Annotated in this window: 48 protein-coding genes; 25 read left to right on the forward strand and 23 right to left on the reverse strand. The window is 64.3% G+C overall.

Going from position 1 to position 57,671, the window contains the following annotated elements:
* Window positions 1-535: 535 nt before the first annotated feature.
* Entirely contained in the window at window positions 536-1,609 is a 1,074-nt protein-coding gene (locus BAC01S_RS34560; protein WP_156954379.1) for a hypothetical protein, read from the forward strand.
* A 296-nt stretch (window positions 1,610-1,905) separates the two neighbouring features.
* Here the strand turns inward: BAC01S_RS34560 and BAC01S_RS10430 are convergent, their stop codons facing one another.
* Together BAC01S_RS10430 and BAC01S_RS10435 are read right to left on the reverse strand one after the other, a co-directional pair.
* The gene (locus BAC01S_RS10430) at window positions 1,906-3,243 is read right to left on the reverse strand and encodes a type II toxin-antitoxin system HipA family toxin (RefSeq protein WP_027794712.1); all 1,338 of its coding nucleotides are present in this window, start codon (window positions 3,241-3,243) and stop codon (window positions 1,906-1,908) included.
* A gap of 3 nt (window positions 3,244-3,246) precedes the next feature.
* Complete coding sequence (locus BAC01S_RS10435) at window positions 3,247-3,504, reverse strand: helix-turn-helix domain-containing protein (protein WP_027794713.1); 258 nt, start codon at window positions 3,502-3,504, stop codon at window positions 3,247-3,249.
* A 517-nt stretch (window positions 3,505-4,021) separates the two neighbouring features.
* Here BAC01S_RS10435 and BAC01S_RS10440 point away from each other — a divergent pair.
* The 4 genes from BAC01S_RS10440 to ampC all read left to right on the forward strand — a co-directional run bounded on the left by BAC01S_RS10440 (window position 4,022) and on the right by ampC (window position 7,846).
* On the forward strand, window positions 4,022-5,179 hold the full coding sequence (locus tag BAC01S_RS10440; RefSeq protein WP_027794714.1) for a porin: 1,158 nt from the start codon (window positions 4,022-4,024) through the stop codon (window positions 5,177-5,179).
* Between the two features lie 151 nt (window positions 5,180-5,330).
* Window positions 5,331-6,017 (forward strand): signal peptidase I, encoded by a 687-nt coding sequence (gene lepB / locus BAC01S_RS10445; RefSeq protein ID WP_027794715.1) that lies wholly within the window; start codon window positions 5,331-5,333, stop codon window positions 6,015-6,017.
* Window positions 6,018-6,045: 28 nt separating this feature from the next.
* Window positions 6,046-6,654, forward strand: a complete 609-nt coding sequence (locus BAC01S_RS10450) for a histidine phosphatase family protein (RefSeq protein WP_043201869.1) — start codon at window positions 6,046-6,048, stop codon at window positions 6,652-6,654.
* Window positions 6,655-6,673: 19 nt separating this feature from the next.
* The gene (ampC, locus tag BAC01S_RS10455) at window positions 6,674-7,846 is read left to right on the forward strand and encodes a class C beta-lactamase (protein ID WP_027794717.1); all 1,173 of its coding nucleotides are present in this window, start codon (window positions 6,674-6,676) and stop codon (window positions 7,844-7,846) included.
* A 39-nt stretch (window positions 7,847-7,885) separates the two neighbouring features.
* Here ampC and BAC01S_RS10460 read toward each other — a convergent pair whose 3' ends face one another.
* Window positions 7,886-9,556, reverse strand: a complete 1,671-nt coding sequence (locus BAC01S_RS10460; RefSeq protein WP_027794718.1) for an extracellular solute-binding protein — start codon at window positions 9,554-9,556, stop codon at window positions 7,886-7,888.
* Between the two features lie 191 nt (window positions 9,557-9,747).
* On the opposite strand from BAC01S_RS10460, the gene BAC01S_RS10465 reads away from it, so the two are divergent.
* The 6 genes from BAC01S_RS10465 (at window position 9,748) to BAC01S_RS30925 (ending at window position 16,498) form a co-directional block, all read left to right on the forward strand.
* Window positions 9,748-10,767 carry a sugar ABC transporter substrate-binding protein gene (locus tag BAC01S_RS10465; RefSeq protein ID WP_027794719.1) on the forward strand — a complete coding sequence of 340 codons (1,020 nt, stop codon included), beginning with the start codon at window positions 9,748-9,750 and terminating at the stop codon, window positions 10,765-10,767.
* Window positions 10,768-10,827: 60 nt separating this feature from the next.
* Entirely contained in the window at window positions 10,828-11,601 is a 774-nt protein-coding gene (locus BAC01S_RS10470) for a TIM barrel protein (RefSeq protein WP_043201873.1), read from the forward strand.
* A gap of 84 nt (window positions 11,602-11,685) precedes the next feature.
* Entirely contained in the window at window positions 11,686-12,693 is a 1,008-nt protein-coding gene (gene iolG / locus BAC01S_RS10475; protein WP_027794721.1) for an inositol 2-dehydrogenase, read from the forward strand.
* Window positions 12,694-12,809: 116 nt separating this feature from the next.
* Window positions 12,810-13,259: a MarR family winged helix-turn-helix transcriptional regulator gene (locus tag BAC01S_RS10480; protein WP_027794722.1), complete on the forward strand. Its 450-nt coding sequence runs from the start codon at window positions 12,810-12,812 to the stop codon at window positions 13,257-13,259.
* Entirely contained in the window at window positions 13,256-14,779 is a 1,524-nt protein-coding gene (locus BAC01S_RS10485; RefSeq protein ID WP_027794723.1) for an MDR family MFS transporter, read from the forward strand. Before BAC01S_RS10480 ends, BAC01S_RS10485 begins: the two co-directional genes overlap by 4 nt.
* 174 nt (window positions 14,780-14,953) lie before the next feature.
* Window positions 14,954-16,498 (forward strand): sensor domain-containing diguanylate cyclase, encoded by a 1,545-nt coding sequence (locus tag BAC01S_RS30925; RefSeq protein ID WP_084168479.1) that lies wholly within the window; start codon window positions 14,954-14,956, stop codon window positions 16,496-16,498.
* An 82-nt stretch (window positions 16,499-16,580) separates the two neighbouring features.
* Here the strand turns inward: BAC01S_RS30925 and BAC01S_RS10495 are convergent, their stop codons facing one another.
* From BAC01S_RS10495 to BAC01S_RS10510, 4 genes are all read right to left on the reverse strand, one after another.
* The gene (locus BAC01S_RS10495; RefSeq protein ID WP_027794724.1) at window positions 16,581-16,856 is read right to left on the reverse strand and encodes an HU family DNA-binding protein; all 276 of its coding nucleotides are present in this window, start codon (window positions 16,854-16,856) and stop codon (window positions 16,581-16,583) included.
* Between the two features lie 238 nt (window positions 16,857-17,094).
* Complete coding sequence (locus BAC01S_RS10500) at window positions 17,095-18,441, reverse strand: glutamine synthetase family protein (protein WP_027794725.1); 1,347 nt, start codon at window positions 18,439-18,441, stop codon at window positions 17,095-17,097.
* Window positions 18,442-18,555: 114 nt separating this feature from the next.
* Window positions 18,556-19,113, reverse strand: a complete 558-nt coding sequence (locus BAC01S_RS10505) for a helix-turn-helix domain-containing protein (RefSeq protein WP_027794726.1) — start codon at window positions 19,111-19,113, stop codon at window positions 18,556-18,558.
* A 13-nt stretch (window positions 19,114-19,126) separates the two neighbouring features.
* Entirely contained in the window at window positions 19,127-20,416 is a 1,290-nt protein-coding gene (locus BAC01S_RS10510; protein ID WP_027794727.1) for an NAD(P)/FAD-dependent oxidoreductase, read from the reverse strand.
* Window positions 20,417-20,635: 219 nt separating this feature from the next.
* Here BAC01S_RS10510 and BAC01S_RS10515 point away from each other — a divergent pair, with 219 nt between their 5' ends.
* The gene (locus BAC01S_RS10515; RefSeq protein ID WP_027794728.1) at window positions 20,636-23,104 is read left to right on the forward strand and encodes a DUF3772 domain-containing protein; all 2,469 of its coding nucleotides are present in this window, start codon (window positions 20,636-20,638) and stop codon (window positions 23,102-23,104) included.
* Between the two features lie 23 nt (window positions 23,105-23,127).
* Here the strand turns inward: BAC01S_RS10515 and BAC01S_RS10520 are convergent, their stop codons facing one another.
* Window positions 23,128-23,820, reverse strand: a complete 693-nt coding sequence (locus BAC01S_RS10520) for a pyridoxamine 5'-phosphate oxidase family protein (protein WP_027794729.1) — start codon at window positions 23,818-23,820, stop codon at window positions 23,128-23,130.
* Window positions 23,821-23,961: 141 nt separating this feature from the next.
* Window positions 23,962-24,864: a DNA-binding protein gene (locus tag BAC01S_RS10525; RefSeq protein ID WP_027794730.1), complete on the reverse strand. Its 903-nt coding sequence runs from the start codon at window positions 24,862-24,864 to the stop codon at window positions 23,962-23,964.
* A gap of 287 nt (window positions 24,865-25,151) precedes the next feature.
* On the opposite strand from BAC01S_RS10525, the gene BAC01S_RS10530 reads away from it, so the two are divergent.
* The 3 genes from BAC01S_RS10530 (at window position 25,152) to BAC01S_RS10540 (ending at window position 28,616) form a co-directional block, all read left to right on the forward strand.
* Window positions 25,152-26,297 carry an HPP family protein gene (locus tag BAC01S_RS10530; protein ID WP_043201931.1) on the forward strand — a complete coding sequence of 382 codons (1,146 nt, stop codon included), beginning with the start codon at window positions 25,152-25,154 and terminating at the stop codon, window positions 26,295-26,297.
* 85 nt (window positions 26,298-26,382) lie between these two features.
* Window positions 26,383-26,796 carry a MarR family winged helix-turn-helix transcriptional regulator gene (locus BAC01S_RS10535; protein WP_027794732.1) on the forward strand — a complete coding sequence of 138 codons (414 nt, stop codon included), beginning with the start codon at window positions 26,383-26,385 and terminating at the stop codon, window positions 26,794-26,796.
* A gap of 5 nt (window positions 26,797-26,801) precedes the next feature.
* Complete coding sequence (locus BAC01S_RS10540) at window positions 26,802-28,616, forward strand: chloride channel protein (RefSeq protein WP_027794733.1); 1,815 nt, start codon at window positions 26,802-26,804, stop codon at window positions 28,614-28,616.
* A 59-nt stretch (window positions 28,617-28,675) separates the two neighbouring features.
* Here BAC01S_RS10540 and BAC01S_RS10545 read toward each other — a convergent pair whose 3' ends face one another.
* Window positions 28,676-28,984 (reverse strand): DUF1840 domain-containing protein, encoded by a 309-nt coding sequence (locus tag BAC01S_RS10545; RefSeq protein ID WP_027794734.1) that lies wholly within the window; start codon window positions 28,982-28,984, stop codon window positions 28,676-28,678.
* A 172-nt stretch (window positions 28,985-29,156) separates the two neighbouring features.
* Here BAC01S_RS10545 and BAC01S_RS10550 point away from each other — a divergent pair, with 172 nt between their 5' ends.
* Entirely contained in the window at window positions 29,157-30,131 is a 975-nt protein-coding gene (locus BAC01S_RS10550; protein WP_027794735.1) for a cysteine synthase A, read from the forward strand.
* 51 nt (window positions 30,132-30,182) lie between these two features.
* Here the strand turns inward: BAC01S_RS10550 and acs are convergent, their stop codons facing one another.
* Both acs and BAC01S_RS10560 read right to left on the reverse strand, forming a co-directional pair.
* A complete protein-coding gene (acs, locus tag BAC01S_RS10555; protein ID WP_027794736.1) occupies window positions 30,183-32,123 on the reverse strand; it encodes an acetate--CoA ligase in 1,941 nt (646 codons plus the stop codon).
* Window positions 32,124-32,196: 73 nt separating this feature from the next.
* The gene (locus BAC01S_RS10560) at window positions 32,197-32,778 is read right to left on the reverse strand and encodes an acetate uptake transporter (RefSeq protein ID WP_027794737.1); all 582 of its coding nucleotides are present in this window, start codon (window positions 32,776-32,778) and stop codon (window positions 32,197-32,199) included.
* A gap of 576 nt (window positions 32,779-33,354) precedes the next feature.
* Here BAC01S_RS10560 and BAC01S_RS10565 point away from each other — a divergent pair.
* Window positions 33,355-34,410 carry an NAD(P)/FAD-dependent oxidoreductase gene (locus tag BAC01S_RS10565; RefSeq protein WP_027794738.1) on the forward strand — a complete coding sequence of 352 codons (1,056 nt, stop codon included), beginning with the start codon at window positions 33,355-33,357 and terminating at the stop codon, window positions 34,408-34,410.
* Between the two features lie 23 nt (window positions 34,411-34,433).
* Here the strand turns inward: BAC01S_RS10565 and BAC01S_RS30930 are convergent, their stop codons facing one another.
* The 3 genes from BAC01S_RS30930 to BAC01S_RS10580 form a co-directional block, all read right to left on the reverse strand.
* The gene (locus BAC01S_RS30930) at window positions 34,434-35,309 is read right to left on the reverse strand and encodes an SAM-dependent methyltransferase (RefSeq protein WP_084168512.1); all 876 of its coding nucleotides are present in this window, start codon (window positions 35,307-35,309) and stop codon (window positions 34,434-34,436) included.
* A gap of 77 nt (window positions 35,310-35,386) precedes the next feature.
* Complete coding sequence (locus tag BAC01S_RS10575) at window positions 35,387-37,213, reverse strand: chloride channel protein (RefSeq protein WP_027794739.1); 1,827 nt, start codon at window positions 37,211-37,213, stop codon at window positions 35,387-35,389.
* 77 nt (window positions 37,214-37,290) lie between these two features.
* A complete protein-coding gene (locus BAC01S_RS10580) occupies window positions 37,291-38,766 on the reverse strand; it encodes a nitronate monooxygenase (protein WP_027794740.1) in 1,476 nt (491 codons plus the stop codon).
* A gap of 172 nt (window positions 38,767-38,938) precedes the next feature.
* Between BAC01S_RS10580 and BAC01S_RS30935 the strand changes: the two genes are divergently transcribed.
* Window positions 38,939-39,835, forward strand: a complete 897-nt coding sequence (locus tag BAC01S_RS30935) for a LysR family transcriptional regulator (RefSeq protein ID WP_043201876.1) — start codon at window positions 38,939-38,941, stop codon at window positions 39,833-39,835.
* Between the two features lie 38 nt (window positions 39,836-39,873).
* Here BAC01S_RS30935 and BAC01S_RS10590 read toward each other — a convergent pair whose 3' ends face one another.
* The 3 genes from BAC01S_RS10590 to BAC01S_RS10600 form a co-directional block, all read right to left on the reverse strand.
* Complete coding sequence (locus BAC01S_RS10590; protein ID WP_027794741.1) at window positions 39,874-40,749, reverse strand: alpha/beta fold hydrolase; 876 nt, start codon at window positions 40,747-40,749, stop codon at window positions 39,874-39,876.
* Window positions 40,746-41,984 carry an MFS transporter gene (locus BAC01S_RS10595; RefSeq protein ID WP_027794742.1) on the reverse strand — a complete coding sequence of 413 codons (1,239 nt, stop codon included), beginning with the start codon at window positions 41,982-41,984 and terminating at the stop codon, window positions 40,746-40,748. The genes BAC01S_RS10590 and BAC01S_RS10595 overlap by 4 nt, the downstream gene beginning before the upstream one ends.
* Before the next feature lie 173 nt (window positions 41,985-42,157).
* On the reverse strand, window positions 42,158-42,676 hold the full coding sequence (locus tag BAC01S_RS10600) for a hypothetical protein (protein ID WP_027794743.1): 519 nt from the start codon (window positions 42,674-42,676) through the stop codon (window positions 42,158-42,160).
* A gap of 200 nt (window positions 42,677-42,876) precedes the next feature.
* Here BAC01S_RS10600 and BAC01S_RS10605 point away from each other — a divergent pair, with 200 nt between their 5' ends.
* The gene (locus tag BAC01S_RS10605) at window positions 42,877-43,152 is read left to right on the forward strand and encodes a type II toxin-antitoxin system HigB family toxin (protein ID WP_245616561.1); all 276 of its coding nucleotides are present in this window, start codon (window positions 42,877-42,879) and stop codon (window positions 43,150-43,152) included.
* The gene (locus BAC01S_RS10610; RefSeq protein WP_027794745.1) at window positions 43,140-43,589 is read left to right on the forward strand and encodes a helix-turn-helix domain-containing protein; all 450 of its coding nucleotides are present in this window, start codon (window positions 43,140-43,142) and stop codon (window positions 43,587-43,589) included. The genes BAC01S_RS10605 and BAC01S_RS10610 overlap by 13 nt, the downstream gene beginning before the upstream one ends.
* Before the next feature lie 73 nt (window positions 43,590-43,662).
* Here the strand turns inward: BAC01S_RS10610 and BAC01S_RS10615 are convergent, their stop codons facing one another.
* Entirely contained in the window at window positions 43,663-45,129 is a 1,467-nt protein-coding gene (locus BAC01S_RS10615; protein ID WP_027794746.1) for an aminotransferase-like domain-containing protein, read from the reverse strand.
* 214 nt (window positions 45,130-45,343) lie between these two features.
* On the opposite strand from BAC01S_RS10615, the gene BAC01S_RS10620 reads away from it, so the two are divergent.
* From BAC01S_RS10620 to BAC01S_RS10640, 5 genes are all read left to right on the forward strand, one after another.
* On the forward strand, window positions 45,344-46,492 hold the full coding sequence (locus BAC01S_RS10620) for a mandelate racemase/muconate lactonizing enzyme family protein (protein ID WP_043201878.1): 1,149 nt from the start codon (window positions 45,344-45,346) through the stop codon (window positions 46,490-46,492).
* Window positions 46,493-46,589: 97 nt separating this feature from the next.
* Complete coding sequence (locus BAC01S_RS10625) at window positions 46,590-47,630, forward strand: ABC transporter substrate-binding protein (protein WP_043201880.1); 1,041 nt, start codon at window positions 46,590-46,592, stop codon at window positions 47,628-47,630.
* A 113-nt stretch (window positions 47,631-47,743) separates the two neighbouring features.
* Window positions 47,744-48,856: a porin gene (locus tag BAC01S_RS10630; protein WP_043201940.1), complete on the forward strand. Its 1,113-nt coding sequence runs from the start codon at window positions 47,744-47,746 to the stop codon at window positions 48,854-48,856.
* Between the two features lie 73 nt (window positions 48,857-48,929).
* Window positions 48,930-49,838, forward strand: a complete 909-nt coding sequence (locus BAC01S_RS10635) for a LysR substrate-binding domain-containing protein (protein ID WP_027794750.1) — start codon at window positions 48,930-48,932, stop codon at window positions 49,836-49,838.
* Between the two features lie 152 nt (window positions 49,839-49,990).
* Window positions 49,991-52,513, forward strand: a complete 2,523-nt coding sequence (locus BAC01S_RS10640; protein ID WP_027794751.1) for an EAL domain-containing protein — start codon at window positions 49,991-49,993, stop codon at window positions 52,511-52,513.
* Between the two features lie 19 nt (window positions 52,514-52,532).
* Here the strand turns inward: BAC01S_RS10640 and BAC01S_RS10645 are convergent, their stop codons facing one another.
* The 4 genes from BAC01S_RS10645 to fae form a co-directional block, all read right to left on the reverse strand.
* The gene (locus tag BAC01S_RS10645; protein WP_027794752.1) at window positions 52,533-54,101 is read right to left on the reverse strand and encodes a methyl-accepting chemotaxis protein; all 1,569 of its coding nucleotides are present in this window, start codon (window positions 54,099-54,101) and stop codon (window positions 52,533-52,535) included.
* A 279-nt stretch (window positions 54,102-54,380) separates the two neighbouring features.
* Complete coding sequence (locus BAC01S_RS10650; RefSeq protein WP_027794753.1) at window positions 54,381-55,835, reverse strand: NAD-dependent succinate-semialdehyde dehydrogenase; 1,455 nt, start codon at window positions 55,833-55,835, stop codon at window positions 54,381-54,383.
* Entirely contained in the window at window positions 55,832-56,851 is a 1,020-nt protein-coding gene (locus BAC01S_RS10655; protein ID WP_027794754.1) for an aldo/keto reductase, read from the reverse strand. Before BAC01S_RS10655 ends, BAC01S_RS10650 begins: the two co-directional genes overlap by 4 nt.
* Window positions 56,852-56,886: 35 nt before the next feature.
* On the reverse strand, window positions 56,887-57,408 hold the full coding sequence (gene fae, locus BAC01S_RS10660) for a formaldehyde-activating enzyme (protein ID WP_043201882.1): 522 nt from the start codon (window positions 57,406-57,408) through the stop codon (window positions 56,887-56,889).
* Between the last annotated feature and the right edge of the window lie 263 nt (window positions 57,409-57,671).

Raw genomic sequence — 57,671 nt, forward strand, 5'->3', positions numbered from 1 at the left:
TTCAACAAGCAGTCGTTCGATCGCCGGAAGCCAGCGTTGAGTCAAGCGACTGCCGTCCAGTGCGAACGTTCGTTTGCAAGATTTCGAATGCGGTCGCCCCGGACACGGCGTCGTTACGTTCCGTCGATCGTACGCGAGATACCTGCCGGGCTGTATTTTGCGATCTTTTCGTCCGCTCTGGTGCGCGGACCATTCGCAAATCTGACGAGTAGTACCTAACATCCCCTGCTCTCACACAACTTCGGGGTCATTTCGGGATCTGGAAAACTCAGATACCATACACGTCGGAACTGCGCCTGTTGTTATTAAAAATGCATCAACCGAGCAAGCTAGAATGTCATTTCATGCAAGCTCCTTCAGACTGTCCGCTCCACATGACCACTCACGCTTAACCGCACAACCAAATAAAGAATCCATGATTTTCCGTCAACCATTTAAGTGCAATACGTGCGACACACACTATATCGCCCGCATTCAAATTGGCTACGCTGACAGGCAAGAGCATATAATAAACTGCGATAAATGCAATGAGCCAATGACGTTGCGACTGAACCTCGATCAAAAGAATGCAGGAGTAGAATTTGGTGCGTGCGAAAACATTTCTTTTATCGATGAGCAAGACGGAAAGCCGATTTACATGTCCTCCGATTTCGCTGCGGACGGGAGCAAAATAAATAATCCATTTTATTTTGGCTCCCTGGAATTCATGAGGGATGCGGCCGCTGCACATGTGCGTAGAGCTGGCGAGTCGATATCCCCACAATTTCCGTCAGTCGTGCCGATGGCAATCGCCCCAGTCTGGGATCGCCTAAAGAAAATTTGGCGCCTTGACAGTGTAAAAAGATATGATATTTCCGCCCCTCTGAAGAGCGAGTTTGCGCGACTCTACGATATTCCGGATTCGAATCTCGACGACCTTCTTTACTGGTTCATAAGAACGATTTTTGATAACAAAAGCACACTTATACCTGAAGCAAAATTAGCAATAGAGAAAAAAGAAGAGGAATTCAAACGGTTTCTGCATTATTATTCCTGCGATCTAAAAGAGCATCATTGGCGGAGCTATTTTGACATATTCTCTCAATTTTTTGACGCATTTGATCAATTCTCACAGGTCATCATCTACACCCGAAATGGGATCAGACTCCCCAAGGATGCCAAAGTAACATCAACAAATTTCGATAAAACCAAGAAATTCTATGCGAGCGCATACGAATTTTATGCTGGCGCAATTGAAATGTTGACCGAGATAAACAATATACTATCGGGTCGAGCCTTCGACAAACTGAGTGCAATCGATCTCAAGTCTTTTGTAAAAACCGACAAGGCCCAGCGCCGAAATAGCCTAGCGACAAATACAGCCTTCACCGATGCCTCAAAAGAATTTGATCATCAAATAAGAAATGCATCGTTTCACAATTGGTTCTATCTTCTCGGCGATAACACAACGATAGAATATCGATCTGGCGGTACCGGCGAAGCTCATCAATTGCCATATATTGAATATGTTCTGAAATGCACGAGACTATTTCATCAGATCTGCGAATTACTGATTCTAGAACTGTTCTTGGGTCATTTGAGGAGAGAGTGGGCCTTGGTCACTCGATGAACTGCCTACGTTTCCTAGCAGGCTGTTGAAAGTTCATTTTTTGGAAACGCCGCCGATGGCGGCGAACGCTATCAGCTTCTCCTCGCATTAAGGCGCTTGAAGCCGCCGTGCTCCCCTCAGCTTGGATGACCGAAACGGTCGACAAGTTGCGATGTCTCTTGGATCTCCAGAGCAGCCGTAACCGCTGCGTCGACCCAGAAAACGGCTCAGGGTCGAACCCAGCCCTACCCCAGAAATCCGCGAAGAACCGTTCTTTTACCCAGTCGCCCACCAAAGCAAGCGCGTCCCCCGCCCCTTCAGACAGCAGTCTCAAGCCGCTCCGCCGACCACTTCACCCCGTCGAACAACCGCGCCGCAACACGCTCTGGGAAACCCGCGGGCAGCGCCGCAGCCACCTGCTCGATCACCGCGGGGGTACGCTCGACGAAGCGAGCCACGAGCGCCTCCGCACCACCCGCGTAGTGGCAAAGCTGCGCGGTGGCATCGAAATGGGCGCGCTTCACGTCGCGCATGCGGTAGTGGCGCCCCTTGCCCCACACGGCCATCGCAAGCGTCGCCTTATGCCACGACCACGGGTTGCCGCCGTCGCCTTCCACCGGCCAGATCGACATCACGTCGTAAAGCGGCGCCAGTTGAAAACGGCCGCCCGGCAGCAGGCGAATGCTGAAGTTCTTCGCATGGCCGTCGGGCGCCGCGAGCAGCCAGAAAGCGATCTGCGCGCCGAGCAATGTCTCGAGGTCTTCCTCTGCGCGCTGTGACTGCCGCAGGATGCCGGCGATTTCGCGCACGCCTGGGCCGCCCTGCGATTCGTACTTGCGATGCGGCGGCACGCCCAGCGCCTGGCAAAAGTCCTCCTGGGGCAGGCGCAGCAACGCGCCGCGCTGCGACCAGGCCCGGTCGAAACGCTCCACGCACAACACCTTCTGCGAGCCGAAGGTTTCGATGCGCGCACCGGCAACGGGTAGCCCGTACGCTTTCAGCACGGCGAGGCAGAGCCACTCGTTTTCGATGGAGGTCTGGAAGTCCACCTTGCGGTGGCCGATCAAGCCGAGCGGCAGCTTGAGGATGTGCGTGGTGGGTGTGGCGCCGCGCGGCAAATACCACTGGCCGTCGTGATGCAACAGCGCCGTCTTTTCCTGCGCGCCCGCGAGCGAAATGCGCAGCTCGCTGCCCATTTCGTCCCCCGCGCCCTCGCCCGGCAGCGCGCCAGCGGTTTCGAGCAGCAACCGCTCGATCGCGGCTTCGGAGAGCGGCGTACCGTCGATCGACTCGACGTCCTCGGGCTCCTCGTTCTCGCCCAGCAATTGCACAGCGCCCACGCAATCGCGTCCGACCGCCTTCAGCAGATCGAACGCCTCGACCGTTTCGGTGCTGAAACGGGCCGCGATGCGCCGGCGGATCTGCGGACTGTCCGGCAGCAGGTTGTCGAAGTAGTTATGAACGCGCTCGCCGCGCAGCGGCCGTTCGCCAACGCCGAACGGCAACGAGAGCGAGAGTGGCCGCCCCATGGCCGAAAGCTTCCACGCCGAGTCGTAGTGCAGTTCCATATCGCCGCCGGGCAGCGCGGCCCAGACGCCGACCCGCTCACCGTTGGCCCATACGGAGAGCGCGCGCGAATGCGATTTGCGGCCCATCGCTCACCACTCCGGCTGGCCAGCGGCGCTGGACGCCGCGGTATCGCGCGACTGCACGCACAGTTCAAGGCCGTAAAGCGCGAAAAGCGCCATCATCTGGTCGAACGAGAGGCTGGCCGTGCCCGTGGTCTCGAGCGCGGAAAGCCGCGGCTGACCAATGCCGATACGCGCGGCTGCTTGCGCCTGGGTCATCCCCCTGGCCTTTCTGGCCGACTGCAGAATCTCGCCAAGTGCAGCCGGCGTATGGACGATGACCTTCATGGGATATTCCTGTCACGCATAAAACCATTTTATGCCTGTCGGCGATAATTTAGCAATATCAGCCACAAGCATAAAGCAGAAATATCACCCACACGGATAAGTGCAGTGTGGCGCTGCGGCCCCGTCTCCTGTCAATCAGGGAGCCTTTCGGCGACGGAAAAACGCCATTTCACGCTGCAATGCACAATTCTCGGCATTAGTCGAGTGCCCGAAAACAACTGTTTTTTTGGCGCCACGTCACGGCCAATTTCAACGCGATTTTTATTTTCACCATCCTATGATGGTCTCGTCGTATTGCGCTGCTCTGGACACGACCTGTCCGCGCGGCTGTTTCGCAATAAGTGCCGCCCAAAAGCGGCCAGGCTTGCGGCACCAGCAATAATCACAAGACATTAACTTTCATTATTGAAGGTTATATAAAAATCTTTCGACTTTATTACACCCTTCTTTATTGCAGTCAATAGATAGGCGAATTAGCCATTAGCGCCAATCAATAGTCGTACTCGGAGAAAAAAGCATGAAAAAAAGTCTTGTCGCCCTCGCGCTCGGTAGCGTCTTTGCCATTTCCGCACATGCCCAAAGCAGCGTCACGCTCTACGGCCTGATCGACACGGGCCTCGTTTATACGAACAACCAGGGCGGCCACAGCAACTGGCAACTGAACAGCAGTTCGACGCAGAACACGGTGTTCGGCCTGAAGGGCACGGAAGACCTCGGCGGCGGCCTGCATGCGGTCTTCAAACTGGAACAGGGTTTCGTGCTCAATAACGGCGCCGAAGCGTTCTCCGGCGACATCTTCGGCTCGCAAGCCTGGGTCGGACTGCAAAGCGACCAGTACGGCACGCTCACGTTCGGCCGCCAGTTCGACGTGATGAACGACCTCGTCGGCCCGCTCACGGCGGAATCGAACACCTGGGGCGGCAACATGGCCGCCCATCCGTTCGAGAACGACAACCTCGCCGCCGACTCGGTCGTCATCAACAATTCGGTCAAGTACACGAGCCCGACCTGGCACGGCATCACGGGCGAGACGATGTACTCGTTCAGCAACAGCAGCGAATTCGCGAACAACCGCTCGTATGGCTTCGCGCTTGCCTACACGCAAGGCCCGCTCAACCTCGCAGCCGGCTACCTGCAGATGAACAATGCCGGCAGCGGCAGCGGCGCCGTCACCACGAGCGACACCAGCGCGAACTTCCTCGCGGAGCGTCAGCGCGTCTGGTCGCTCGGCGGCAACTACACGTTCGGCCCGGCCACGGTCGGCCTTGTCTGGAGCCATACGCAGCTCGACAACATCGGCGGCGTGTACTCGTTCGGCACGGGCACGTACCTCGGCTCGAACGACGCTTCGGCCGGCTCGCTCACCGGCTCGCTGCGACTCGACAACTACGAGGTGAACGTCAAGTACGCGCTGACGCAGGCCTTGACCGTTTCGGGCGCCTACACGTACACGCACGGCGCGTACAACGGCTCGGCGCCGGGCTGGAACACGGCGATGCTGCAGACGGATTACGCGGTCAGCAAGCGCACGGACTTCTACCTCGAAGGCGTGTACCAGAACGTGCACGGCGCGCCGGCCGACTCGGTGCTCTCGCACGCGATGATCAACACGCTCTCGCCGTCGGCGACCGATACGCAGGTAGCCGTTACCGTGGGCATGCGCCACGCTTTCTAAACGGCTGCGCCACCCGAACGGCACCTCGCTTTCGCCCGGCAACGGGCGGCGCGAGGTGCCGTTTTTATTTCTCTTTGCCGCGGCCGCGCAAACGCGCCGCCTTGGGGTTATAGTCTGCCATTCCGCCTCGCGGCGCATGACGACTGACCGAATGAAGATGATCACCCGGCTCTGGAAAGAGAACAAAGGCCTTATCGCATTCCTGCTGCTCATGACGGTCTTCCGCAGCGCCGTTGCGGACTGGAACGTCGTGCCGAGCGGCTCGATGCTGCCCACCATCCGCATCGGCGACCGCATTCTCGTCGACAAGCTGGCCTACGACGTGCGCGTGCCGCTCACGCACATCCGCATTGCGCACCTGGCCGACCCGCAGCGCGGCGACATCGTGACCATCGATTCGTCCTCCGCGCACGAGCTGCTCGTCAAGCGCGTGATCGGCGTGCCCGGCGACCGCATTGCCCTGCGCGACAACGTGCTTTACGTGAACGGCGTACGCGCGACCTATCAGCCCGAAGGCATGAATCTGCTCGCGAGCGACACGAACGAACCTGGCGATTATTTCGCGGAACGCTTCGACGGCGTGACGCACACCGTGCGCTTCTCGCCCTATGCGCCCAGCCCGCGCAGTTCGTTCGGCCCCGTCGTCGTGCCGCCGGGCCAGTACCTGATGCTCGGCGACAACCGCGACGACAGCGCGGACTCGCGCTACTTCGGCTTCTTCCCGCGCAACGAGATCATGGGCCGCGCGCGCCGCGTGGCCTTCTCGCTCGACCCCGACCATTTCTACGCGCCGCGTTTGAGCCGCTTCGGATCGCTGCTCGATACGCCGCCGGCCTGAGCGGGGTTCCGCTTTCCGGAGATGCCTCATGTCATCGATCCCCGCAAACGCGCCCGGCGCGCTGCATGAAGTCTGGCTGATCCGCCACGGCGAGACCGAATGGAGCCGTTCGGGTCAGCATACGGGCCGCACCGATATTCCGCTCACGGAGCACGGCCGCGATCAGGCCCGCGCGCTGGCGCCGCGGCTGGCCGCGCAGACCTTCGATGCGGTCTGGTCGAGCCCGAAAACGCGGGCCGTCGAAACGTGCGAACTGGCGGGCCTGGGTGCCGGGCGCGTCACCGTGCCGGAGCTGCACGAATGGGACTACGGCATCTACGAAGGGCGCACCACGCACGACATCCGCGCGAGCGCGCCGGACTGGAGCGTGTGGCGCTCGCCGGTCCCGGAAGGCGAAAACCTCGCGCAGGTACAGGCGCGGGCCGAAGCGGTGGTGGCGCGCCTGCTCGCGTCGAGCGGGCGCGTGGCGATCTTCTCGCACGCGCATTTTCTGCGCGCGCTGGCAGGCTGCTGGATCGGCGACACCGCCCTCGGCGCGCACTTCTATCTCGACACGGCCTCCATCAGCATTCTCGGCTTCGATCACGAGTCCCACGCGATACGGCGCTGGAACGTGCTGCCCGGGGCCTCCCTCTGAACGGCACCCTCGAACACGGATGAGACTGGAAACGAAACGCCTTCTTCTCGCCTCGGTCTGCTTCGCCTTTTGCGCGAACGCCACGGCCGCCCATGCGGCGGACGACCAGCAGGCCCAGATCAAACAGGCCGTGGATACGGCAATCGAGCCGCTGATGGCGAAGGACGACGTGCCCGGCATGGCCGTTGGCGTCACCGTGGCCGGCCGGTCCTGGGTGTTCAACTACGGCGTGGCGTCGAAAGAGACCCGCCGGCCTGTCACGCGCAATACGCTGTTCGAACTTGGTTCGGTCTCCAAAACGTTGACGGCCACGCTCGCCTCGTATGCCGCCGTGAACGGCGAACTTTCGCTCGCCGCGCCCACCGGCAAATATGTGCCTGCGCTGCAGTCGAGCCCGTTCGGCAAGATAAGCCTGCTCGAACTGGGCACGCACACGCCAGGCGGTCTGCCCTTGCAGGTCCCCGACGACGTCACCGACGAAGCGAAGCTGATGCAGTATTTCCGCGCGTGGAAACCGCTCTACGCGCCGGGCACCTATCGCACGTACACGAACATGGGTATCGGCATGCTCGGTTTCATCACGGCAAAGCGCATGGGTCAAGACTTCGGCGCTGCGATGACGCAGCGCCTCCTGCCGGCCCTTGGCCTCTCCAGTTCGTATCTCGACGTGCCGCCCGCCAGGATGGCCGATTACGCTCAGGGCTACACGAAGCAGAACCAGCCCGTTCGCATGAAACCCGGCGTCCTTGGCGAGGAAGCGTATGGCATCCGCTCGAATGCCGCCGACATGACCCGCTTTATCGAAGCCAACATGGGAGAAGTGCGGCTGGCCCCGAAGCTGCAGCAGGCGGTCACGGCAACGCATACGGGCTACTTCCGCTCGGGCCCGCTCACGCAGGATCTGATCTGGGAGCAGTACGCCTCGCCCGTCGATTTGAAGACGCTGCAGGCCGGCAACTCGTCTTCGATGATCCTCGACGCGACGCCGGCCACGCGCATCACGCCGCCCGAACCGCCGCGCGACGACGTGTGGATCAACAAGACCGGCTCGACCAACGGCTTCGCGACCTATATCGCGTTCATTCCGCAGCGGCATCTGGGTATTGTTCTGCTCGCCAACAAGAACTACCCGATCGAAGATCGCGTGGCGGCCGCGTATGCGATTCTTTCGGCGCTCGATACGCAGAAGTGACGCGGAGCGGACCTCCTGTTCGGGGCCCCCGATTGCGGATCATGAGCGCCGGCCCCGCCTGATAGCGGCAGGCCTGCGCGCCCGCGCCAAAGCGCCCTGAAGCTTGCCGAGCCCCTTACTGACGTCCTGCGCGCCGTCGAACAATAGCGACTCGAGATGATCGCTCAGCGTCTGGGTCAGGCGGTGATAGCCCGCGACGGCCGGAAACGGAAACGCGCTGATCTGCCGTTGCTTCGCAAGCTGATCCATGACGGCGATGACACGATTGCGTTGCAGTACGTAGCGGTCTTCGGCGACCGAATGGCGAGCGCTGCCCGCCGCCCCATGAAGCACGAAGTATTTCATTAGTTCCGGCGAGGTCAGCGTCTCGATCGCCCGCCACGCCCATTGCGCCGCTTCATCGCCGTTACCCGACGGTATCGCCAGCAGCGCGCCGCCGAGCGGCGAGATCGGCGTCATGCCCCGCTCGAACGTGGGATGCAACTGCAGCCCGATGCGACCGCCCTTCTGCAGCAGCGCATGACTGTCCAGCATTCCGTAACGATTCGACCAGTGATAGCACATCGCCGATTTCCCCGAGCCGAAAATCTGGGCATTGCGCGTCCAGTGCGCGCTGCGCAACTGGGTGGATGACCAGGGAAGCAGCGCACGCAGATACTCGATCACTTGCCTGCCGCGTTCGGTATCGACCTGCAAGACCCCGTCGTCGAACGTCACGCCGCCCTGCGCGCCCAGCATCTGCAGGAACGATTCGGCGAGCGGCAGGCCCGGCGCCGCGTTCCAGGTAATGCCGGCGCGATCCTGCCTCGGCCGGTGCAAGCGGGAAGCGCAGCGGATCACCTCGTCGAAACTGGAGGGAGGCTCGAGCCCCTCGGCCTCGAACAGATCCTGCCGATACCACAGGAAGTCCACCGTCGGCTGCACGGGAATGGCGTAGAGTTCTTTGCCGTGCCAGCCGGCCTGCCACGCCGCATCATAGAAGTCCGCTCCGGAAAAATTGCTGGCTGCCTGCAAGGCCTGCAGTTCGAGCAAATGCCCGTCTTCGGCCAGTTCCGCCAGCCACGGGAACGGAATCGCCACCAGCACCGGCGCCGCGGCGCCCGCATGCGATGCCTCCGTGAGCGCCCTGTCGAGCGCATGCCGGTAGGTGTCCTGAGGCCAGGTCAATATCCGCAATCGATGGCCCACGAAGCGCTCGATATCGGCACGGTTGCGCTTGAGAATGTCGAAGACGGGGTCTTCGTAGGCCACGAGCGTCAACTCGATCGCGCCGTTGAAGCCGTCCGGCGCCGGCCGCGGCCATGCAATGCCCGGCGCCCCCGCGAATCCTTCGGCCCGAAAGCGATCGAAGGCGTCGCTGTCGCTCGCTCCCACGATCAGCTTGACCGTCTGTTCGGTGATCCGGTCCACGCGCTCAAGCAACGACGCGGAAGGGCGCACGACAGCGCGGCTGCCCGAACCGGACACCGAACGGAACTCCAGCAGACCGCCGGCCTTCAGCGCGAACACCACCCGGCGCGCACTCGTGCGCGGCAACCCCGAGAGGTCGGCAAGCGCCGTGATGGTTGTGGGCCGGTCGTTCAGATGATTCTGCAGGAGCGCGCCAAGAACCGGCCAGATCGCCTGTGCGTCGTCGCCGAGTTCGGCGCGCAAGATGTCGGCCAGCCTGTCGATGACGGCGATGGCCGCGAGACGGTCGCGTGCGTGCATGAGTCTCCCGCGAGAAACGGCGCAGAAAAACCGTAGCGCCGCGTTACCATGAATGACATAAGCCCATGATACGACAGCAAATAACCAAAATGGGCATTTCTCCCGCAGGCGCGCCGGCCGCCCCGTCATAGGATGCAAAACATACGCCACCCGCACAAAGGGGCGTCGACAAGATCAACCAGGAGACAAGCATGAAGAGAGCAGCACGCCTGATCGCGGCACTGGCCATGGCGGCGTTCAGCCTGAGCGCCGGAGCGGAGGGCGCGAGATTCGCCGTGATATCGCATGCGCCCGACGCCGATCCGTTCTGGAACGTCGTCAAGAACGGCATCGCCGATGCGTCGACGGACTTCGGCGTCACGGTCGACTATCGCAATCCGCCGAACGGCGATCTCGCCGACATGGTGCATCTGCTGGAGCAGGCCGCCGCCCGCAACTACGACGGCGTGGCGACAACGATCGCGGACTACGATGTCGTGAGCGGCCCGGTCAAGACCATTATTTCAAAGGGCATTCCGGTGATCACCTTCAACTCCGGGACCGCCAGGCAGAATGCGGAACTCGGCGCCCTGCTGCACGTTGGCCAGCCGGAGTACGAAGCGGGCAAGGAAGCGGGAGAGCGCGCAAAGGCCGCGGGCGTCAAAAGCTTCCTCTGCGTGAACAACAACGTGACCAACCCCGAATCGTTCGAGCGCTGCCGCGGCTTCGCCGAAGCGATCGGCGCCGACTTCAAGGCCTCGACGCTCGACAGCGGCAACGATCCGAACGAAGTGCAGAACAAGGTCTTTGCCGCCTTGCACAAGCGTCCGGACACGCAGGCCGTGCTCGCACTCGGCCCGACTTCGGCCGTGCCCGCCCTTCGCGCCGTCAGCAAGCTCGGATTGACGTCCAGGATCTACTTCGCGACGTTCGACCTCACGCCGGAAATCGACAAGGGCATTCAGGCGGGCACAGTGAAGTTCGCGATCGATCAGCAGCCCTATCTTCAGGGTTACATTCCGGTCGCGCTGCTCGCCATCATGAAACAGACCCATACGCACGATATCGGCAAGGCCATCGCGGCACTGCAGGCCAATCCGCAGTTCCAGCAACGCGTTCGCACTTACGGCCTCGCGCCGCGCTTCTCGGCCAATGGCATCGACACGGGGCCCGGCTTCGTGACGCGCAGCAACGTCGCGCTCGTCGAGAAATACGCAGGCCAGTACCGCTGATATCGATCTGCGCCCCCAGCACGTCTGATTTTTCTGCTCCTTTCCCATAGAGGACTTGCCATGTTTCAACTTGCGGTATGCGCGGAAATGGTCTTTCGCCAGCTTCCGTTCATCGAGCGCGTCAAGCGCATCACCAATCTTGGATTTCACGTGGAAATCTGGGACTGGACGAAGCACGATATCGCCGAACTCGCGGCTAGCGGCGCCTCGTTTTCCTCGATGACGGGTTATATCGAAGGAGACCTGATCACCGAAAGCGGCACCCAGGCGCTCCTGCAAACCGCCGAACAATCCATCGAAATTGCAAAGCGGCTGCACTGCCCCCGCCTGAATCTGCACGGCACGGGACTCGACGGTAACGGCATGCCGGTCCGTCCCACGCCTGTCGTAACGGGCGCGATGTGGCTGGCCGCGCAACGCACGCTCGCGCAGGTGGCGGAACTCGGGCAACGCGCCGGTGTGGTCTTTTGCCTCGAAAACCTCAACACGGAGCTGGATCACCCCGGCGTGCCCTTCGCGCGGGCCGCGGATACGCTCGCGCTCGTGAAAGCAGTGAATAGCCCGCATTTGCGCCTCAATCTCGATCTGTACCACGCGCAGATTGGCGAGGGCAATCTGATCGAGCTGGTCCGCCGGGCGCTGCCGTGGATAGGCGAAATTCAGGTTGCCGATGTTCCGGGACGCTGCCAGCCCGGCACCGGAGAGATCCGCTACCCGGCCATCGCCCGCGCCCTGGCGCAAGCCGGCTATCGCGGCACGATCGGCCTCGAAGCATGGGCGAGCGGCGACGACGAAGCGGCGTTGCAGCAGTTCCGCGAGGCATTCGCCGTCTAGCTCGCGGCAAGCGCCGCGTGGTGTGCATCCGATATTTCCACTCCCAACACATCGCAGTACGAATCAATTACGGAAGACGCTCAAATGCTCAATATTGCCCTGCTAGGCGCCGGCCGGATCGGCCAGGTCCACGCCCGATCGATCCGTGCCAATCCGGACTGCAAGCTCGCCGCCGTTGCGGACGTGGCAACGGACGCCGCCGCGAAACTCGCTGCCCAGCACGGCGCCGATGTGCGCTCCGTCAGCGAGATTCTCGCCGACCCCGCGATCGACGCCGTGCTGATCGCCACCTCCACCGACACGCACGCCGACCTGATCGAACGCGCCACGCAAGCCGGCAAAGCCGTGCTCTGCGAAAAGCCGGTGGACCTGACACTGGAACGCGCGCTGAAATGCCAGGCAAGGGTCAACGAAGCGGGCAAACCCGTCATGATCGGCTTCAACCGCCGCTTCGACCCGAACTTCGCCGCCCTCAAGGCGGCCTTCGACGCCGGCGACATCGGCCGGGCCGAGTTGCTGTCCATCACCTCGTTCGACCCCGCTCCGCCCCCCGTTTCCTATATCAAGGTATCGGGCGGGCTGTTCCGTGACATGACGATCCACGACTTCGACATCGCCTGCTGGATCATGGGCGGCGCGCCCGCGAAGGTCACGGCGGCAGGCTCTTCGATCGTCGATCCCGAGATCGGCAGGGCCGGCGATGTCGATACGGCCGTCGTGACGCTCACCTGGCACGACGGCCGCATCGCCGTCATCAAGAACTCCCGGCGCGCCGGCTATGGCTACGATCAGCGCGTCGAGCTGCTCGGCTCCGGCGGTCTGCTGGCCGCGAAGAACGAACTGGAGAATACGGTCGAAAGCATCACGAGCGCAGGCACGCGCTCGGCGAAGCCTGTCTACTTCTTCCTCGAACGCTACATGCGCGCCTACGAGGCGGAGTGGTGCGCTTTCGTCGAGGCCGTCAAGACCGGAACCCGCGTGCCCGTAGGCATCACCGATGGCGTTGCCGCCCTCGCCTGCGCGGAAGCGGCAACGCGCGCGGCGCAAACCGGCGAGACGGTGGCGATCACGCCGGACATGCTGGGAGCCTGATCGACCAGGAAACCGGCGGCTCGATGCTCGGTGCGAGACCCGTTGCGCCGGGCTGGCACGTCGAATAAGATAGGTAGCCTATCGATCCAGATTCGCCGATGCGCGCCGCCGGTCCCATGACTCAGCCTGCACCACCCGCCAACCTCACTTCCGCCCTGGAAATCGCCGAGGCACTGCGCCCCGTGCTGCATCGCCTGCTGCGCGAGCTGCGGCGCGAAAGCCAGCACCCCGACGTCTCGCCGCTCCAGGCGCTGCTGCTCGCCTCCATCGTCAAGCATCCCGGCATCGGCGTGACCGATCTCGCCGCGCTCGAAAACGTGCGTGGCCCGACCATCAGCGGGCACATCAAGGCCATGGAGAGCGCGGGACTCGTCGGACGCGAGGCGAACGATCCCGACGACCGCAGGCGCGTCGGCCTCGTCGCCACGAAGAAGGGGCGCGACGCGATCAAGGCGATCAAGCGCAATCGCACGGACTGGCTGGCGCACCAGCTCGCGGCGCTCTCGCCGGCTGATCGCCGGGCCATTCGGGAGGCTATCGAACCGCTTGGCCGGATCGTGGCATGAACGCGGACAGTGAACGCACGCAAGCCGCGCGAGCGACGTTCGCCGCCGGCGATGCGCCCACGCGGCGCGAAATCCGCGCCGTGCTGACCGGATTGATGATCGTGATGGGCCTCGGCGCGCTCGACCAGAGCATCGTCGCCACGGCGTTGCCGCGCATCATCGCGGAGTTCGGCGGCGTCACGCATCTGTCGTGGGTCGTTTCGGCCTACGTGCTCGCCTCGACGGCCACCATGCCGCTCTATGGCAAGCTAAGCGACCAGTACGGGCGCAAGCCCGTGCTCTACGCGGCCATCCTGCTCTTTCTGTTCGGCTCCGCGCTGAGCGGCCTGTCGCGCAGCCTGCCCCAACTGATCGCTTTTCGCGCGGTACAGGGTCTCGGCGCGGGCGGCCTGTTGCCGCTCACGCAGACCATTGTCGGCGACCTGGTGCCGCCCGCGAAGCGCGGACGCCGCCAGGGCTCGATCAGCGCGGTCTATGCCGTCTGCAGCGTCGTGGGGCCGCTTGCGGGCGGCATCATCACCGACCTGCTTTCGTGGCACTGGATCTTCTACGCGAACCTGCCGATCGGCGCCGTCGCCCTCTACGTGATCGACCGCGCGCTGCGCCATTCGCCGCCGCTGCGCACGCGCCGCATCGACTATGTGGGCGCCGTTCTGCTCACCGCGGCCACCACGGCCCTCCTGCTCGTGCTCGCGCTCGGCGGCTCCGAGTGGGCGTGGGGCTCGGCCCAGGTGGCGCTCTGCGCATCCCTGGCCGCGGCGCTCGGCCTCGCCTTCGCGCTGCACACGCGGCGCACGCCCGAACCCGTCCTGCCGCCGGAACTCTTTGCCGACCGCCTCTTCGTGATCGCCTGCACCGTCCTCGCGTTCACGTTCATGGGCCTGCTGGGCTCGAGCGTCTTCTTCCCGCTCTACTTCCAGACAGTGGAAGGCGTCAGCCCCTCGCATTCGGGCTTTCTCACCGGGCCGCTGATGATGGGCGTGGTGGTATCGTCGGTCTTCAACGGACGCGTGCTGCTGCGCCGCGGGCGCTACAAGCCCGCCCAGATTGCGGGCCTCGCACTCGCGGTCGCCGCCTTCGGCGTGCTCGCATGGAGCGTAGGCAGCGCCCAGCCGCTGGCCGTGGTCGAGCCGTGCATCGTCGCGGTGGGGCTCGGGCTCGGACTCGTGATGCCCAATATGACGATTGCCGTGCAAAACGCCTTGCCGGCCAGCCACCGTGGGGTGGGCACGGCCACCCTCGCCTTCTTCCGCTCGCTGGGCGGCCTGATCGGCGTCACGGGCGCCGGGGCGATCCTCGCGGCAAAGCTGCGTCACTCGGCGGCGCCGCAGCTCGTGCACGTTTCGGCGCATGCGGCCAGCGTCGGCCACGAGGTCGCGACGGCCATCTACCGCCACGCCATTGCCGGCATTTTCGCCATGGGTGCGTGCATCATCGCCGTTGCGCTCGTGCTCGTCCTGTTTCTGCCCGAGCTGCCGTTGCGCGCGCACCACCAGCCAGATGAACCGCTCAAGTCCTGAGAGCGGCCGGCCGTTATCCATTGCGGGGTTTTGCCTGCCGTCACGGCATTGCCGGCCGCAGCGACGCCGCGCAAGCGTAATTTTCCATGCTCACGGGAAGCGCAAGGTGTGCCAGGATGCGGGTATTCGCGCGCGGCGCATGCCGCCGCCGTCCTCCCCTTACATCCAACCGACATGCAACAAGGCACCCAGGCCACGGCCGCCAGTTTCGCCACGACGGGGGTCGATCTGCTCGCGCTGTTCGACGTCACGCCCACCTCGCTGTGGCTCGAAGACTATAGCCAGCTGCGCGCGCTATTCGATCGCTGGCGCGCGGCCGGCGTCACGGACATCCGCCGCCACCTCGAAGAAGAGCCGCGCCGCGTGGCCGAATGCTCGGCATGCATCCGCGTGCTGAAGGTCAACCAGCACACGCTGCGCATGTATGGCGCGCGCGACTACGACGAACTCGCCGCGCACCTGGGCTCCGTGCTGCGCGACGACATGTTCCAGGCGCACGTCGGCGAACTCGAGCAGATGTGGGCCGGAAAACCGACGTTCGAGAGCCAGAGCGTGAACTACGCGCTCGACGGCCGCCGCATGGACATCCTGCTGCGCGGCGTGATCCTGCCGGGTCACGAGGAGGACTGGAGCCGCGTGCTCGTGGCCATCGAAGACGTCTCCGCGGTCGAAGAAGCCCGCCATCGCGCGATGGCGAACCAGTTGTACGCGCAGGGCATCTTCGAACACGCGCCTGTTTCGCTCTGGGTCGAGAATTTCTCGGCGATCCATCAGTTGCTGGAAGACGTGCGCATGCAGGGCATTGTCGACTTCCGCACCTTCACCGACGTTCACCCCGAATTCGTCGAACGCTGCATGAGCGAGATTCAGGTGCTGGACATCAACCACTACACGCTCGGCATGTTCCGCGCGCCCGACAAGGCGACGCTGCTCTCCCGCCTGCCCGACGTCTTCCGCGACGAAATGCGCCCGCACTTTCGCGAGCAACTGTTCGACCTCTGGGAGGGGCGCCTTTTCCACCAGCGCGAAGTGCTCAACTATGCGCTCGACGGCAGCGAACTGCATGTGCATCTGCAGTTCTCGGTTTTTCCGGGGCACGAGGAGCAATGGGACCTGGTGCTGCTCGCGCTCACCGACATCACGGCGCGCAAGAAAGCGGAAGCCTACCTCGAATTCCTCGGCAAGCACGACGTTCTGACGAAACTGAAGAATCGCTCGTTCTACGTGGACGAACTGAACCGCCTCCAGCGCAAGGGGCCGTTCCCGGTGAGCGCGATCGTGCTCGACATGGACAACCTGAAGCTCGTCAACGACCAGCTCGGGCATGCCGCCGGCGATGCGCTGCTGCGCCGCGCGGGCGAAGTGCTGGCGAAGGCGATCCAGAAGCCGTATCAGGCGGCACGCATCGGCGGAGACGAATTCGCAGTGCTAATGCCCGGCGCCGACGAGCGCGATGTGGAAATCGTGGCGGAAAGCATAGGAAAGCTCGTGGAACTGAACAATCAGTTCTACGGCGGCCCCGCGCTCAGCTTTTCGCTGGGCTGCTCGACCTGTGACGAAGGCGAAAGCATCGAAGCCATGCTGCGCGTGGCGGATGCGGCGATGTACGACGCCAAGCGGCGGCGCAACGAGCCGGTTCGTGACGACGATGGGGAAAGGAGCGGGAGTGCAGCGGGTAGCGCCGCGCGCGCGCAGACGACGTTTGAACCGCCGGCTTGAGCCGTCACGGCGCGAGCGCCCGCAGACGCTTAGGCCTCGCGCCAACGGGCGCGAGCCTGTTTCGCCATGACGGACACAGCAATCAGCCGTTGACGGCGTCCTTGAACGCCTTGCCAGCCGTGAACTTCACCGTCTTGGCCGCAGCGATCTGGATTTCCGCGCCCGTAGCCGGGTTGCGGCCCACGCGGGCAGCACGCTGGCCCGTGGAGAACGAACCGAAGCCGACGAGCTGCACGGAATCGCCCGAGGTAACCGTGCGCTGAACGACCTCGAGGATCGCGTCGATCGTCGCGCCGGTCGCTGCCTTGGTCTCGCCCGTGCTTGCGGCGACTGCGTCAATGAGTTCCTGTTTGTTCATCTGCTACCTGTGTTGAGTTGAGAAAACCTGCATACCCTACCTCACGCGCGCGAAACAGGCAAATCGCGTTGCATATGGATACGCGTCTTTCGCCCGTCCGGCACGTGTCTTGCGCCCCACCTGCGGGGCGAGACAGATGAATATCACAAGACGATGTCAATATGTCGGCAAAGCGCACGGGAAGCGCTAAGTCACTGGCCAGGAACGATTTATGCAGATGCGCGCGGAATCGTTGCGCTCACAGGAACCAGCGATATTCGCGGCTGCCGATCTCGTTCATGAAGTCCAGGTGGTCCTGCCGCTTGTTTTCGCAGTACACCATGACGAAATCTTCGCCCAGGCCCTCGCGCACGGCCGGATGACCGCGCATCGCCGCGACGGCCGCCGGCATGTCGCCTGGAAAGTCGATGCCGCTCGCGCGGTCCTCGTTGAGCGGCGCGATCGGTTCGCGGCCCGCGTCGAGCCCGTGCTCGATGCCGGTGAGAATCGCCGCGAGCACGAGATACGGATTGGCGTCGGCCCCCGCGAGGCGATGTTCGATGCGCAGGTTCGCATCGTCCGATTCGGGAATGCGAATGCACGCGTCGCGGTCTTCGAAGCCCCAACTCGCGCGGCTGGCGGCGTTCACCATCGCGCCGTAGCGGCGAAAGGCGTTGTGATTGGGCGCGAAAATCGGCATGCAGTGCGGCAGCAACGCGAGACAGCCGGCCACCGCGTGACGCAGCACCCGCTTGTCGTTCGCCGCGAGCACGTTATTGCCGGCACGGTCGTAAAGGCTCACGTGCACGTGCATGCCGCTGCCGGGCGCATCGAGCCACGGCTTCGACATGAAGCTCGCGCGATAACCGTGGCTCAGCGCCACGCCGCGCGTGCTGCGGCAAAAAAGCGCCGACCAGTCCGCCGCGCGCAGGCCGTCGTCGCAATGGCCGAAATTGATTTCGAACTGGCCCGGCCCCAGCTCCGCGGTGATGACCGTTGCGTCCACGCCCTGCTCGCGCGCGGTCTCCACCATGTCGTGCAGCACGCCCGAGAAACGCGAGAGACGCTCGATGTGCATGTTCGCCTGGTTATCCTCATCGTCGCTGAACGGATCGCGCGCGTGCTGCGGCAGGCCGTTCTTCAGCTTCGCGTCGAACAGGTAGAACTCCAGCTCGAAGGCCACCACTGGGCGCATGCCGCGCCGCGCGAAACGCTCCAGCACGCGCGCGAGCACCTCGCGCGGTTCGAAACCGATGGGCGCCGGCGTGCCGTCCGAGGTAATCAGCATCTGGCCCAGCGGCTCCTTTTCCCAGCGCACCGGCTTGAGCGTGCCGGGCACGAGCCGGCGCGGCGCGTCCGGGTCGCCGTCGTGGAAGCAGTACTGTCCGATCGGATAGACGCCGCCCTGCGTGCCCAGCAGCACGCAGTTCTGCGGCAGCTTCAGCAGCGAGCCGGCCGCGACCTTTTCGAGCATCCCGATGGGATAGCGTTTGCCATAGAAGTGCCCCGGAATATCGAGGCACAGGAGATCGACGTAGCGCACGTCGGGATGGGCCTCGCGAAATGCACGCACTTCGCCGACGAGATCGACTGCGGGAGATGTCACGGTAAAGTCCTCGGTTGCGGCTCTGAATGCGGTTCGCTTTTATTTATGGACTACTGATCATGCAAATGGAATCTGCCTGGATGCGCCGCAGCGGCGGCGCCCTCCTTCGTCGCGTCAGGTGAATACCCACAGCACCCTCGCGGGCGTGTCCCCGAGGTTCGCATAGCTGAAGCGGCAGCGCGCGGGCAGCTGAAAGCTGTCGTTGGCGCCCAGCGTCACCGGCTCTTCCTCGCCGTCCAGCCAGATCGTCAGCTCGCCCTCCAGCACGAAGCCGCCCTGTTCGTCGCTGTCGTCCACCGGACGGTCGCCGCTCGTCGCACCGGGTTCCAGCAGGCTCTCCAGCATCGAAAAGCGCGACGACATGCCCGGCGAAACCAGCACGTCGGTGATGCCGCCCGCGTAATACAGAACCCGCCGCTCGCCCGGGCGCGTCACCCACGGCAGCGTGCGCGGCTTGCTCACGCTGTAGAAATAGGTGGTGGGCGTCTGCAGCGCCTCGCCGATGGCGGTCAGATCCGTCACCGTGGGGCGCGAGAGCCCGCGCTCCACCTGCGAAAGAAACCCCACCGATCGCCCGATGCGTTTCGCGAGCTCCGCAAGCGTCACCTTCTTGTGCTTGCGCAGATCGCGAATCAGGATCGCGAGGCCCTCTATTTCATCCTGCTTGTCCATTTCGATGCCCCCGTCAAACAACGTCGCGCAGGCGATACCACAGCTTGCCGAGCGCCTCCAGCGGCGCAGCGAAGCGCTCGCCGCCCGGAAACGGCGGATTATGAATGCTCTGGTAAAGCGCGAGCAAGCGGTCGTCGCCGAGGATCGAGTCGGTGACCGCGCGCGCGGCCGCCAGCGTCGGCAATACGCCATGACCGGAAAAGCCCTGCAGCCAGTAGCGCTGGCGCTCGCGGCCCACGTCCGGCGTGCGCCGAATGCTGATGTCGATATGTCCGCCCCACGCATAGTCGAACTCGACGCCGCGCAGCCTGGGAAAAGCGCGCTCGAGACTCGGGCGGATGGCGGCGGCAATGTCCTTGGGAATGCCGCCAAGATACGTGCACGCGCCGCCAAACAGCAGCCGGTGATCGGGGCTCAGCCGGAAATAGTCGGGAACGAACTGGTTGTCGATCACGCAACTGTTGCGCGGCAACAGCGACTGCGCGAGCGCGGGATCGAGCGGACGCGTCGCGACCTGCCAGGTGCCGACGGGCAGCACGCGTTTTGCCAGGTTGGGGTCGAGCCGGTCGATATAGGCGTTGCACGCGAGCACGAGCGTATCCCCCCGCATTGTCCCGCGGTTCGTGCGGACAACGAAGCCCGAATCCGTCTCCTGCCACGCGAGCACGCGGCTTTGCTCGAAGATCCGGCCACCCGCGCGCTCGAAGGCCTCCGCCAGACCGAGCGCCAGTTTCAGCGGATTCAGATGCCCCGCCTCGGGATCGTAGAGCGCCGCACGATAGCGAGGACTCCCGATCCATTCGGGCATTTCCGCTTCGGGAATGAACTGCAGCTTGTCGTAACCCCACTTGTGAATGGCCTCGTCGCGCGCCTCCCGCAGCACGCCGACGCGGCTCTGCCTCACGGCCGCCCACAGGCTGCCGGGCCGGTAGTCGACATCGAAGCCGTGTCGCACGGGCAATTCGCGCACCTCGCCGGCGGCCCAGCACATGCTCTCCCAGAGCTGCCGCGTGCGCGCCACGCCCAGCGAGCGCTCGAGCGGCCCCATATCGCACGACCAGCCGAGCAGCGCCTGCCCGCCGTTGCGCCCCGAGGCGGCCCAGGCCACGCGGCTCGCTTCGAGCAGCGCTACACGCTTGCCCGCCAGCGCGAGACGCAGCGCCGAATGCAAGCCACTAAAACCCCCGCCGACCACCACCACGTCCACGCTGCAATCGCTGTCCAGCGGGTCGCGCACGGGCAGCGCGCCCGGCCAGGTGCGCGCGTAGTAACTGTCTATGTGTTGGCTCGATTCGACGAACATGGCACCGTCTGTGAAAATTTACTCGTTAAATTTCATGAAAAAATACCACGATAATTTCACATAAGCAAATCTTTGTGTGGCGCGCTCCGGGCAGTCCGTGCATCGCGCGCCGCGAACCGCACACCTGCTTCGGACATCCAGGAGAATCATGGCCCGCGCTTGCCGGTAACATTCAACCGGACCCACGGCGCAAGCCAGAAAATCACGCCAACACCCACCATGCCGACACATCACGAGCGTCCGACCTCGAGACCACGACTTCCCGGCCTCGCGCTCCGGATCGCCTTCATTGCGCTGCTGCAGCTTGCGGCGCTCGCCCCGGCATCGGCCTTCCCGACGGCGGTATCCGCCGTGAGCGCGAGCGGCGTAGGCGCCCCGCCTCCCGACATCGCACCTGGCGATGCGCTCGCGCAGCTCAAGCAGATGCAGGCCGAGCAGGACCGCATCAAGCAGCAAACGTCGGAGGCCACCAATAGCAAGGAGCTGGACGCGCTCGCCGACGCGACCCAGGACCTGAGCGCGGACGTCGAGAAGCTGCGCAGCCAGCTCGCGCTTCAGAGCACGCAGCTCCAGGCCCAGCTCGACGTGCTCGGTCCCGCGCCCGAGCCCGGCGCCTCGCCCAGCACTTCGGGCGTGGCGCGCCAGCGGGCAGCGTTGAGCGCGCGCAAGGCGCAGATCGACGCCGCTTTGCAGCAGGCGGTCGACCAGAAGACCAACCTTGCCAATCTGACCGACCAGTTCCAGAAGCTGCACCGCGGCCTGTTGAAGAACCAGCTCGCCCTGCGCACAGGCGGCATTTTCAGCGCGGAGTTCTGGCTGCCGCTGTTCCGGCAGCCGCCCGACGATGTCCAGCGTCTCGCCACGTTCAACGCGCAACTGGGCGACATGGTGAAGTCGGTGTGGCAGCCGGGGCGGCGTGCAGGGACGGTACTGCTGCTGTGCGCCGCGCTCGCGGTCTGGATTGGAGGCAGACGGCTGGTCGAGCGCGCGTTCGCCTGGATCTGCCTGCATCGCCTGCCTGCCACCCATCTGCGCCGCAGCGCCCTCGCGCTCGCGACCACGCTCGCTTCGCTGCTGGCAACCGGCATCGCCATGCAGATCCTCTACCTTGCGCTGGCCCGCCATTTCGAACTCACGCCGGCCCTCGACGACCTGTGGACCCAGCTCGCCAAGCTGACCTTGACCTGCGCGCTGATCGCGGGCCTCGGCCGCGCGCTCATCAGCCGGCATCATCCGACGTGGCGGCTGCCCGCGCTGGCCGATCCCGTCGCGCACGCGCTGCGGCCGTTTCCGAGCGTGCTGGCCGCGCTGCTGCTCGTGTCCGGCACGATCGAAGCGATCAACCGGATCATCGACACGAGCCTGTCGCTCACCCTGTTCGGCCGCGGCGTCGTCTCGCTCGTCATCGTGCTGACGGTCGGCGCGGCGCTGCTGCGCGCGAACCGCGTGCGCAGCGCGCTGGCCGCGGCCGGCAAGGCGCCGGAGTCGCACGCCACGCTCGCGGGGCTGATCCATGCCGGCGTGTCGCTTGCGATCACCGCGTCGCTGATCGCGCTGGCCATCGGCTACATCACGGTCGCCCGCTTCATCACCTACGAGCTCGTCTGGTTCGAAATCGTGCTGTGCAGCCTTTATGTACTGACGCAACTGACTCGCGATGTTTTCGAAAGTCTGTTCGCCGCGAATCTGGCGACCGGCAAGCAGATCAAGAACCTGTTCGGACTCGAGGACCGGCATCTCGACCAGGCGCAGACCGTGCTGTCCGGGCTCGGCACGAGCCTCCTGATCCTGCTCGCGGTCGTCGCGCTGCTCACGGGCGGCTTCGGCACCACGCCTGGCGATCTCATCAACAGCTTCATGGCCACGCTGGGCGGGCAGCGGCTGCAAAGCCTCAACATCATGCCGGACCACATCACGAACGCAGTGATCGGGTTCGTGGTCGGCTTTTATGTGCTGCGTTCGGTGCGGCGCTGGCTGGAGCACAAGTTCATGCCGACGCTCGGCATGGATCCCGGCATGCGCGTCTCGCTCATCACGTTGTTCACGAATGTGGGCTACGTGCTGCTGGTGTTGTTGACGCTGTCACTGCTCGGCGTGAGATGGGACAGTCTCGCGTGGATCGTCAGCGCGCTGTCCGTGGGTATCGGTTTCGGCCTGCAGGAAGTCGTGAAGAACTTCGTTTCGGGGCTGATCCTGCTGACCGAGCGCCCGGTGAAGGTGGGCGACATGATCAGCATCGGCGGCGTGGAAGGCGACATTCGCCGCATCAACGTGCGCGCGACGGAAATCCAGCTCAGCGACCGCTCGACGATGATCGTGCCCAACTCGCAACTGATCTCGCAGAACGTGCGCAACGTGACGATGGGCGACAGCACCCAGGGCGTCGCGACGCTCGCGCTGACGTTTCCGCTGAACACGGACCCGGAACAGGTGCGGGACCTGCTGCTCGAAGCCTATCTCGAGCATCCGGCGATTCTGGAAAAGCCCGCGCCCTCGGTGACGTTCAGCCAGCTTACGCCGGACGGCATCACGCTCAGCGTGACAGGCTATGTGTCGAGCCCGCGTATCGCGGCCTCGACGAAGAGCGACCTGCTGTTCGATATCCTGAAGCGGCTGCGCGCGGCGCAGATTCCGTTGTCGAATCCGCGCATGCTGATGGTGCAGAACGTGCCGCCCGAAGAGGCGTAGACCGGCCGAGGCAAGCGCGCGGCTCAGTCCGCGGTGCCGGCAGCCGGCGCATTGGCAGCGCGGCGTGCCCACTCGTCCACATAATCGGGCGTCGCCGCACCGCTCGCGGCGCGCTCCACCTCGGGCGGCAGCGGCCGCAGCGCCATCGGCAGGACTCCTGCCCAAACCGCGCGCCCCAGGTCCGCTTCGTCGTCGTTCGGGCCGCCCTTGCGTATCTTCGATGCGGCCTCCGCGAGCGAAATCCGCAGCACGGTGGTCGCGGCCAGCTCCTTCTCGTTGCCCCGGCGCGCCTCGCTTCCACGGCCCGGCGCCAGACGCTCCATGAACGCATCGAGTGCCGCGGCCTTGTGATCGGCCGGAACCGCTTCGAACACACCGTAGATCACGGCAGAACGATAGTTCATCGAATGATTGAATGCTGAACGCGCAAGCACGAGCCCGTCCAGATGCGTCACCGTCACGCAGACCTGCGCGCCGGCGTCGGCCACCTTGAGCATGCGGCTGCCGTTCGAGCCATGGATGTAGAGATAGTCGCCTTCGCGCCAGCACGCCGTGGGGATGCAATGCACGCCGTGGTCGTCGGCGAACGCCACATGGCAAAGCCACGCCTCGTCGAGAATCGCGTGCAGCGTCGCCTTGTCGTAATCCGCGCGGTGTGCCTCGCGGCGCACACGCGTACGGGACGAAGGCGGCTGGTTGGTGTGGGCGGCGGTCATGGTCGGCATCCTCGATGGGGCACTGGAAAGCCCGTTACGATAAGGAAATCGTGGTCCCAACGGTAGGTCCATGACAACCGCAGTTCATGGAGCCACGAATGCACGACACCCGGGGGCTTCAGAACAACCCGCCGATCACGATTACGCGCTCCCCTTGCGGTGAGGACGCAATGGCTTGGCGGCTTCCGCCGCCGGCCGCCCCGCCCGGCGCGGTGCGCGCGGCGCCGTCTGCTCCGCGCCGCCAGGCTTGCGGCGCAGCGTTTTGAGTTCCTGCACCTGCGTCGCATGAGTCGCGCGTAACGCCTCGAGGTGCCCTTCGAGCATGCCCGATTGATGGCGCAGGTCGCCCAGTTGCGTCTGCAGCGACTGGATTTCGGTGCGCGCACTCTCCTCCGCGCGCGCCGCACGACGGGCCGCTGTCTCCGCCTCGCGTTGCAGGCGCGTATTGGCCGCGTGCTCGCGATCCGCCTCCAGCACGGCACGCTTTTCCGCTGCCTGCAGCCGCGCGACTTCGGCCTCGAGCGCCCCGGTAGAGGCCTGGGCGGCAGTCTGGGCCTGCTCGAGTTCGTGAATTCGCACCTGCGCCGCGAGCAAAGCCGTGGTGCGCTGCTCCAGCGCCGTCTCCGTACGGGCGAGATCGGCCTGCAAGGCCGCCGCCATTGCCTGCGCGGCGCGACGCGCCTCCTCCACTTCGTCGCGCAACGCGGCGAGCGAGGCCGCAGCCGCCGCGCTCGCCCGGTTCCAGAGAGCGCCGACGAACTCGCCCGCCGCGCCCTGAAGCTCCTCGGGCATGTCCGCATGCTCGATGCGCACGCGGCTTTTCTCGCGCAGCTCGTTCCAGAACTCGCCAAGCACGGCCGTGGGCGTACCCATACTGCCCCGGCGCACCAGTTGATAGAGCCGGTTGGCCGTGGGCGTGATGCCGAAGCGGAAGAACATGAGGGCGCAGACCTCGCGGTAAAGCTCTCGGGTCTTGGGAAACTCCGCCTTCAGCCGGTCGATTTCGGCGGCGAGGCGGGCTTCGTCTGGAAGGGTATCTGGCATGACAGGCGTGAAATGACGAAATTAATTGATAATACAACGTAAACCGTCACATTTCTAACTCTTTCGAACTGCCCATGCTTTGGTTTCGTCTGTCCAAACCGTGCAGCAACTGGTCGGCCTGACGGCGATATGTCACAATCCCATATAAATATCACCAGATGTTCTTTCCCCGGAGCGCCGCTTTCGCCTATCTTTGGGCGCTGCTCCGCCACCCGTTTTCATCGTACAAATTGAATCCAACGTATTCCCGGCTCTTGGGCTGGCTGTCCCGTTTTGCGCCGGTTCCCGTGACGGTCAAGTGGCCGGAACGGATTCGCGCCGGATTCGGCGCGCTCGTCGGCCTCGCGCTCACCGGCGCACTCATGCACTTCACGCTCAAAAACGGCGTTGCCGTGCCGCTCCTCGTCGCGCCGATGGGCGCCTCGGCCGTGTTGCTTTTCGGAGTGCCGGCCAGTCCGCTCGCTCAACCCTGGTCGATCATCGGCGGCAACCTCGTCTCGGCAACGGTCGGCGTAACCTGTGGACTCCTGATCGATGATCCGATCCTTGCCGCGGCCGTTGCGGCCGGCGTGGCGATTGCCGTAATGTTCACGTTGCGCTGCGTGCACCCGCCTTCAGGCGCCGTGGCGCTCACCGCCGTGCTCGGGGGGCCGGCGATCCACTCGCTCGGCTACGGCTTCGTGCTCGAACCCATCGCGGCTCAATCGTTCGTACTGCTTGGCGCGGCCCTCGCCTACCATGCGATCACCGGACATCGGTATCCGCACGCCGCCGCGCGCACCGAGCCCAACGCAAAGGCCGCAGCCGGCCTGCCCACGCGACCGGCACAGGCGGCACAAGCGACACAGGCGGGCTTCTCGCGCGCCGATCTGGAGGCGGTCCTGAAGCAGCGCAGCGAAATGCTGGACATCGCTCCCGAGGATCTCGAAGCCGTGCTGCGCGAGGCGCAAATCCGCGCCTACGCGCGCACGTTCAGCGAGCTGAGCGCGGCGGACGTCATGTCGCGCGACGTGATCAGCATCACCCCGGATACGACGGCCAACGCCGCGTGGAAACTGCTCAAGCGGCACGGCATCAAGGCGTTGCCGGTCGTCGACGCCGGCAGGCAGGTGATCGGCATCGTCACGCGTACCGACCTCGCGGACAGCTACCGCCCGGCCGGGGGCGGCAACCGCGTGGAACGCCTCGTGAACAAATGGTTCGCGCCGGGCGATCAGATCGACATTCCCGTGTCGAGGCTGATGACCCTCCACGTACGGACCGTTCATACCGATACGCCGATCGTGCAGTTGGTCACGCTGTTCGCGGACCTGGGACACCATCACATTCCAGTCGTCGACGCGCACCGCCAACTCGCGGGCATCATCACGCAAGCCGACCTCATCGCGGGGCTGTATAGACAGACGCTGGCACAGGAGAGTCTCGCGGCCTGAAGAGGACATGCCCACCACGGGCATGCTCGTCGATTTATATCATATCGTGATATAAATAGCGTTTTACCCCCGCGATGAATGCCTCATGAAAACACCCACGCGAAACCTGAGTAAAACGAACTTCGAACAGCTCTCGGAGTTCCGCTATCAGATGCGGCGCTTCGAGCGCTTTTCCGAGCAGGCAGCCCAGGGCGAAGGCGTTACGCCGCTTCAGTATCTGCTGCTCCTGCATATCAAGGGCTATCCCGGCCGCGAATGGGCAACCGTCGGCGAACTCGCCGAACGGCTCCAGGCACAGCATCACGGTGTGGTGGCCCTCGTGTCCCGCTGCGAAGCGCTGGAACTCGTCGAGCGTCGCGCCAGCGAGCGGGACCGGCGCCAGGTTGAAGTTCATATCTTGCCGGCAGGCGAGCGGATCCTCGCGCGCCTTGCCGAAATGCATCGTGCCGAGCTGCGCTCGCTCGAGGGCAGATTCACCATTCCGCAGATCGATTCCTGAATTCCATGAGTCACAACACCCACAAACGAGATTTTTCGGTCAACGACAGATTGCCCTACATTTGCACGCTGGCGGCCGGCATAGGCGTGCTCAGCACGGTGGCCGCATTCGTGCTGCTCGGCCTGATCCACCTCTTCACGAACCTGTTTTTCTTCGGCCATTTCTCGTTCGCCGATCGTTCGCCCGCGCTCAACAAGCTCGGCGGGTGGGTTGTGATCGTCCCCGTGATGGGTGGTCTTATTGTCGGCATGATGGCGCGCTTCGGCTCGGACAAGATTCGCGGCCACGGCATACCCGAAGCCATCGAAGCCATTCTCTTCGGCAAGAGCCGCATGTCGCCGAAGGTCGCCGTGCTCAAGCCGCTCTCTTCCGGCATCGTGATCGGCAGCGGCGGCCCGTTCGGCGCCGAAGGCCCGATCATCATGACCGGCGGCGCCATCGGTTCGCTCATCGCGCAATGCGTGAAAGTCACCTCCGCGGAGCGTAAAACGCTGCTCGTTGCCGGCGCGGCAGCGGGCATGACGGCCGTGTTCGGCACGCCCGTGGCCGCGGTTCTGCTGGCCGTCGAGCTGCTGCTGTTCGAATGGCGCCCGCGCAGCTTCCTGCCGGTGGCGCTCGCTTGCGCCGTGGCCGGCTTCGCGCGTGCGATCTTCTTTTCGACCGGGCCGCTCTTCCCGCTCGACACGCCGCCACCGCAAGCCCTTTCGCTCGTCTCCTGCGTCGTCGCGGGCCTCCTTGCGGGAGCGCTTGCATCGAGCCTCTCGGCTGCGCTCTACAAGACCGAGGACCTCTTCGGCAACCTGCCGATCCACTGGATGTGGTGGCCGGCAATCGGCGGACTCGCGGTGGGCGTGGGCGGTTTCCTTGAGCCGCGCGCGCTCGGCGTGGGCTATGACGTGATCGGCGACCTGCTGCATCAGCACATCGTCGTGCAGGCCGCGCTCGCCATTCTCGCCGTGAAGGCGATCATGTGGGTGATCGCGCTCGGCTCCGGCACCTCCGGCGGCGTGCTCGCCCCGCTGCTGATGCTGGGCGCGGGACTCGGCGTGGTGCTCAGCCATGTGCTGCCCGGCGGCGACCCCGCGCTCTGGCCGCTCGTCTGCATGGCAGCCATGCTGGGCGCGACGCTCGGCGCCCCCTTGACGGCCATCGTCTTCGCCTTCGAGCTGACGCACGACGCCAACGCCTTGCTGCCGCTGCTCGCGGCAACGCTCGTCGCTCACGGTTTCGCCACGGTCGTGATGAAGCGCTCGATCATGACCGAAAAGATCGCTCGGCGCGGCTATCACATTTACCGCGAATACGGCGTCGATCCGCTCGAACGGCACTATGTCGACGAAGTCATGACGCGTGGCGTCGATGCGATCGACGCGAGCCTGAGCGTGCAGGACACGCTAGACCGCTACTTTGGCCCGACGCAGACGCGGCGCGCCTACCCGGTGGTGAAAAACGGCGCGGTGCGGGGCGTGCTCGACCGCGCGGCGCTCGACGCATGGCGCGACAGCCGGCCGGCCGACGCACCGGTTGGCGAACTGCTGGGCGGAAAATCGACTGTGGTGGCGCTGCCGACCGAGACCTGCCGTCAGGTCGCCACACGCATGGCCGTGCACGGGCTCGAGCGCCTGCCGGTGGTCGCGGACGGGGTATCGTTGCAGCTCGTGGGCATCGTGTCCCGCAGCGATCTCGTCAAGCCGTCGCTCGCCCACTTCGAAGAAGAGCAAAAGCGCGAGCGTTTTCGCCGCATTGCGCTCAGCCCGGCCAGGCGCCGTTTCGAACCCGCCGGCAAGCACGCCCACGACAACAAACGCGGCGCGCATTGATATCGCACAGCAGGGCGGCCCGCTGCGCGGCTTTTTCCGGCCCTGCACGACGCCCGGGGCTATAGCCCCCAGATAATGTCGGCGTGCTGCTTTTCGGCCTCTCTCATTATGTTGATAAAGGGCCAGGCTCGCTGGGAAAGCTGGTTGGCAGATCGATGGTCGGGATCGCGCGAGTATTGCAGGGCCAGTTCACGGTGCCCGGCTGCGGCGATCTCCGCCTCCATGCGCGCGATCGCCTTTGGCAATTCGTCGTGCGAAATGACGCCAAGCGTGTCGAGCCTTCGCCCCACGATCCCCAGCAGATATTGAGCGAGATCCCTGAGCATGACTACGTCAGGCGCAGCCCGCGATTGAAACGTAACCAACATGTCCGACCCTCCCTTGTATGGTGCCGTCTTTGGGCCCGCTTTCATTTTATATCACAACATGACACAATCAAGCGATAACCCGGCCGAAGACGGCACGGGAACATCGCGCTACCCCGCTCGCTGTCCAGCCGTCTATTCTCCATGAAGGATCCATTTCGCCGCGGAGGGCGTCATGCGCGTGTCAGAGGGATTTACCGGCGCGATCGGCAATACGCCGCTCATCCGGCTTGCAAAACTTGGCGAAGAAACCGGCTGCGAAATATTCGGCAAGGCTGAATTCATGAATCCGGGCGGATCCGTCAAGGACCGGGCGGCGCGCTACATCATCGAGGACGCCGAACGCACGGGCCGCCTGAAAACGGCGGGTACCGTGGTAGAGGGCACGGCGGGCAATACGGGAATCGGCCTCGCGCATATCTGCGCTGCACGCGGCTACCGCTGCGTGATCGTCATTCCCGAAACGCAGTCGCCGGAAAAAATGGCGCTGCTGCGCGCGCTGGGCGCCGAGGTACGGCCCGTGCCCGCCGCACCGTATCGTGATCCGAACAATTACCAGAAGATCGCGGCCCGCCTGGCGGGTGAACTGGAGAACGCGATCTGGGCCAATCAGTTCGAGAACCTCGCCAATCGCCAGGCGCATTACGAAACCACCGGCCCCGAGATCTGGCGCGATACGGCCGGCAACGTGGATGCATTCGTATGCGCCACCGGCACGGGCGGTACGCTGGCAGGTGTCGCCCGCTTTCTCAAGGAAAAGAATCCCGCCGTGCGGATCGTGCTGGCGGATCCCGACGGCAGCGCTTTGTACAACTTCGTGAAATCGGGCGAGTTACGCTCGGAAGGCAACTCGATTACGGAAGGCATAGGCTCGTCGCGCGTGACGGCCAACCTGGAAGGCACGCCGATCGACGACGCCGTTCACGTCGACGATCCCACCTGCGTGAACATGGTGTACCGCCTGTTGCGCGAAGAGGGCTTGTTCGTCGGAGGATCGACAGGCATCAACGTGGCGGCGGCGGTGCAGCTCGCACGGCAGATGGGGCCGGGACATACGATCGTGACGCTGCTGTGCGACCGCGGCAACCTGTATCAGGCACGCCTTTTCAATCCGGACTGGCTGCGCAGCAAGGGCCTCGCGCCGCAGTAGATGCCGCTTCGGTACAAAGCCCACTTTGCTTCGGCATCCTCTCCACCTGCCTCAGTGGGCAATGCGATGATCGATCAACTCCTTGACCACGCGGGGATCCGCCAGCGTGGAAACGTCACCCAGTTGGTCGTACTCGCCGCCCGCGATCTTGCGCAGGATTCGACGCATGATCTTGCCTGAGCGAGTCTTCGGCAATGCGGGTGCCCACTGCACGAAGTCCGGGCTCGCGATCGGCCCGATTTCGCTGCGCACCAGCTTCACCAGCGCCGCGCGCAGCGCTTCGGTCGGCTCAATGCCGACTTTGAGCGTCACGTACGCGTAGATGCCCTGCCCCTTGAGATCATGCGGGAACCCGACCACCGCCGCCTCCGCGACGTCGGGGTGGGCAACCAGCGCGCTCTCCACTTCGGCCGTGCCAAGCCGATGCCCCGATACATTGACGACGTCGTCGATACGGCCGGTAATCCAGTAGTCGCCGTCTTCATCGCGAAAGCAACCATCACCGCTGTAGTACTTACCTTCGAACTGGCTGAAGTACTGCTGCCGCATGCGATCAGGATTGCCATACACATAGCGCATTTGACCCGGCCACGAGTCGAGCATGCACAGACTTCCGCTACCCGCCCCCTCGATCACTTCGCCTTTTTCGTCGACCAGCGCCGGGCGTATGCCGAAGAAAGGCCGCGTGGCGGAACCGGGTTTGAGCGGCGTAGCGCCCGGCAGCGGCGCGATCATGATGCCGCCCGTTTCCGTCTGCCACCAGGTGTCGATCACGGGACAGCGCTTGTCGCCAACCACCTCGTAATACCATAACCAGGCCGCGGGATTGATCGGTTCCCCGACGGTGCCGAGGAGCCGCAGCGACTGACGCGAGGTCTTGCGCACCGGATTGTCGCCGTCACGCATCAACGCGCGAATGGCAGTTGGTGCGGTGTACAGAATATTCACCTGATGCTTGTCGCAGACCTGCCAGAACCGCGAGCTATCGGGATAGTTCGGCAGCCCTTCGAACATCACCGTGGTAGCGCCGTTCGCGAGCGGGCCGTACACGATATAGCTGTGCCCCGTCACCCAGCCGACATCGGCCGTACACCAGTAGATATCGCCGTCCCGATAGTCAAAGACATACTGGTGCGTCATCGCCGCATACGTCAGATAGCCGCCGGTGGTATGCACCACGCCCTTGGGCTTGCCCGTGGAACCCGAGGTGTAGAGGATATACAGCGGGTCTTCGGCATTCATCTCTTCCGCCGGGCAGTCCGCCGTGCTCCGCTCAATCAGGTCGGCATACCAGTGGTCGCGGCCCTCCACCCACGCAACCTGCCCACCCGTGCGCTTGACCACTACGCATGTGTCTACTTTCGACCACTTCGCCATGGCCGCATCGGCATTCTGTTTCATCGCGATCGCGCGACCGCCGCGCACGCCCTCGTCTGCCGTGATGAGAACGTGGGAATCGCAATCTTCAAGGCGATTCGCGAGCGCCTCCGGCGAAAATCCGCCGAACACCACCGAATGAACGGCGCCTATGCGCGCGCACGCCAGCATGGCGACCGCAGCCTCGGGAATCATCGGCATGTAGATCGTCACGCGGTCGCCACGCTTGACACCTAAGGACTTCAGAGCATTCGCGAACCGGCAGACTTCCTCATGTAGTTCCCGATAAGTGAGCGTCTTGCTGACGGCCGGATCGTCGCCCTCCCAGATGATCGCCGTCTGATGGCCGCGCGTGGGGAGATGGCGATCGAGACAATTGCTGCACGCGTTGAGCGTACCGTCATGGAACCAGCGGATATGCAGATCGTCGCTCGCGAACGATACGTCCTTCACTTGCGTATATGGCCTGATCCAGTCCAGACGCCTGCCGTGCTCGCCCCAGAAACGCTCGGGGTCTTCGGCGGACTGCCGGTACATTTCCTGGTAGCGCGCTTCGTCTATCCACGCCTGCGCGGCCCGGTTGGCAGGCACCGGGAACACCTGATGCTCGGACATGGTTTCCTCCTGGGAGACGGAAGACGCAGCGCCGCCGCATCGGGCGGCGCCCCAAAGACGCGTCGCGGAATCGTCACGCGGGTTGCGGATGAGCGTTATCCACGTAAGGATGCGTCGGAAGCACGGTGCGCCCGAAGCTCTCGTTGATGACCATGGCCGCCGATGCGTAGAACGCCAGCACGGCCGTCGCCAGTCCCATGTAGCCGCCCGCATGCGTAGCAAGCGCCGATCCTGTCCATACGCCGATGGCGAGCAACAGGAACGTGATCCAGAGCGCGAGAAACACGAGTTGCACCGAGGTGCTCGTGTGCATCGAGCCTATCCACATGTAGAACGTAAAAACGCCCCAGACGAAGAGATACCAGCCGAGAAACGCCGGCGGCACCTTGGTGCCGAGAAACGCGACGAACAACGCGAACGACCACCAGAAGGCACCGTAACTCAGGAATGCCACGGTTCCGAGCGTATTGCCGCGAGGAAATTCGAGTACGCCCGCAATCATCTGCGCGGTGCCGCCAAAAGCGAACGCGAGCGCCAGCACGAGCCCCAATGCGTCTGAACTGAACCAGCCCGCATTGACCATGCTGAGCATCCACGTCGTGAAAGCAAATCCGGCCAGCCCTAGCGGCGCCGGATTGGAGAGCTTGCCATTCATCGATTGCCTCCGTGTCCGTTGTCTGTATGTGCTACAGGTCGAGACTACCGGCGGCACGCACAACGCCATTGCCGCCGAAGCCCAGGCGCAACGTGCGAACCCTCTTCCGTGAAATGGTTCCCGAGCAGGGCACGTCCAGACGGCAGGCACGCGCTGCTCAACTCAGCCTGGATACATCATTGCCTCCAGCGGATTTCTGCACACGGCAGATCCCCAAGTTTGAGTTCGTTCCATTATAGCCGCAATATCACTTCATGATATATTTATCCAGTTACTTTTCTCTCCGGAAAGAGCGGATTCTTCAGCGGGAATTGAGCCTTGAACGGCTTGATTCATATGAATCAGAGGCAGAAGCGCGCAGCAATTTCGATACCCGGAAATTCGAGCGCCATCTATCTCGATTCCACGGTCGAGGCCATTCAATTTAATAAGGATATCTATACTTAGCCGTGTTTCTTGTTCACTTGTTTCCGGCGTACCAGAATCTGCATTGTCCATACCAGCCGTGATGGCATCGTTGTTTGCACGCGGCCGCAGCGGTATCGTAAGGTTGTCAGGTCAGACGCGGAAACGAATATGACATCTCAGAGCAACGCTCCGGAAGGCGATCCCATCCGCATAGACGTGCTGATCGTCGGCGCCGGTCCCGTAGGCCTCTTTGCGGCATTCGAGGCCGGGGTCATCGGACTCTCGTGTCGGATCGTGGAAACCCTCGAGCGCATTGGCGGCCAGTGCATCGAGCTCTATCCGGACAAACCGATCTACGACATTCCCGCCGTCCCATCGTGCACGGCACGCGATCTCGTCGATCGGCTGCTCGAGCAATGCCGGCCGTTCGATCCTCCGATCCATCTCGGCCAACGCATCGAAACCCTCGAGCCGGGCGAAGACGGGCGCTGGATCGTCCGCACCGGCGAGGGACTCCGGTTCGATACCGCAGCGGTCCTGATCGCCGCGGGTAACGGCGCCTTTGCTCCACAGCGCCTGGCTCTCGCGGAAGCCGGATCGCTCGAAGGGCGTCATCTTCACTACGGCGTGCAGAATATCGGCGACTTTTCCGGGAAGCGCGTAGTCGTGGCGGGCGGAGGAGACTCTGCGCTCGACTGGGCCCTGGCCCTTCTTCCTGTTGCACGGCAGGTCACGCTCGTGCATCGCCGCAATGCGTTCAGCGCGGTGGACTCAAGCGTCGCGCGTTTGCGGCAGTCGATCGAGGCCGGCGAAATCGGCTTCGTGGTCGGCACGATCGCCGGCCTGAATGCGCCTGCAGACCGGCTCGAATCGGTGGATGTCCATCAGATTGAAGGGGCGACCCGTCTGGAGGCGGACGAGTTGCTCGTGCTCTACGGTCTCGTCGCGGACCTCGGCCCGATTGTCGACTGGGGGATAGAAATACAAGGCGGACGCATCGCCGTCGACACGTCATATTACGAAAGCTCGCGCGCGGGCATTTTCGCGGCAGGGGATATCGCGACCTATCCCAACAAGCAGAAACTGATTCTTTCCGGCTTCCACGAAGCCTCGCTTGCCCTGCGCAAGGCCTATCACTACGCCTTTCCGGGCAAGAAGCGCGTGCATGTGCATTCGAGCTACGACGCGAAGCTGGCGGAACGGGTCACGGCAAGTCACGCATAGCCTCGCGGGAGACTATCGGGCAATCAACCCGCCTCGCAAGGCCAGGGCAGCAAACTGGCGTGCATGCCCACTTTCCGCGAGATGATTTCGTAGATCGATACGTCGTCCAGCTCGAATGCCGTGGCCCAGTCGCTCAAATGATCGCACCACGCCCTGAAATGCTGTTCGTCGACAAGTTGCCGCAACGCCAGTTCTTTCGCCCTGAAGTTGGCTTCCCATAAGCGCAGCGTTCTCACGCAATGCCGACGCAGGTCCTGAATGCAGGACACTTCAAGTCCACCGTCGCGCATCGCGGTCAACGTATGGCCAAGATCGGGCGGCTCGTCATCCGCCAGCGCGTAACTGCCAAAAAATTCAGCGCTGTCGTATCGGGACCGCCGCCCAACCGGCCGGGCCGACATGACGCAGTGGCTGACGAGCACGCCGTCCGGCGCCAGATGTTCGTGCAACGCTTCCACATACTCAGGAAAATCGCTGCGATCGTCGTAGCCCAGCACGCCAAGGTTCGTGATCCTGTCGAACCGGCCTTCCACGTCAGGGCGGGCCTGCAGCCTGATCTCGACGCGATCGGACAGGCCTGCCGCCTTGATGCACTCGTTGGCCCAGTCGAAGCGATTTTTCGATCGGGTAACGCCAACGCAACGCGCGCCGAACTTCTCTGCCGCCCGAATCACCAATGCCCCCCAACCGCAATCGACGTCGAGCAGCCTGTGGCCAGCCCTGAGATCGATTTTCGTCAGCACACGGTCGATCTTTTGAAGCTGCGCCGTAGCGAGATCTTCGTCGCCATGCTCGAACCACGCACAGGAATAGACCATGAGCGGATCCAGCCACATCGCGTAGTAGTCGTTCGGCGCGTCGTAGAGGTGGCGGCCGCGCCTGGCGAGTGCGCTCTTCATGGTCGACTTCATGAGCGACACAATCTTTCGGAATCCGACATTTCCCGTTTTGTCATGCGGCATCCTGCTCCTCCGTTTTATCGGCTTGACCCGGTCGTCTCCCCCGCGCGCTCACCGCGAGCGTCCTGCGGCTTGCCAACCGGTGCGAAGCGCGTACCCCCTGAAAACCAGACCCGGCGGAACTGCTCCCGCTCGCGCTCCTCCGTGAACACCGACAACAGCGGCTTGACCAGGTCGTGCCGCGATACGAGGCCGAGCAGGCGATACGTACCGGCGTCCTCGACAACGGGCACACGGTCGAGACCGGTAACGGCCAGGCGGGCCGCCACGTTTCTGCAGGTTTCGCCGGGGAAAGCGACTTCGGGCCGTTGCGGCGAGAGGAATGCGGTCACAGGCTTGCCGCACTCTCCGGGCGGCACCCGCTCGAGCAAGGTCCGATCTGCCATGCCCACCAGGATTCCATCGGCCACGACAGGAAAGGCACGGTATTTCTGCTGCGGGCCGAAATGGTCGCGCAGCACGTCGGCGACCGTTGCGCCAGCATCGATCGCCTCGACGGTCCGCGTCATCACCTCGTCCACATAGTGCCGCTCGAGCGGATCAACGCTGTACTCGCGGTAAATGTGATAACCGCGGCGAGCAATTTTCTCGGTCAGAATCGAGCGGCGCATCATGAGGACCGTGAAGCCGTAGGCCACCGCAGCCGCCGCCAGCAGGGGCAGCATGGCGTTCATGTCCCCCGTCAGCTCGAACGCGAACACCGACGCCATGATGGGCGCGCGCATCATGCCGCCCAGCGCGGCAGCCATGAAAACGAGCGGCCAGATCGCGGGCTGGCCTCCGGGCATATAAGGCGCGACCACGGCGCCCACGCCTGCCCCCATCATCAGCAACGGCGCGAGGACACCGCCCGACGTGCCCGACGCCAGCGCAATGACCCAGATAATGGCTTTGACGAGAACGATCGAGATCACCACGCCAACGGCGAGATGATTTTGCAGCAGATCGCCGATAACATCGTATCCGACACCAAGCGCGCGAGGCTGATAGTACCCGCCGATACCGACCGCGACCGCACCCAGCGCGGGCCACCACATCCAATGGATGGGGAGCTTGCCGAAGAGATCCTCCATCTTGTACAGCGAGGTGGATAGCCCCCAGGACAAGGCGCCGGCGATCACACCGGCAGCGGCCGATGCCACGAAGCCGATCGGGCCGAGCGGCAAGGTGTGCAAAGGAAACAGCGGCCCGCTGCCCAGCAGCAGCGGTCGCGTGAAGCCCGCCACCGCGCACGCGATCGCGACCGGCAGGAGGCTGCGGGGCCGCAGTTCGAACAGCAGCAGCTCGATTGCGAGCAGCACCGCCGCAATGGGCGTGCCGAACACCGCGGTCATGCCTGCCACCGCTCCGGCCACGAGGAGCGACTTCCTTTCGGCGCTCGTCAGATGGAAAAATTGCGCGACGAGCGAACCAATCGCGCCGCCCGTCATGATGATCGGGCCTTCCGCGCCGAACGGCCCGCCGCTGCCGATCGCAATCGCCGAGGCCAGCGGTTTGAGAACCGCTACCTTGGGCGACATCTTGCTCTTCCCGAACAGGATCGCTTCGATGGCCTCCGGTATGCCATGTCCGCGCACCTGCTCCGAACCGTACCGCGCGATCAATCCCACCAATAGACCACCGATCACGGGTGCCGCGACAACGAACAGCCCCAGTGTGTTCTGCGAAGGCGAATGATTCGCCGTGGAGATCGTCTGGAAGAAAAACAGGTTCGTGAAGAAGCGGATCAGGTGCAGCAGAAAATCGGCGGCGACCGTGCTCAATGCGCCGCCAACCGCTGCTATGGCGCTGATGCGCAGGAGCCGGACATCCGTTGTGAAATCGCCTTTATGCTCGCTCGTCATTTTCCTTGCCTCACCGCCGAAAGTCCCTGGTTATCCTGTTCATCGAAAATTCCATCCTCATCCCCGCCGTTCATTCATCAGCCTGCACTGCCGAGCAACACCTCGACCCTGTCGTGATTAAGCTCGTGCGCCACCAGCATCTCGGTCAGGCTCCGATGGATAGCCACGTCGTTCACCAGCGGCAGCACCTCGCGCAGCTTTCTCGCCACCCACGCCTGACCGCGGTTGACGAACGCCAGGCGTTCCAGCAGATCGTCGATGGCCATCGCCTTGGCATAAAAAGCGCCGGTGTGCGAACTAGGCATGCCGTCGAGCGTGCGAATCGCGTGCGCCAGCATCGCGCACCACTTCACCTCGTCGCGATGGATGGCCTCGATCACATCGCGCTGCCCGGCGTCGCGCGTTTGAGCCGCCGTTTCCAGCGTCACGCGCGCACCCGCGCGCTCGGCCTCGAGCAGTTCATCGAGCCGCGCGACGACGGCCTCATTGTTTTCGCGTTCGAATTCGGCGGCATAGCAGACCGGCGAGCTCAATTCCGTCGACGGGGCATCCAGCCGGCGTATGAACTCCGCCGCCTGGGCCACAATGCGCGCCACGCGCTCCGCGGCGGGCTCCACCATCGTGACGCGCCCGACACCCAGGCCCGCGTAGAGCGCCATCGCCTCGTAGTCTCCCGCCATCGAGCGTAGCGGCGAATCGGTGCTGAACAGATAGATCGGGCGTCCCTCTTCGTCGCCGATCACGGTTCGACCATAGCCGAACGGATCGCCGTGCTCGCCGCGAGTCACGCTGTTGCCGAGCACGCGAACCGCGGCGTGGGGCGGCCAGTTGATATGAAACGCTTCGGTCAGCACGGTCTCCGAGGCCTGCGCCTCGACCAGACGCCGCTTGTGATACTCGTGAGCAAAGGATTCGTGCGTGGCGATCATCACGGTGCCGAGTACCGCGGCCTGGGCGCCCTGTTCCAGCACCCGCGCCACGTCCTGGCCGTCGCCGATGCCGCCGGCCGCCGCCACCGGCACGTCCGTCACGGCCAGCACCTGAGCCAGCAGTTCCGCGAGCGGCTGCCTGCCGCGCACGTGACCTCCGCCTTCCACGCCCTGCACGATCAGCGCGTCGGCGCCGGCTTGCTGCGCCTGTTGCGCGTCGTTCACCGAGCCAACCTGATAGACCACCAGAATGCCGGCCGCGCGCAACGTGGCAATCACATCGGGAACAACGTCCCAGAACAGGCCCACGACCGGCACGCGCAGCTCGATGCACAAATCGATCTGCTGGCGCAGCAGTTCGGAGCCGGTCGCCGCGGGAATCAGATTGACGCCGAATGGCAGGCCCGTGCGCTGCCGCAACCGGGTCACCTCGTCGCGAATCAGGTCGAGCGGTTCCCGCACCATGCCCAGAAAACCGAATCCGCCGGCTTCCGCCACCGCCGCCACGAGTTCATGGCGCGACACGCCCCCCATTCCCGCCAGCAGGATCGGATACCGGCAACCGAGCATTTCGCACAGCGGCGTCCGTGCAAGCGTTTGAACGTTGCGCAATGGACTGGACATGGCAGAACTCCAGCAGCGGAAAGGGAAAGCGATCTGTAAAGAGATGACGGGCACACGAGCAGCCAGGCCGCGCGTGTTCGCGGATCACGACAGCCTCTATGCTGGATATCGATTTAAAAATTGACAAATGAATTATTATCTCCAATGACCGCAAAAATATTGCACTGAATCGATGGACATCGACCTCGCCCGTACCTTCCTGGAAATTGCCGGCAGCGGCAGTTTCGTCGCCGCCGCCGAGCGCCTGCATCTGACCCAGACCGCGGTGGGCGCCCGCATTCGCTCGCTCGAACAGCAGCTCGGGCGCCCGCTCTTCGTTCGCAACAAGGCCGGGGCGCGGCTCACGCCAGCCGGGGAGCGTTTCGTCCGCCACGCGACGAGCCTCGTCCAGGGCTGGGAGCGGGCAAGACAGCACGTTGGCTTGCCGCCGGGGCGGGAAGACGGGATCAGCGTGGGTGGCGAGCCCACCATCTGGCAGCCGCTGCTGGCCGACTGGCTCGTGTGGATGCATCACGTCTGCCCGGAAGTGGCGTTGCGCGCCGATGTCGACGCACCCAATCGCCTGCTCGATCACATCGAAGACGGGTCGCTCGATCTCGCGTTGCTCTACAACCCGCCGCGGCGTCCGGGGCTCGTGTGCGAACTGCTGCTCGAAGAAAAGCTCGTCATGGTGACCAGCATGGCGAACGGCCGCTTCGACCCGGAAGATTATGTGTACGTCGACTGGGGGCCCAATTTCGCGGCGAACCATAGCGCGGCCTTTCCGGATTTGCCGAATCCGCCGGTCATGATTTCGCTCGGGCCGCTGGCGCTGATTTATCTGTTGGGAGTGGGCGGAGCCGGATATTTTCGCGCCGGCACCGTGGCGCCGTTTCTCGAGAAAGGCGAGGTGTTCCTGGTCCGCGGCGCACCGGCGTTCGCGCACTCCGCTTATGCGGTGTACACCTCGGAATACGACGGCGATGTCCTGTCACGTGCCCGCAGCGGATTGCGGATCGTCGCGAAGCAGGCGGATTTCAGCTTGCCCCACGCTCCTGGGGGACGCACCAAGGGGCGGCGGCGAGCATGAACGCCCATCGGCAGGGACAAATAGCAAGTTGTCCTGAACTACCGGAACGCTATCTGGCGTAGAAATCGCACGATCGAATCCGCCACCGCATCGGCAGATTCGATATGGCACAGATGGCCTGCGTCTGGAATCACGCTGCAAGGGAGAGCGGGCAACAACGCGGCGATCTGATGCACAAGCGCAACGGGCGCGACATGATCGTGCTCGCCCCAAATGAGCTGCATAGGTATCCTGAGTTTTGGCAGACTGTCGCCGATCGGAAAAGCCGCCCTCGCCGTCTCGTCACCTGCCCGCGCGCGTAGTGCGCCGATCAACGCTGCGGTAGCCTCGCGCACGCCGGGCCGCTGAGCCGCCGCAACACGCTGATCGAGCATGGCCTCCGGCAGCGCGGACGGCTCGGCGAACTGCATCCGCAGTTGTCGCCGGATTCCCTCGCGCTGCCAGTCCTCTTCCCGCGGCATGGCGGGCACCGGCGCGGGAATCAGGCCGAGGGCGGCAGCCAGCGTGTTGCTGCCGATCATCGTGAGGGCCGCCACCCTGCGCGGCTCATCGATCGCAAGGCGCGCCGCCACATAGGCGCCCATCGAATTGCCGATCACGAAGGCCCGTTCGATTTGCATGGCGTCGAGAAAGGCCAACATGTGGCCAATCAGGCTCTCGTAGCCATTGACGGGCCACGCATGCGGACGCAGATCGGTCCAGCCCATCGCAAGATGATCGGGCGCGTACGCGCGAAAGCCGGCCCGTCCCAGCAGCGGCAACAAACGATGCCACTCCGTGGCCCCCGATGCACCGATGCCGCGCCCATGAACGAGAAGCACCGCAGGCCCCGTGGTGCCCGCCGTCGCGTAGTGTGTGAGCACGCCGCCGGCAAGCACTTCGCTTTCCGCAAGCGCACCGCCGCTCGCGCTCATGCAGCCTTGCCCGATGCGAGCACCGCCGGCTGCCGCGAGCGCACGACGGTATGCAGCAGCAGGAAGCAGACGGCGGCAATGGCGAGCGCGACGTTCATGAAGATGAAGCCGCCGGTGAACGAGGCCGTCCTTCCGACGATCCAGCCGACCACGATAGGCGCAAAAAATCCGCCGATCTGGCCGCCGCAATTCACGAAACCCGAGAAGGCGCCGCGACTCGTATTCGGCGTGAGGTCCAGCACCACCGACCAGAGCGGCCCGAATCCGCCGTACAGGAAGAACCCGGCGGCCGAGAGGCCGATGATGCTATGCGCGGCGCTATCCACGTTGTACGTCACGTACAGGCACGCTGCCGTGCAGAGGTAGATGAATGCGATCAGCAGGCAGCGCGCGCGGTACAGGACCGTGCTGCCAAGCCAGCCGAACACGAACATGCCGACCGTGCCCGCGAAATACGGCACGGAAGCCGCGAAGCCGAGCGTCTTGAGATCGATGTGGCGCGCCATCGAAAGATAGCTCGGCATCCAGCCCAGATAGCCCCAGAACGCAACGTTGAACGCAAGATAGGCGGTGAAGATGAGCCACGACCGCGGCATCCGCATGACCGCGCCGAACGACCCGCCCGTATGCGGAGCCGGCTCGCTCGCGCCGGTGGCAGCCGCCTCGCGCGACACCCTGGTTGCGGGCATGAGGAACACCGCCAGCAAAGCCATGGCGAGACCGGGCAGCGCGAGCCAGCGGAACATGCCCTGCCAGCCCGTATGAATCAGAAACCACACCGCGATCGGCGCAACGAAGGCCGGCCCCAGCGCCAGCGCGGACAGATAGAGACCGTTGGCCGTCGAGCGCTCCTGCGGCGGAAAGTAGTCGCCAACCGACTTGAAGCTCGCGCCATTGGACAGGCCTTCGGCAAAACCGAACAGGACGCGCACGACGATCAGCGCGAGCACGGTCGAAACGAAGCCGGTCGCGCCCGTGAAAAGGCTCCAGAGGACCGGGCTCACGATCAACATCCGCTTCGCGCCGAAACGGTCGGCCAACGCGCCGCCCGGAATCTGGGCGATCGCATAGCCGAAGGTGAAGGCCGCGAGGACGAAACCGAAGAGATCGGGGCCGATCGACAGTTCCTTCATCATCGTCGGCGCGGCGACCGCGAGATTGATGCGGTCGAGGTAGTTGACGAACTGGAGAAGCCAGATCATCAACAACACCCGGTATTTGTTGGGGAAGGTCATATGTCTCCTGGTTGCTGGTTATGCTTGCGCTCAGGCTGGCAGTCTAACGAAAAGACCGGCCTGCGGGAAAACCAGGGAAACCAGAAGAAACCAGCCAGGGCGTGCCGCTTGATGGCGGTAGCCAACGAGGGATGCTGCCGGGGCGCTCATCGGCCCCGGCAGCCATCGCCGCGTCAGAGCCTCACGCCGGCGGACTGCGCGCCTTGCGCAGGCGCAGCGGGGAAGGCAGACGGGGCTGGCGTGCGTGCCGCGCCGCCCGCGGGTTCGGTCACAGAAACCGGTCCGCCGGTCACCGCCCATGCCGGCGTTGCGAACATCACCGGAAGCGGCGCCGGAATAACGGTCCCGCCCGTGAGCGCCGCCTGCTGAAGCTGCATGATCTGCGCCTGGGCCATGCGCATCTGCGTCTGCATCAACTGCATCTGCGACTGCATCGCCTGCATCTGGCGCAGCGCCCACTCGGGCGGCGCGCCGCCCGTGCTGCTCATCATCTGAACGTTGGCGTGGCCGTCCGGACTATGCCAGCTCCAGGTGCTGACGCGCGCCGGACCCGCCGACGTCTGGACGATATGCGTGCTCTGCTGAACGGGAATGACCTGACCGTTCACGCGCACCATGACGGGCTGGTCGGCCAGCGCCAGCGCGGGGGCCAGCGCAATGGCGCCAGCGGTGAAAACCGTGCGAAATCGCATGTGCTTACCTCCTTTGATCCATCTTGCTTCGAAAGGACGTGACTCATGCAGAGTCGGGGTCTACTTTGGCCAACGACTCTTAAGCGACACTTAAAGAGAGGCAAATCACTGCCTTCGTGCGGTACAGGTTCGCCAGCAACATCGCGTCCACCTGGCCAGCTTGACGATATCTCAATCCGAGATATACTACCTCGATGCGAGTGATTTCCGACACCCCTCTCCGTGACTTCTGTGCCGAACACCCTGAGGCGCACGATCCGGCCTGGGCGTGGCGCCCTATCGTTGTCGAGACCTCGTTTCACGACTTCGCCGCTCTCAAGCAGGCATTCAATTCCGTCGACAAGGTTGGCGACTATTACGTGTTCAACCTCGGCGGAAACAAATATCGGCTGCTTGCGGCGATCCATTTCAATCGGCAGATGTTGTTCGTGAGGCATGTCCTGACACATAAGGAGTACGACAAATGGAAACCCTGACGTTTGAGCCAGGTGAAATCCGCGAAATGATCGGACACCTGACTGCGCTGACGAACCGCGTTCCGCTGCATCCGCTCGCGAACGAAGCCGACCATGCAGAAGCGGTGCGCGTGCTCAACGGGCTGCTCGATGCCGGCGGCAGCGACGAACGCAGCGAGCTTGCACCGCTGGTGGACATTCTCGGCGCCCTCATTGGCGACTACGAGGACGTCCATCACGACATACCGGGGTCGACGCCCCAGGCGGTTCTCAAGGAACTCATGAATCAGCATGCGCTGAAACAAAACGATCTGCCCGAGATTGGGAGCCAGGGCGTCGTTTCGGAAATTCTGAGCGGCAAGCGGGACTTGAACGCTCGTCAGATTGGATTGCTGGCGCAACGATTCCGGGTCAGCCCAGCCGCGTTCTTTCCCGAAGTCGCCGCGGCCGCCCATTGATTCATTCAGCGCTCCCGCAATCTAGCCGCTCCGGCAGGAAGAAGGCCTGTTTGCCGGCCTGCACAGCGCACCCTCACGCCGAATAAAGCCCCTCCGGCCCGTTGCGCAGCGTCCGCGCCAGATGCGTGAGTCCTTCGCGCAAGGCGTCGTCGCTGCGCGCGCCGCTCAGGCTGAGGCGCACCGCATGCGGCGCCGACCCGCGCCCGATCACGAAGCTGTCCGCCGTTTTCACGAGCACGCCCACATGCCGCAAGGCCGTGGCGAATTCGGCCGCGCGCCACGGTTCGGCGAGCGGCAGCCATAGGTGCGGGCTGGCCGGATCGCAACGGTAAGGCGTGCCGTCCAGCACCTCGGCGGCAACGGCCTGGCGAGCGTCGATGAACGTGCGCTGCTGCGCGATCAGCCGGTCGATCTCGCCGCCCTCGATCCAGCGCGCGGCAATCTCCGCGCAAAGCGGCGCCGTCATCCAGCAGTCGCTGCGGATCACGGCGAGTATCTTGCCCACCCAGTCCTGCGGCGCCTGGACATAGCCGATGCGCAACCCCGGCGCCACCGCCTTCGAAAGGCTGCCGATCACGATGCCCTGCTCCGGCAGGCGCGCCGCGATGGGCGTGGGCGGTGCGTCGAGCAGCGCGGCCGGCACGAGATCCTCGATCACCACGAGGTTGTGGCGCAGCGCGACATCGGCAATGGCAAGACGGCGCGCCTCGGAAAGCGTTGCCGTGGTGGGGTTGTGCAGCGTCGGCACGCAAAAAAGCGCGCGCGGGGCGAGCAGCTGGCACGCGCGTTCGAGCGCGGCGGGCACGATCCCTTCGTCGTCGATCTCGATGCCCACCAGATTCAGGCGCAACTGGCGCGCAAGCGCAACGATGCCGGGGTAGCTGAGCGCCTCCGCAAAAATCGTGTCGCCCGGACGCAGCACGGCCCGCAGCACGCAGGCGAGACCGTGCTGCGCCCCCTGCGTCACGAGCACGCGCTCGGCGGGCCCCGGCGCGCCCATGCGCGCAAGCCAGTGCGCGCCGGCCTCGCGATGCGAGCGCCGGCCGCCCTCGGGTTGATAAAGCAGCAGTTCGCCGGAGAGCCGTTCGTCGGCAGCGAGTTCGCGCAGCGTGGCGGAAAGGAGGTAAGCCTCGTCGGTGGGAATCGGCACGTTTTGTCCGAGATCAATGGGACGGCTCGCGGCTGCCACACCCACCACAGCCGCCGCACCCGGGCCGCCGCCGTTCGCGGCGAGTGCCATCGCGGTTTGCACCGGAGCGGCCGTAAGGCGTCCCAGGCCTTGCCCGTCGGCGTCCGGCTCGGCCACGTAAGTGCCGTCGCCCACGCGCGCCACCACCATGCCGCAGCGCTCGAGCTCCGCGTAGGCGCGGCTCACCGTTCCTGTCGTGACCCTCAATTTCTTCGCAAGCAGACGGTGCGCGGGCAGCTTTTCGCCCGGCAACATCTGGCCGCCGCGGATGGCCTGCTCGTAGGCCTGCGCAATCGTCCGGTACTTCGGATCGTTGCTACGGGGCAACGTGGTAGGTAACCAGCCGTTCATGGTGTTTTCCCGGAGTCTCCTGGGGCCGCGCCGCGCGCGCGCCAATGCCATCAATTATCGCGCCCAATCCGCAGAAATGAAGGCTGTCATTTACTTAAATTGACTTCATTGAAGCCCACCAATCGACCCTCTAGCATCCCCTAACGCTTACACGGGCACTGGAGACAACACGCAGCCCGGCGCACCCGCGCCACCGGCCAGCGGCATAACCACCATGACAAACCGCATCGCTCGCATCACCGTCAGCCATCATCGGCTGCCGCTCGTGCCGCCGTTCCCGGCCTCGTGGGATAGCCGTCCCCGCCACGCCTTTCCCGCCACCGTGGTGCGCGTCGAAGACAGCGAAGGCCGCGTCGGCTACGGTTCCGGCGACGCCATGTACGGCTTCGACGACTACCGCCATCTCTTCATCGGCACCGATCCCCTCGACCTCGCGCGGCACTCGGCCGTGATCGAGAACGTGAGCTTCCACGCCGGGCGTCTGTGGCCGCTCGACGTCGCGCTCTGGGACCTCGCCGGCAAGATCCGCGGCGAGCCCTGCTGGAAGATGGCCGGCGGCCGCTCGCGGCGCGTGCGTGCCTACGCATCGTCGGGCGTGCACCGCTCGCTCGACGGCATGGCGCACTGGGCCAAACATTGCGTGGCGCGCGGCTTTCCCGCGCTGAAGGTGCGCTTCGGCCGCCCGAGCCTTGCCGACGACCTCGCCGCGCTGGCCGCCGTGCGCGAAGCCGCGGGCGAGCACATCGAACTGATGGTGGACTGCAACCAGGGCTGGCGCATGCCCTGGGACACCCAGGCGCCCTGGAGCGCCGACGAAGCGCTCGCGGTGATCCGCCAGCTGGAACGCTATCGCGTGTATTGGGTGGAAGAGCCGCTCCACCGCGGCGACTACGCGGGCCACGAGCGCCTGCGCAAGGAAAGCGCCGCACTCGGCATCCGTATCGCGGGCGGCGAGATGACGCGCGACGCGCACGAATTTCAGGCGCTGCTGGAACGCGACTGCCTCGACGTCTATCAGCCCGACGTGGTCTGCTCGCTCGGCATGGAAGGCGCACGCCGCCTCGCCGCTCAAATCGAAGCGCGCGGCCGCCTCTTCACGCCGCACACGTGGGGCAACGGCATCGGGCTCGCGGCGAATCTGCACGTCGTTGCCGGCGCGATGGGCACGCAGGGCGCCCCCTTCGTCGAATTCCCATACGACCCGCCCGAGTGGACGCCCGAACGCCGCGACTTTCCGCTCACGCGTCCCATCGACATTGACGGCAACGGGTGGATCGACCTGGGCGACGCGCCGGGCCTCGGCATCGAGCTCGACGATGCCGTGCTCGCCTCGACGCTGGCAACCGACAGCCGCTACGACTGACCCTTTTCCCGGGTCGCCGCGGCGCGCGGCGGGCCCGCCCTTTCCTCGCAGTAGCTCTAGCGCGTGACCGATGAATTCAATAAAACGGAGACATGCAATGAAAACCCTGACCAACCTGATTCGCGCGGCCTGCCTCGCCGCGCCGCTCGCGATAGCCGCCTTGCCCGCTCACGCGGCCGGCACCTGGTGCAGCAGCGGCAAGCCCGTGCATTTCGCGGGCATTACCTGGGAGAGCGGCAGCTTCACGAGCGAAGTGCTGCGCTACGTGCTGAAAAACGGCTATGGCTGCCAGACCGACGACGTGCCGGGCAGCACGGCGGCCACGGAAACGGCGCTCTCGCGCAACGATCTGCAGGTATGGGCCGAACAGTGGACCGGCCGCTCGGAAATCATCGCGGGCGCGGAGAAGGCCGGTACGGTCAAGCTCGTTGGCGACACGCTGCCCGGTGGTACGAAGGAAGGCTGGTACGTGCCCGACTATGTGATCCACGGCGATCCGAAGCGCGGCATCAAGGCCAGCGCACCGGACCTGCAGTCGGTGAGCGACCTGCCGAAGTACAAGACGCTCTTCGTCGACGACGAGGAACCGGATCACGGCCGCTTCCTGAACTGCCCCTCGGGCTGGGACTGCGAGCGCGTGAACACGCGTCTTCTGAAGCTGCTCAAGCTCGACGACAGCTATACGAACTTCCGCCCCGGCACGGGCGCGGCCCTCGACGCGGCGATCTCGTCGACCTACGAGCGCGGCAAGCCGATTCTCACCTACTACTGGGAGCCGGCTGCGCTGATGGCCAGGTACAAGTTCGTTCAACTGAAGATGCCGCCGTTCAACGAAGCCTGCTGGAAGACGCTGCGCGCGGAAAACAGTCCGCAGCAGTGCGCGTCCTCGTATCTGGTCTCGCATCTGAAGATCGGCGTTTCGACGCCGTTCTACCAGGCCGAACCGGACGTGATGGCCTTCTTCTCGAAGGTCAGCTTTCCGATCGATTTCCTGAACACGACCATTCTCGACATGACCGAGCATAAGGTCGATGCGCAGACCGAAGCGACGAAGTTCCTCAAGGAACACCCCGAAATGTGGAAGTCGTGGGTTCCGGCCGACGTCGCCGCGAAGGTCCAGAAATCGCTCGGCGCCTGATCGCCCGCGCAATCCGCTTCCCTCCTCAACACCTTATCGACAAGCAATAAAACGGAGCCGCCCGAAGGCGGTTCCATTTGGAGACTACTGTGAAAAAGAAGATTCTCGCGGCCATGCCGTTCGCCCTCGTCATGGCCGGCGCCCATGCGCAGAGCAGCGTGACGCTGTACGGCGTCCTCGACCTCGGCGTCGACTACTCGAACAACGTTGTCGGCGGCTCGAACGGCCAGCTCGTGCCGGGCAGCGGCGGCCACCTCGTGCAGATGCAAAGCGGCGTGCCCGCGGGCAGCCGCTGGGGCCTGCGCGGCACGGAAGAGCTGGGGGGCGGTCTCTCGGCGGTCTTCGACCTCGAAAGCGGCATCGACGTCGCCACCGGAGCCATGGGCAGCGGCCTGCTCTTCTCGCGTAATGCCTACGTCGGCCTGAAGTCCGACCAGTACGGCCAGATCACGCTGGGCAAGCAGTGGGACGCGACCGTCGACCTGATCGAGCCGTTCACGCTGAACGGCAACTATGGCGGCTGGTACTTCGCACACCCGAACGACATGGACAACCTCGACAACGGTTTCCCGGTCAACAACGCAATCAAGTACGTGAGCCCGAAGATCGCCGGTCTGCAGTTCGAAGGCCACTACTCGCTCGGCGGGCAGGCAGGCCAGTTCTCGAACAACGCCTCGTACAGCGCGGCCGCCGCCTACACGCTCGGCCAGTTCAGCGCCGGCGTGGGCTACTTGCGCGTGAACGACCCGATCGTGTCGGTGACCGGCTACGGCAGCGGCGGAAGCTATGTCAACGCCATCTACGGCAATGCGCTCGCGAACGCACGCTACCAGGGCATTCTTTCGGCCGGCGCGTCATACGTGCTCGGCAGCCTGAAGGTGATGTTCGACTACACGAACGTGGATTTCGCCTCGGCTGACGGCAGCCACGACCTGCATTTCCAGAACTACGAAGTTTCGGGATCCTACTTCATTACGCCGTCGTGGCTCATCGCCGGGGGCTATACCTTCACGGACGGCCTCGATCACGCCACCGACGGTTCGCCGAAGTACCACCAGGTCAACCTGATCACGCAGTACTCGTTCTCGAAGCGCACGTCGGTCTACCTGATGGGCTCGTACCAGCACGCGGCGGGTTCGGCCGAGAGCGCGCAGATCACGGCCTTCAATCCGTCGAGCACGCAGAATCAAATCGTCACGCGCGTGGGTATCACGCACTCGTTCTAAAGTCTGACGCGCCGGCGCGCAATTGGCCCCTTCTGCGCCGGCGCTTTTTTCTTCGCATCACGAGGTCGTCATCATGCGCCGCCTTCCCTCGCTCTCCGCACTGCGTTCATTCGAGGAGGCGAGCCGGACGCTCAGCTTCACGAAGGCCGCCCAGAACCTGCACGTCACGCAAGGCGCGATCAGCCGGCAGATCCGGCTGCTGGAAGACTATCTGGGCACGCCGCTCTTCATGCGCCATCATCACCGCCTCGAGATCACCGCGGCGGGCAAGCGCCTGCTGCCCACGCTGCAGGCCGCGTTCGACAGCATCGCCCACACCCTCGACACGATTCGCTCCGACCCGTCCAACAGTCTCCTGAGCGTCAACGCGGCGCCCACGCTCGCCACGCGCTGGCTCACGCCGCGCCTGCGCGACTTCCAGGCGCGCCACCCCGACCTGCGCATTTCCGTGACGAACGAATACGGCCCGCTGCATGGCAGCGAGCGCAACGAGGACTGCCAGATCCGCTTCGGCATGGAGCCGCTGCCGGGCGGCCAGAGCACGTTGCTGATGCGCGAGCGTCACGTGCTGGTGGGCTCGGCGCGCGAATTCGACGGAGCGCCCGCCGACGAAGCCGCGCTGCGCGCGCTGCTCACCGCGCATCCGTGGCTCTATATCCTCGACATCGACCGGCGCCTGCTGGTGTGGGAAGCGTGGCTCGAAGCGGCGGGGCTCGACGTGCCCATGGCAAGCGCCGGCGAACTCGAGTTCAGCACGCTCGACCAGGTGATCCATGCGGTGGTGGCCGGTCTCGGCATTGCGGTGGCGGACCGGCACATGATCGAGCCGGAACTTGCAAACGGCACACTCGTGCAGTTAAGCCCTGTTGAGGTGACGGGGCCCTCGGGGTATTGGCTCGATGTGCGGCCCGAGGTGCAGGACACGCTGCGCGTGCGCAATTTCAGCGGATGGCTGGTCGAACAGCATGCCGCACGGGGGTAAATACCCTGCTCGTCGCATCCTGCGACGTTTTGCCTCTCAAGTTCGCACCCTCGCCGGCCGTCAACCCGGTGTGAGTTAAGGCGTATTGCCCCATGCCGCCCGCGCACCGGCCGCACGCCCGACCTCGAAAGTCCACCGCCTTGGGTTCGAGCATGCTTCATACGAGCAGTTACGCCATTCCGATTTCCCGCCTGATCGCGCGCCCCATGTTGACGTGCGCCCCCTCCACGCCGGTTCGCGAAGTCGCAAGGCGCATCTTCGCCGAGCGTTGCAGTTCGATCGTCGTGATGGAGCAAGGCGAGCCCGTCGGAATCTGGACCGAGCAGGACGCGCTGGCCGTCAGCGAGCATGCGGGCGAACTCGACCGGCCGATCAGCACCGTGATGAGCGCACCGCTGCTCACGCTCGACGCTCATACGTCGCTGGGCGAAGCGGCAGTCCGCTTCAAGCATTCGGGAATCCGCCACTTCGGGGTCGTGCGCGACGGCGTTTGCATCGGCGTGCTCACACAGACCGACGTCGTCGTGAACCAGGGCGCCGAGTTCTTTCTGCACCTCAAGCCCATCGAGGCCATCCACGTGCAGCCGCTCGTCAGCGTGCCCGCCGGCCGGCCCCTGCAGGAGGCGATCGCGCAGATGCGGGCGGGAAAGCTCGACGCCATCGTCGTCGCATATGCCGGCGGCGAGCACGGCATCCTCACCGAGCGCGACGTGGTACGCCTCATCGCGAGCGACGCCCTGCACGGCGAGGTCGGCGATCACGCGAGCCATCCCCTGCAAACGCTTTCGACCACCCAGAGCCTGTACGCCGCGCAGCACTTCATGCTGCAGCAGCACATCCGCCACGTGGGCGTGTGCGACAACGCCGGCCGCCTCGCCGGACTCCTGAGCTTCGCGGACATCCTCCAGAACATCGAGGACGAGTACGTGAACGAACTGCACAGCGCGCTGCGCGAGCGCGACGAGGCGCTTGGCCGCGCGAGATTCAGCCTGCGCATGGCCGACCGCGTGTTCGAGTCGGCGCTCGAAGGCATCATGGTGACTGACCGGAATGCGAAGATAGAGCGCGTGAACCAGGCGTTCACGCGTCTCACGGGCTATACGGAAGAGGAAGTCGTCGGGCGCAATCCGAGCATTCTGAACTCGGGGCACCAGGACGCCGCGTTCTATGGAGCGTTGTGGGACTCCCTGAAGACCAACGGGCATTGGCAGGGCGAGATCTGGAATCGCCGCAAGAACGGCGAGCTTTACCTCGAATACCTCACCATCACGGGCATACGCGACAACGACGGCAACATATCGCACTACGCAGGCATTTTCTCCGACATCACGCAGCGGCGTCAGACCGAAGAGCGCCTGCGCTACCTCGCCACGCACGACGTACTGACGGGGCTCGCGAACCGTGTGCTGTTCGAGGAGCGGCTCGAGCGCGCGATCCTCCATGCCCAGCGCGGCGGCCGCCAGTTCGCCGTGATGTATCTCGACCTGGACCGCTTCAAGCTCGTCAACGACACGCTTGGCCACAGCGCCGGCGACGAGGTGCTCAAGGTCGTCGCGGAACGGCTGCGCCGGCGCCTGCGCGAGAGCGATACCGTCGCGAGGCTCGGCGGGGACGAATTTGCCTTCGTGCTCGAAGACATCAGCGATATTCGTGACGTAGGCCGCCTCGCGCGCACACTGCTCGATTCGGTGGGCGAGGCCATCCCGGTCGGCGGGCGCGAGATCTTCACGACGCCCAGCATCGGCATCAGTATCTTCCCCGACGACGGCACGCAGGCCGAGCCCTTGATGATGCGCGCCGACCAGGCGATGTACAGCGCGAAAAACCGCGGGCGCAACGTCTTCCAGTTCTTCGAGAGCCGGATGACGTCGTCGGCGATGGCCCAACTCGAAACGCTGGGCGAGTTGCATCGCGCACTCGAACAACACGAATTCCGTCTGTTCTACCAGCCGCAGTACGATCTCTCCACCGGCCGCATCGTCGGCGTGGAGGCCTTGCTGCGCTGGCAGCATCCGCGCCGCGGACTCGTGCCGCCGGGCGAGTTCATCGCCATTGCCGAGCAATCCGCGCTGATCGTTCCGCTGGGGCGCTGGGTCTTGCGCGAGGCCTGCCGTCAGGCGCGCGCATGGCTCGACGCCGGCATCGAATTCGGCCGCGTCGCAGTCAATCTGTCCGCGCGGCAATGTTTCACCGACGGGTTCCTGGCCGACCTGAGCGAAATCCTCAGTGAGACCGCGCTGCCGGCCGAACGACTTCAGCTCGAACTGCTCGAAAGCATGGCAATGAATACGCGCGAAGACATCGTCTCGCTGCTGCGCGAACTGGTGGCGCGGCGAGTGAGCCTCGCCATCGACGACTTCGGCACAGGCTATTCGTCGCTCGCCTACCTGAAGGATCTGCCCGTCGACACGCTGAAGATCGACCGCTCGTTTCTGGCCGGCGACGAAACGCGCAACTCGGACCGGGCGATCATCCGTGCGGCCGTTGCGATGGGACAGGCGCTCGGTCTCGACGTGATCATGGAGGGTGTGGAAACGCCCGAGCAGATGGCCTTCCTGCGCGAGGCCGGGTGCCACCGCGCGCAGGGCTATCTGCTGGCAAAGCCGCAGCCCGTGGAGTCATTGACCGGGCTGATGCTGCGGCAGTGCGAGCAAGCGCTCGCGCCGTCGGCTTGAGGGACGGGCCTTCAACCCGTCACCCCATCAACACGGTGACGGCGTCTTCCAGTGTCTGAGCCTGCTGGTTCAGCGCCGTGGACGCTGCTGCGGACTCCTCAACGAGCGTCGCATTCATCTGGGTGATCTGCGCAAGCTGCTCCACGGCAATCTGCGACTCGGCGATCTCGACGCTTTGTCCGCTGCTCGCTTCGGCAATGTCCGAAATGGCCCGCGTGAGTTCGGCGACGGACTGTTCGACCTTGCCCATGTCGGCGCCGGCGCCCGCCGCAGCCTGGGCACTCGCCTTCATCATGTCGAGCGAAGTGTCGATGAGCGCCTTGATCTCCCTCGCCGCGGCTTCGGAACGCTTGGCCAGCGTGCGCACCTCGCCGGCCACGACGGCGAATCCGCGGCCGTTCTGCCCCGCTCTCGCGGCCTCCACCGACGCATTCAGGGCGAGCAGGTTCGTTTGGAACGCAATGCTGTCGATCGTGGTCGTAATTTCGGAAATGCGCCGCGAGTGACCGGCCAGCGCATCCGTTAGCTGTGCCGACCGGCGCGCCGCCTCGGCGGCGGCCGAAGCGGCTTCCGCCGTCCGGCTCCCTTCGGTGCGCGCCAGCCTGGCCGATTCGGCATTGTGCCGCGCGGTTTCGGTGATCTGCCCCAATGTCGCAGTGGTCTGCTCGATCGCGCTCGCCTGCTGCTCCGTGCGCATGGAGAGATTGGCATTGCCTTCGGCCAATCCCGCGGAAGCGCCTCGCACCTTGTCGATCGAGCCGCGCGCGTCCATCAACACGCCAATCGTCTTTCCGTTCATCTGGTTGAGCAGGCGCCCGAGCAGGCGCGTATGAGAATCGCCGGACTCGTGAAAGCGATGCTGCAGTTCGCCCGAGAGCACCACGAACGCGCCGGCGCTCATCCGGGCAAGCGGCGTGAACACGTTGCGCGTCAGCCACACGGCCATCAGGGCGCAAGACAGTGCCGCCGCGGCCGCGATCGACCAGCCGAGCCGCAGCCCCGCCATGCGGGTAAAAAGCCCGCTCGTCATGCATGCCGGAACGAGCAGGATCATCAGCGCCTGCGCCGCCATGATGAAGTCCAGGCGGCCAACGGCCGAAAGGCCGAGCAGCCGCTGGGGAAGACCGGCCAGGCCTTTGCGGACGGCCCGCCCGCCTGCGAGGCGCCACTTCCCGCCCTGTTCGCGCCGCAGGTCCGCATACAGGCGTTCGGCAGCCGCGATTTCGGCCTCGGCCGGGCGCGTGCGCACGGAAACGTAACCCGTTGCCTCGCCGTCGCGCATGGCCGGCGTGACGTTGGCGAGCACCCAGTAAAATCCGCCGTCCTTGCGCCGGTTCTTGACGACGCCCGACCACGGACGGCCATTCCGGATCGTGCGCCACAGATCTTCGAAGGCTTCCGCCGGCATGTCAGGATGCCGAACGATATTTTGTGGCGCGCCGATCACCTCGTCGCGCGAGAATCCGCTCGCGCAAAGGAAAGCCTCATTGGCGTACTCGATTACGCCGGTGCTATCCGTACGGGTGATGATGACCTCGTCCTGTGACAACACATATTCGTGGTCTGTGATCGGGACGTTGATGCGCATCGTCGTGATTGGTCTCGTCGTTTCATGGGCTCCCCCTTGAGCGGAAGCTCGCCTACCCCTGGGGTTCCCGGCCCGGCCGATACCTCAAGGCACGGACTATCGAGAACGAACGCAAGTATGCCCGCAGGAGCGGCTTTAACAATTTTTATAATTTGACGAGAATCAACAAATCGACGCGAATTTTTCCTCGACCAGCCGCACGAGACATTGCGAGCCGCGTTACCGCCGCCGTCGGTCGGCCGCGCGGCGGCGAGCCGCGCTATAGCCGGCCAGGGGCGTTCAGCCCAACCCGCCCATCATCATGTATTTCGTTTCGAGGTACTCATCAAGGCCGTACTTCGAGCCTTCACGCCCGAGCCCCGATTCCTTCACACCGCCGAACGGTGCGACCTCGGTCGAAATGATGCCTTCATTGATGCCCACCATGCCGCTTTCGAGCGCAGCCGCCACACGCCAGACACGGCCGATATCGCGTGCGTAGAAGTACGCCGAGAGTCCGAAGTCGGTATCGTTCGCCGCGCGGATTGCCTCTTCCTCCGTCTCGAAGCGGAACACGGCTGCCACCGGGCCGAAAGTTTCCTCGTGTGCGAGCATCATCCCGCCGTGCGCGCCGGTAATCACGGTGGGCTCATAGAACGTGCCGCCGAGCGCGTGCGGACGACCGCCGCACACCACGGTGCCGCCCTTGTCCTTCGCATCGCTGATGTGCGCTTCCACCTTGTGCAGCGCGGCGCGATTGATGAGCGGCCCCTGCGTCGCGCCAGGCTCCATGCCGTTCGCCACGTGCAAAGCCTCTACCGCCTTCACGAGCTTCGCAACGAACGCGTCGTGCACGCCGGCCTGCACGAAGAAGCGGTTCACGCACACGCAGGTCTGCCCCGTGTTGCGAAACTTCGAAGCCATCGCGCCCGCTACCGCCGCGTCGAGATCGGCGTCGTCGAACACGATGAACGGCGCGTTGCCGCCCAGTTCCAGCGAGACCTTCTTGACGCTGTCCGCCGCCGCGCGCATGAGCAGCTTGCCCACGCGCGTCGAGCCCGTGAACGAGATCTTGCGCACGGCCTTCGACGCCATCAGCGTATCGCCGATGGCGGGCGCATCGCCCGACACCACGTTGAACACGCCGCGCGGGATGCCCGCACGTTCGGCCAGCACCGCGAGCGCGTATGCGGAAAGCGGCGTTTCCTCCGAAGGCTTGAGCACCATCGTGCAGCCCGCCGCCAGCGCCGGGCCCGCCTTGCGCGTAACCATCGCCAGCGGGAAATTCCACGGCGTGATGGCGCCGACCACGCCCACCGGCTCCTTCGTCACGACGATGCGCGAGCCCTTCTTCGGCGCCGGAATCACGTCACCGTAGGCACGCCGCGCTTCCTCGGCGAACCACGTGAGGAAGCTCGCCGCATAGGCCACTTCGCCCTGTGCTTCCGCGTAAGGCTTGCCCTGCTCCGCGGTCATGATGCGCGCGAGGTCGTCGCGGTGTTCGAGCATCAGCTCGCCCCAGCGGCGCACCTTCTCGCCGCGCTCGGCGGCCGTGGCGTCGCGCCATGCCGGGAAGGCCTGCGACGCCGCCGCGACGGCCTGCAGCGTCTCGCGTCCGCCGGCCCGTGCCACCTGCGCGAGCGGCTGCCCGCTTGCCGGGTCGACGACGGCATAGGTCGACTCGCTCTCGACCCATTCGCCGTCGATATAGTTCGTCGTGCGCCAGAGCGCCCGATCCTTGAGTCCTTCGATCATGCTGCAATCTCCAGTCGGCGCGACGGACGCGCCACGCGCGGAATGCGCGCCGTGACGTAGTCGTTGATCACGTCGCAAGGCGTGTAGTTGCGGTCGAGTTCATACAGTTCGTCGGCGTCGAGCTTCGTTTCCAGCGCCGCGAGCGCGCTTTCGAACTGCGCGACGGTATCCGCGCCGACCAGCATCGACGACACGCCGTTGCGCCCGAGCACCCATGCCTGCGCGATCTGCGCGCACGACACGCCGCGCGCGAGCGCCACTTCAGCAACGGAATGCGCGATATTGCGCGATGCTTCGTCGTCGTACATCTGCCCGGTGAAGAAGTCGGTCTGGTTGCGCACCGACTTCGCGTCGCCGGACAACAGGCCGCGCGCAAGCGGGCTGAACACCGAAACGCCCACGCCCTGATCGAGGCAGAACGGAATCATTTCGCGCTCTTCCTCACGGTAGGCGCAGTTCAGTTGCAGCTGCATGTTGATCGGCCGCGCGAAGCCATGACGCTCGCAGGCCTGCAGGATCTTCGCGAACTGCCACGTGAACATCGTCGAGACGCCGATATAGCGCGCCTTGCCCGCGCGCACGATGTCGTTCAGCGCATCCATCGTTTCCTCGACAGGCGTGTTCACGTCGAAGTAATGCAGCATGTAGACATCGACGTAGTCGGTCTGCAGGCGGCGCAGCGACCCGTCGATGCCGTCCATGATGTGCTTGCGCGAATGGCCCTGATTGTTCACGCCGTTGCCGATGGGATAGCCCACCTTGGTCGTGAGCACGAGTTCGTCGCGCTTCGCGAGACGCTTTACGATGCGCCCCACGACTTCTTCGCCCACGCCGGTCGAATAGAAATCGGCGAGGTCGATGAAGTTCACGCCCGCTTCGAGGGCGCGGCGCACGATCGGCTCGCTCTGCTCCTCGTTGTAGATCCACGGCTTCCAGTCCGGCGTGCCCATGTTCATGGTGCCGAGGCACAAGCGCGAAACCTTCAAGCCCGAGCGTCCCAGTTGGATGTATTGCATTGCAGTCACCTGTCGATCGATGGGGTCGGGCGGGCTCAGGCCGCGCGGGCCTTGGGCGTATAGAAAGGATTGCTGATCTGGTCGCGCACTTCGGCGAGCTTGTCCAGATTCGGCAGCCCGTTCATCGCCGCGTGAATCGCCGTCTTGCAGGCCGTGTAGTTGTTCTCGTACACGGCGTCGAGGTCGTCACAGCTCCAGTTCACCCAGTTCGCCGTGACGATGCACCACTCGTTCTCCGCTTCGGGCGGCAGCGTGCCGTCCAGCATCGCCTCGGTCACCGCCTTCGCGATGGCGGCCTGGGAAGCGCCCCAGGTGGCGTTGCCATGCAGGTCGCCGCGAATGTCCGCCTTGTTCACATAGAGCGTGACGGGCTTGACCGGCACGTTCGGCTGCGCGACCACCATGAAGGGCACGTGGCCCTGCGAGGGCGACGAAAGGCTGTTCGTGAACGCCTGGCCAACGGGGCCGCTGCGCGGACCGATCATGATGTTGATGTGGGCAGCGTTTACGCCTGGTCCCGCGAAACCTTCACCGATATAGACTTCCAAGGCTTTCATGTTCGACTCCGTCTCCTGAATTACCGGGGTTGTTGTGCAGCGCAGCGCTCCGTCGGAAACGTTCGGGAAAATCTCGGTTTGCCGATACGCCCTGCGCGTCGAAACGAATTGCAGCACAAGCAACACGCGTATAAAAGCTACGAAATCTCATGGGGGCATGAGGCGTATTCATCGCCGCGAGACGATGTTGCGTGGCATGAGATCAGGTAATGCTTCGATGACTATTCGTGGCTTCGCAACCCTAAACGCTGCCGCTAGACTCT

It is taken from the genome of Paraburkholderia acidipaludis NBRC 101816, from assembly GCF_000684975.1.
Taxonomy (GTDB): domain Bacteria; phylum Pseudomonadota; class Gammaproteobacteria; order Burkholderiales; family Burkholderiaceae; genus Paraburkholderia; species Paraburkholderia acidipaludis.

Bases quoted from the DNA above. Each gene is read 5' to 3' on its own strand.
- ampC (WP_027794717.1), top strand. From the start codon at position 6,674: ATGAGACTGGAAACGAAACGCCTTCTTCTCGCCTCGGTCTGCTTCGCC.
- BAC01S_RS10470 (WP_043201873.1), top strand. From the start codon at position 10,828: ATGTTTCAACTTGCGGTATGCGCGGAAATGGTCTTTCGCCAGCTTCCG.
- BAC01S_RS10520 (WP_027794729.1), bottom strand. From the start codon at position 23,820: ATGACCGCCGCCCACACCAACCAGCCGCCTTCGTCCCGTACGCGTGTG.
- iolG (WP_027794721.1), top strand. From the start codon at position 11,686: ATGCTCAATATTGCCCTGCTAGGCGCCGGCCGGATCGGCCAGGTCCAC.
- BAC01S_RS10550 (WP_027794735.1), top strand. From the start codon at position 29,157: ATGCGCGTGTCAGAGGGATTTACCGGCGCGATCGGCAATACGCCGCTC.
- BAC01S_RS10450 (WP_043201869.1), top strand. From the start codon at position 6,046: ATGTCATCGATCCCCGCAAACGCGCCCGGCGCGCTGCATGAAGTCTGG.
- BAC01S_RS10645 (WP_027794752.1), bottom strand. From the start codon at position 54,101: ATGCGCATCAACGTCCCGATCACAGACCACGAATATGTGTTGTCACAG.
- BAC01S_RS10525 (WP_027794730.1), bottom strand. From the start codon at position 24,864: ATGCCAGATACCCTTCCAGACGAAGCCCGCCTCGCCGCCGAAATCGAC.
- BAC01S_RS10580 (WP_027794740.1), bottom strand. From the start codon at position 38,766: ATGTCCAGTCCATTGCGCAACGTTCAAACGCTTGCACGGACGCCGCTG.
- BAC01S_RS10560 (WP_027794737.1), bottom strand. From the start codon at position 32,778: ATGAATGGCAAGCTCTCCAATCCGGCGCCGCTAGGGCTGGCCGGATTT.
- acs (WP_027794736.1), bottom strand. From the start codon at position 32,123: ATGTCCGAGCATCAGGTGTTCCCGGTGCCTGCCAACCGGGCCGCGCAG.
- BAC01S_RS10655 (WP_027794754.1), bottom strand. From the start codon at position 56,851: ATGCAATACATCCAACTGGGACGCTCGGGCTTGAAGGTTTCGCGCTTG.
- BAC01S_RS10485 (WP_027794723.1), top strand. From the start codon at position 13,256: ATGAACGCGGACAGTGAACGCACGCAAGCCGCGCGAGCGACGTTCGCC.
- BAC01S_RS10430 (WP_027794712.1), bottom strand. From the start codon at position 3,243: ATGGGCCGCAAATCGCATTCGCGCGCGCTCTCCGTATGGGCCAACGGT.
- BAC01S_RS10615 (WP_027794746.1), bottom strand. From the start codon at position 45,129: ATGAACGGCTGGTTACCTACCACGTTGCCCCGTAGCAACGATCCGAAG.
- BAC01S_RS10535 (WP_027794732.1), top strand. From the start codon at position 26,383: ATGAAAACACCCACGCGAAACCTGAGTAAAACGAACTTCGAACAGCTC.
- BAC01S_RS10635 (WP_027794750.1), top strand. From the start codon at position 48,930: ATGCGCCGCCTTCCCTCGCTCTCCGCACTGCGTTCATTCGAGGAGGCG.
- BAC01S_RS10650 (WP_027794753.1), bottom strand. From the start codon at position 55,835: ATGATCGAAGGACTCAAGGATCGGGCGCTCTGGCGCACGACGAACTAT.
- BAC01S_RS10510 (WP_027794727.1), bottom strand. From the start codon at position 20,416: ATGTTCGTCGAATCGAGCCAACACATAGACAGTTACTACGCGCGCACC.
- BAC01S_RS10595 (WP_027794742.1), bottom strand. From the start codon at position 41,984: ATGACCTTCCCCAACAAATACCGGGTGTTGTTGATGATCTGGCTTCTC.
- BAC01S_RS34560 (WP_156954379.1), top strand. From the start codon at position 536: ATGACGTTGCGACTGAACCTCGATCAAAAGAATGCAGGAGTAGAATTT.
- BAC01S_RS10540 (WP_027794733.1), top strand. From the start codon at position 26,802: ATGAGTCACAACACCCACAAACGAGATTTTTCGGTCAACGACAGATTG.
- BAC01S_RS10640 (WP_027794751.1), top strand. From the start codon at position 49,991: ATGCTTCATACGAGCAGTTACGCCATTCCGATTTCCCGCCTGATCGCG.
- BAC01S_RS10620 (WP_043201878.1), top strand. From the start codon at position 45,344: ATGACAAACCGCATCGCTCGCATCACCGTCAGCCATCATCGGCTGCCG.
- lepB (WP_027794715.1), top strand. From the start codon at position 5,331: ATGAAGATGATCACCCGGCTCTGGAAAGAGAACAAAGGCCTTATCGCA.
- BAC01S_RS10625 (WP_043201880.1), top strand. From the start codon at position 46,590: ATGAAAACCCTGACCAACCTGATTCGCGCGGCCTGCCTCGCCGCGCCG.
- BAC01S_RS10545 (WP_027794734.1), bottom strand. From the start codon at position 28,984: ATGTTGGTTACGTTTCAATCGCGGGCTGCGCCTGACGTAGTCATGCTC.
- BAC01S_RS10435 (WP_027794713.1), bottom strand. From the start codon at position 3,504: ATGAAGGTCATCGTCCATACGCCGGCTGCACTTGGCGAGATTCTGCAG.
- BAC01S_RS30925 (WP_084168479.1), top strand. From the start codon at position 14,954: ATGCAACAAGGCACCCAGGCCACGGCCGCCAGTTTCGCCACGACGGGG.
- BAC01S_RS10460 (WP_027794718.1), bottom strand. From the start codon at position 9,556: ATGCACGCACGCGACCGTCTCGCGGCCATCGCCGTCATCGACAGGCTG.
- BAC01S_RS10575 (WP_027794739.1), bottom strand. From the start codon at position 37,213: ATGACGAGCGAGCATAAAGGCGATTTCACAACGGATGTCCGGCTCCTG.
- BAC01S_RS10505 (WP_027794726.1), bottom strand. From the start codon at position 19,113: ATGGACAAGCAGGATGAAATAGAGGGCCTCGCGATCCTGATTCGCGAT.
- BAC01S_RS30930 (WP_084168512.1), bottom strand. From the start codon at position 35,309: ATGAAGAGCGCACTCGCCAGGCGCGGCCGCCACCTCTACGACGCGCCG.
- BAC01S_RS10590 (WP_027794741.1), bottom strand. From the start codon at position 40,749: ATGAGCGCGAGCGGCGGTGCGCTTGCGGAAAGCGAAGTGCTTGCCGGC.
- BAC01S_RS10440 (WP_027794714.1), top strand. From the start codon at position 4,022: ATGAAAAAAAGTCTTGTCGCCCTCGCGCTCGGTAGCGTCTTTGCCATT.
- BAC01S_RS10465 (WP_027794719.1), top strand. From the start codon at position 9,748: ATGAAGAGAGCAGCACGCCTGATCGCGGCACTGGCCATGGCGGCGTTC.
- BAC01S_RS10480 (WP_027794722.1), top strand. From the start codon at position 12,810: ATGACTCAGCCTGCACCACCCGCCAACCTCACTTCCGCCCTGGAAATC.
- BAC01S_RS10610 (WP_027794745.1), top strand. From the start codon at position 43,140: ATGGAAACCCTGACGTTTGAGCCAGGTGAAATCCGCGAAATGATCGGA.
- fae (WP_043201882.1), bottom strand. From the start codon at position 57,408: ATGAAAGCCTTGGAAGTCTATATCGGTGAAGGTTTCGCGGGACCAGGC.
- BAC01S_RS10600 (WP_027794743.1), bottom strand. From the start codon at position 42,676: ATGCGATTTCGCACGGTTTTCACCGCTGGCGCCATTGCGCTGGCCCCC.
- BAC01S_RS10495 (WP_027794724.1), bottom strand. From the start codon at position 16,856: ATGAACAAACAGGAACTCATTGACGCAGTCGCCGCAAGCACGGGCGAG.
- BAC01S_RS30935 (WP_043201876.1), top strand. From the start codon at position 38,939: ATGGACATCGACCTCGCCCGTACCTTCCTGGAAATTGCCGGCAGCGGC.
- BAC01S_RS10565 (WP_027794738.1), top strand. From the start codon at position 33,355: ATGACATCTCAGAGCAACGCTCCGGAAGGCGATCCCATCCGCATAGAC.
- BAC01S_RS10515 (WP_027794728.1), top strand. From the start codon at position 20,636: ATGCCGACACATCACGAGCGTCCGACCTCGAGACCACGACTTCCCGGC.
- BAC01S_RS10630 (WP_043201940.1), top strand. From the start codon at position 47,744: ATGCCGTTCGCCCTCGTCATGGCCGGCGCCCATGCGCAGAGCAGCGTG.